The organism is Ponticaulis profundi (genome assembly GCF_042659465.1).
GTDB classification, from domain to species: Bacteria; Pseudomonadota; Alphaproteobacteria; order Caulobacterales; family Hyphomonadaceae; genus Ponticaulis; species Ponticaulis profundi.
Genome location: NZ_JBHSSW010000066.1, coordinates 459,347 through 514,775, shown reverse-complemented (window position 1 = coordinate 514,775; position 55,429 = coordinate 459,347). Strand labels below are relative to the sequence as shown.

Sequence of the window (55,429 nt, the reverse complement as noted above, 5' to 3'; positions counted from 1 at the left end):
TCGGTCTGCCTCTACTTTCCTTTTCGATCGCACTGGCGTCTGCGTGGTTCGCTGTTGATGAGCTGGTATTGAAATGGCTGCTGCGACTGCGCCGACTGGCCTACACATATGGGCGAGGTGAATATGATGCCCGGCCAGACCAGGACTTTCAGATGGCGCCGGAAGAGATTTCATCTCTCGCGCTTGCAATGGACCGGATGTCCGAACGGATCGGTAAACGAGACCACGATCTGAAGGCTGCCGTCAGTGAGCGGGATGCGGCGCTGAAGGAAATTCACCACAGAGTAAAAAACAATCTCCAGATCGTGACGAGTTTCCTGAACTTGCAGAGCCGAAGAGTCACTGATCCAGAGAGCAGGGCGGCGATCAACTCAACCCGGCTTAGAATTGATGCACTGTCTGTCGTCCACCAGACGCTGTATCAACATGATGATCTTGACATCGTCCATTTGGGTACCTTCTTCGAACATCTGCTTGGACACTTGTCGAATGCGCTTGGTCTGGATGAGCTGGACGTTGATCTGACTTACGACATTGAAGACCTCCCACTTCGCGCGGATGATGCCATTCCGTTGGCGCTCTTTGTGCTGGAAGCGATTACCAATTCGACCAAGTACGCGTTTGTCGAAGACGGCGGCGAGATCCATGTCCTGCTCAAGGAACAGGATCAGGGTCTTCTGCTAGCCATTCGCGACAATGGTAGCGGTGCAGAATCGGACACTGCAAAAGTGTCAGGAACAGGCCTTGGGAGTAAGCTGATGAGCGCCTTCGAACGCCAGTTGAATGGTAAGATGGAGGTCAGCACGGCGCCAGGAGAAGGTTATGAAGTGCGACTGTTTGTTCCTCACAGAACAAGCTAGTCGCCGTTTATCTCGGCCAGACGGAGCGTCCGTCCAGACGGTACTGGCCGTTCCTGAAACTGTGTATGTTGATCGAGATTGTGTCATCGTCGAGTTCTATGACGTTGAAGCTTGGCGGTGCCTCCCGCAATCGGCGAGACAGCGTGCCAGCGGACACGGAAAGATAGCCGCTTCCATGCTCACCTTCGCGAAATGTCACAGATGGTGTATGAACATGACCTGTCAGAAGTAGCTGCACGCCCGACGACATCAGGCGCTTGCTGGCGCGTCTGCCGCGCCGAGTGCGGGTGTTCAACGGTGAGCCGGGGGGCGATAAAAAAGGGTGATGGCATGCAATTACTGTGGCTGCATCATAGGTTTTGCCATCGAGGATCTCGTCGAGGTCACGAAGCCTGACAGCACCCTCGGCCCAGTTTCTTCGAAATTGCCAGCCGCGGGATGTGTTCAGTCCACAGAAGCGAACACCTTTCACTATCAACGGTCCTTCGAAGGCTTCAAAGTAGGAAGCATATCGAGAAAACGGTTTGCGCGCCCGATGCCATAGATGGAGCAACGGTGTATCGTGATTACCCGCGACTGTAAGTTTGGGGCCTGGAAGGGTATCGAGCCAGTTGCGTGCGGCCAGAAATTCGGACTGCTTCCCCCGTTGCGTCAGGTCTCCGCAGATGATCGTGGCGTCAGCGTTTTCAGTCTGGGCAAAATCAGTCGCGGCTTCGATGGCAGCGGGGTCTTCTGCGCCAAAGTGGATGTCAGAAAATTGAATGAACTTCATTGTCTCGCGGTCAGAACTCGTGCTGATCGGGGTTGGAATTCAAGCTTCAGAGGACATTCCAAATCGTAAGGCTCTCCGTCAAGGGTGACATGGATTGGGTGGTCGGTGTCGCATGACACATTGAGTGTTCGCGTGATGATGTGGTCAACGCCATCAGCTATTCTCCAGTCCATAAAAAGAGCCTCCAATGCGGCTGTCGTCAGATCCAGCATTGAGATAGAGGAAAAAATGCCGGCTTCGAAGGCGTCGGGAACAGTGTCTTCCACGAAAACGCCCATCGTATTGGCCTGGAATTCATTGCCATCCTCTGAAGTAATGACTAGCTCCGGCGTCAGATCCAGAAGGTCAGTTGTGTTCAGAACCTCGCCAACGGCTTTCAGAGGTTGTCCCTGGCGACCGATTTCACGCGCTCGCGCCAGCTGAGTTAGCTTCCCAAACAGGGCACCAACATAAAATCGATGTCCGGAAATCAGGCCTGATGCGAGTTCGAGCTCGTTTCGATTTTCAAGACAGTTTTTTAGAACAGCAGGCCAGTCCGTAACGTCTCCATGAATGCGCTTGTGCAGCATGTTCATGGTTCCGCCTGGCAGAGCGAGAATGGGTGGGGAGTTGTCTCTTTGTAACTCTAGGGCACAGGCCAGGCTGCCATCTCCGCTCCAGATTGCTAGGGTGTCATTTGCCGACAACGTTTCATGTGCGCGGCTCAGAGTGTCTTGGAGTGTATCTGAAGAAACAGTTTGGATATCGTAAGAGATACTGAGGTGAGCAAGCTCGGTGTCGATGAGATCTACAGCATTTTCCGGTACGCTACCTGACGCCGGATTAACGACTACGATGCACGTCATTTAAATAATATCTCCTCGTGAGGAGATGCAACTCTCAAACACCTCATAAGTTCCAAGAATTCCTAAGTAAGTGGGAAGAGAAAAATATCGACAAGTTTGGAACCATAGCCGCCAACCGTCGTTCTATTTGCACTGATCTTGATTTAACTTGGAAGGAGAAAACAATGCTTGGTTGGGCATTAGCATTCTTTATTTTCGCGATTATTGCTGCAGCATTTGGCTTTGGTGGAATCGCAGGTGCTTCAGCAGGAATTGCGCAAATTCTGTTCTTTGTGTTCCTTGCGCTTCTGGTGCTGACATTCGTTGCTCGCGCCGTCCGCGGTCGATCGCCGCTATAAGGCAGCAACAAATCAAAAAAAGAGACGGTCAATCGGCCGTCTCTTTTCTTTTTGCGGAACTTTTTCCTGAGATGGTCGTTGAAAAACTAGCCATTTGGTAAGGAGGCTAATCATGAAAAATTGGATGAAAATGCTGCTGCTGAGCATGTTTGCGGTGTCTGTTGCTGCCTGCAACACGGTCGAAGGTGTTGGCCAGGATGTTGAAGAAGTCGGCGAAGAAATCGAAGAAACAGCCGACAACAACAAATAAGAAAAAATGGCCAAGCAAATGCTTGGCCATTTCCTTTTCTAGGGGTCGATAGGAGCTGACCTATTCGTACCAGTCCAGCGCATTGTGATCGGTGATCAGATCTACAGCGCCATTCAGCATTTTGAAAAACATATCATCGCCGCGCTCTGTTTGCGTCACCAGCATGGCTGCGAAGAATGCCGTCAGGAAGTGCTGGAACGCTCCGGCCACATAGTGCCGTTTCATCTCTTCCATCGGATAGGGGCCAGCGCCCTGAGCGGCAATTTCCTGCAGATAGTGATCAATCAGCTCTGCCTCGTGCTTTTGCCTCAAAGCAGGCTCCAGTGCGCCAGCAATGAAATATCCAACGTCAGAGGCAGGCGCACCGTAAGCAAAGGACTGCCAGTCAACCACGGTAAGTGGTTTGCCGCCTTCAGACGTGCCGAACATCATGTTGTCAGGCCGGAAGTCGCAGTGGATCAGGCATCGGGCACCATCCTTGAATACAGCGTCGCGTTTGATGTCGCGTGTCATCGAATCGCCAATCTGGCGTGCTTCGGATGATACGCGGTTGCCATAACGCTGCTTGAAGCCAGTCCAGAGCTCAGCAATGAATTCTGGTTGGATTGGGTCATCCGCGTTTGTCGTGCCATTGACCCAGCGATGCTGATCGAGTGATGCATCATTCCAGAAGGCAGCATGCATTTTAGCCGCTTCAGTCAGCACGAGTTTTGTTTCCTCCAGAGTGGATCCTCTGAGCTGATCTCCCTGTTCAGCGGGGGCGAGATCGCCCATCATCAAAACGAAGTCATGCGTGTCTTCATTCACATCAGTGAAATAGCATTCTGGCGTGGAGATGCGAGCGTTTGCCTTGAGCTTTTGGTAAAACTTCACTTCACGATGATAGTTGCCGAGCGAAATTCCAGTGGCGCGACTTTCTTCTCCTTCGGAAGGGAATTTGCCGACAATCGTATCCGGCGCGCCAGGCGCTGCTTTGCTGTAATTCAAGGCAAAACGTACGCAGTCACCTATCTGACCTGTTCCGACTTTTTTCGCGGTGAAGTCGGACACGTCGACATCATATCCTGACGAGTTCAGAACGGCCGTCAGCCAAGGCGCGTCGATCTTTTTCCATTCACGAATATCTGGTGTCATTGCGTGCCTCCAAGTTCATGGAGATAGACTTCGTTCACCGCGATCTTGTCATCCTTCAGGATAACGAGATCAAAACCACGTAAGGTGTTGTCGTCACCGGTTTCGCCAACCTTGCAATACCAGCGGCCACAGAAGCCGTTTACAATTGCCCAGGTTTCGTCAGGTTCATAAACCATGGGCGGGGTGGCCGCGAACATCTGCGTAAGATAGGCACGAAGTTGCTCGTGCCCCTTCAATCCTTGTGCGGTTTGTGGATCCTTGTAGACCGCATCGTCGGAATAAAAGGAGACAAGGCGCTCGACATCCTTGTCAGACCAAGCTTTCAGCCAAGATGCATTGAACGCTTCAATTGAGACAGCCATCAGTTCGCTCCCTGCAGCACGAATTGACGATGGTCTTCCGTGAAGAATTCTTCTGGAACTGCTTCCGGCCCAGCCAGGATCGCAATGCCATGCATGCCAACGGTCGGATCAGTCGCGCGGCGCTCATGATAGGCATGACGACGTACGCGTGCCTCTTCACCAAACTCCATGTCGAGCGTTGCCTGCAGCTGACCGGCGAACCGAAGACGGCGCATGCGCTCAAAGCGCTCTTCAGCGTAAGAGCTGAAGTCGGGCTTTTCTCCTTGTGAGGTGGCCTTGAGAATGTCAGACACGATCCGAACATCACGATAGGTGATCGAAAGACCGAGCCCGTTGATTGGGTCGTTCCAGCCAGCTGCATCGCCGATCAGAACAGCGCCGTCGGCAAAGGGTTCGTCTGTCCAGCTGTCATTGTTGAAGTAAGAGAAGAGAGGGCCCGCCGGTTTGCCATTGGCAATGGCCGCATTCTTTGGTGCGCTTCGGAATTTGAACGATTCCAGGAACCGTTTCGCGCCTTCCTCACCATTGAATTTGCCGCGTTCCTCAAGTGCATACCCGCCATATACGCGGACTTTGTCACCGCCTTGAGGGAACGCCAGGAAACCAAAATTATCTTCGGTTCCGATCGTCTGCAGCGTGTCATCAATGCCTTCGACGCCTTCGACAAGAAGGCCTGCAAACCAGTGATGTGGTGGGTCCTGATGCAGTTCGATTCCTGCGACTTTGCGGACCGTGGATTGTCGTCCTTCAGCGCCCACAATCAAATCAGCGTGGTCGGTAAACGTTTCGCCTTCATGGAGATATGTCACAGACGGATTGTCACCGAGCGTAACGGATTGAACGACCACTGGGCGTTTGCAGACCGCACCGGACTTTGCGGCTTCATTATATAAGGTCTGGCAGTGATGAGGATGTCCTATGCACAATGGTCCAGGAACATCGGGCAGAACACCCAGTGACTGCGCAGCGGCCTCGCAGGTTTCTGGTGGCAGGCTTTCATCATATGTAATGTGAGACGTGATATGGTGCCCACCGGCATTCATGAGCACATCATAGAGGCCCAGTCGTTGTGTCTCGGCGACACCCCATGGGGCGATCCATTCGCCGCGAACGCGGTCCTCATACTTTTCGGATTTTTCCAGAACCAGGACTGATTTCCCGGCTTTAGCCATAACAGCCGCAAGTGCAGAGCCGGCGATTCCGCCGCCAACCATGATGAGATCGTAGCTCATCTTCCTCCCCTATATTTTTATAATTAAGTCGCATGAGTTAGTCATGAAACACAGCGGAACGCAAACATTCTACTGAAAAAAATTGGGTCGAGTTTGCGGTCCGGGCGCACGGGGAGTGGGCGCGGGAAGCCTCACATTTGCTTTATTGGTTCGATAACAAGTCGACAAAAAGAGGCCTTCGGTACTAACTGTGCGGATATCAGGGAGGAAAAGCGATGGAATTTGATCGCGATTATAAAATGCTCATCGACGGTAAACTGGTTGCGGCAGCGGACGACATGGACGTGGTGAACCCTGCGACCGGTAAGGCTTTCACGAAAAGCCCCCGTGCCAGCGAGAGTGATCTCAATGCTGCGGTGGAAGCCGCACAAAAAGCCTTTAAGAGCTGGAAGAGCACGCCAATTGAAGAGCGCCGTGCCGCTTTAAAGAAGGCCGGTCAGACATTGATGGCACAGGCTGATCAACTGGCGAGTCTGTTCACAAAAGAGCAGGGGCGCCCAACAGCCCAGGCGAAAGAAGAGATTCTCGGTGGAGGTTATTGGCTGATGACTGTCGCTGATCAGGAGATTCCTGTCGAGGTGACTGAAGACAGCGATACCCGACGCGTTGAAGTGCACCGTACGCCGCTTGGTGTTGTTTGCGGGATTGTTCCCTGGAATTTCCCAATCACATTGGCTTGCTGGAAGATTGCGCCAGCGCTTTTGACGGGCAACACGCTGGTGATCAAACCATCACCGTTCACCCCGCTCTGCACGCTGAAGATGGGTGAGTTGTTTCAGGAAATTTTCCCGCCGGGAGTTTTCAATGTGATCTCGGGTGGCGATGAGCTGGGACCTTGGATGACGGCGCATCCAGGTTTCGCGAAAATCTCGTTCACAGGCTCAACCGCGACTGGGAAGCGTGTCATGGAGTCGGCGTCCAAGGATCTGAAGCGTGTGACGCTCGAGCTTGGCGGCAATGATGCCTCAATTGTGCTTCCAGATGTCGATGTCGACAAAGTGGCTGAGCAGATTTTCTTTGGAGCGTTTTTCAATTCCGCGCAAATCTGCGTGGCGACGAAGCGTTTGTACGTGCACGCCGACATCTATGACAAAATGCGGGACCGTCTGCATGCAATTGCGCAAAATGCGCCTGTCGGTGACGGAAGTGATCAGGGCAATCAGTTTGGGCCGATCCAGAACCGCGCACAGTATGAGCGCGTGTTGAACCTGCTTGATGATGCCAAAAAATCCGGGCTCACAGTTCTGGAGGGGAAAGACGTTCCAGAAGAGGGGTTCTTTATCCCCCTGACGATTGTTGATAACCCACCAGAAGATTCGCGCGTCGTAAAAGAAGAAGCCTTTGGCCCAATTCTGCCAATGATGAAATTCGACGATCTGGATGATGTTATCGATCGAGCGAATGATTCTGAATATGGCCTGGCTGGTGCTGTCTGGTCCGCTGACATCGAGAAAGCGGCATCTGTTGCGGCCCGTATGGATACCGGAACCGTGTGGATCAACCAGAACCTTCAAATGACTCCATTGACGCCTTTTGGCGGACACAAGCAGTCCGGTCTTGGTACGGAGAATGGGGCTGAGGGATTGAGTGAATTCACGTCGCCCAAAGCGATCTTCATTCCAAAGTCCAACGCTTCGGTCGCTTAGCGCCTAGCCATTCAAGAAAGGGAGCCGGACTATGTCCGGCTCTTCTTTTATACTTCGTTTACCTGCTTAGTCGCCAGGTGTGAAATCACACCATAAAACGCGGTGAAGCTGGCGATCAGCGCGATTGTGAAAATCCCCCATACGATATTGTTTGCAATATCAGCATTTGCCGCCATGCCTCGAACGCTCAGTGCCGGGGCCAGGATCGCAGCGAACGTATTCCCCCAGCCAGCGATCAGAATTGACGGAACCAGCCAGGCTTGCCGCCCATGTTGCATGGGAGAGCGGATGAGGGTGACGCCCGACAATGCGATGACAAGCAAGCCGTTGAGCAGGCCTTCAAGGTGGGCCATGATCCAGCCGCGATAATCACCACCCACAGCAATTGGTGCGTTTTGTCCGTAGACGTCTTCCATCACGAGGAAAGCAAGAGGGAACCCGGCAAGCACCATACCGGCTAGGATCATCAGCACGCCTTGAAGGGCGCAGATGCGGAATCCGTTCTTGGTCATGCTGTTGTATATTTCTCAATATTGGATTGGATGTGTGCTTCAAGTTTTGGCATGCCTTTCTGAAGGCTGGAGGCCATCTGCTTGTTAATCATCCATCCGAGCGGAAAGAAGGCGCTGAACCGGCCTGACCAGAGCAATTCACAGCCGTTCTCGGTGTCGACCAGTTTGTAGTCTTCGACGCCTGCTTTGATTGGTAAGGTCGATTTGACGAAGCTGAACGCCATGCGGCGGCCGTCTTCCCAGGCGAAAAAGTATTCTTCGACTTTCTCGTTACCAATCTCGACTGTGCGCGTGGTGCCAACGGAAAATGGTTCCGGGCTTGTCCAGGTCACATTGGTGATGGGCAGCCATTCGCACCATGTGGGTCCATCCAGCAGAGCGTTCCAGACGACGCTCGCTGGAAAAGGGAAGGTGTGACGTGCTGATGGCTGACCTTTCGCGCCAGCCAGATACGATTCTCCCACATTCTCGTGCGTTTTAAGTTGCTTTGACATGTTGCCTCCCGGTTTTTTGTTGTGGCGATCAGTACAGCGTTTGTCGTGATCGTGCACTTTCGGGAGGCCTTTATCACAAGGATAACGTGTCGATGAGCCTGTCCTTACGGCAGTTTCGATGCATTTTTTCTACTGCGCGTTTGTGGGGCAGAGGGGGAGGCTAGTATCCGGCGGCGCGACCAATCGGCTTCTCATCAACGATCTGGTCGAGATACTCGCTCATACCGTAGCCAATGCGATCTCCACAGCGATACTCCGTCATGCCTTCCGTCAGGCGTGTCTGTAAGGTTTCGCCATCTGGTGTCGTCCTTCGGTTGCGCAGCGGGATGAGTGACAGCACCTTGCCCTCAATATCATACGTTGCCCCGGATTCGGTTTCTATTCTGGCACGAAGTGCGGTTTGATAGTCATTCTGGTCCCAGTCACTCTCGAGTTCACAAGCGGTGATGTGATCGTATTTCCCATCGCGTAGAACCATGCCACTCGGCGCGACGCCTCCTTTGCCATCACTCATTACATTGAACATGATGCCAAAATCCGGGCCGAAATTCATGGGACACCAGCGATACCATTCTATGGCTTGCCAATGGCGTGGTCCCCAGGATTTGTCCCGCAATCCAAGTCCATCCATATCAAAAGATTGATCGCCGATTTTGATCTGTCCAGTGATAGCGCAGTGCTGTTCATAGTGCGCTTTTGCGAAGGATTTCTCCGGGTCGATTTCGAGTGAACTGCCATCCTCCCGGACAACCTCCCCGCCATACATGGGGGATACGCCTTCATAGGTCAGTTCAAAACTGCAAGGCACTTTGGAATTGGAAGAAAACGCGAGCTTCGGATCAGCCATTTGAAGGGGGGCGTCCATAAGGAGAACTTTCCCGTCAAATTTGAGCTTGAGTGTCTGAAGGGGTTGGACGATCTCAATTTCCATTCCACCAGCGCGCATCGCTGAATTGTCGGTAATCTCGGGACGCGCAAAAATAAAGCCGACTTTCCCATTCGGTAGATAAATACAGACAGACATTTCCGCGTAGTTCTGATTGGGGCGATTTCCCAGTCGAAACCATGCCCCTAGCTTTTGTCCGGCGTCGAAAGCGTTGAAATACATGCTTTCATTGTAGTTTTCGGCTTCGCCTGGATCGTGGGTAAATTCGTCTGCTGGCAAAAGCTTGTACTTTAGTCCGTCTTTCAGCGCGGCCATCATTCTCTCCCTTGTGCGTTCTGATCACATGTGACGCATTCGGGAAGAATGTTCACACAGCTATCGTTACGCTAGGCAATAAAAATATAACGCGTTAGACAAAACATGTTGCACGAGTATAGATAGGGACTGAGTCGGGGGATGAGCGGGCATGGCAGAGAAAATGATGAGTCGAAGAGAGGCTGCAAAGGCAGACCGACGCCGCCGGATCGTCCAGGCGGCACGTGATCTGATTAAGGAAACCGGACAGACGGGGCTGTCCATGCGTGCGATCGCTGCCCGCGCTGATGTCAGTCTGGCGACGCCTTATAATCTTTTCGGATCGAAGCGTGCGATTATCATGGCACTCTTGGACGATGTTCAAGAGTTTGAGGAGCGCTTCAACGAAATCGCTGACGCTGATCCGATTGATAAGATCTTTGCAGCACTAAAGCTTTCACTCGGCTATCACGAAAAAGACCCGGACTTTTACCGGGTTGTCTGGTCTACATTGCTGGATCCGCAAGGCTCGGCTGAGCAGCGAGATGAACTTATGCCGCCGCAAAACCATGCTTTCTGGCGAGGATTGCTGGAAGAGTCTAAGGCGCGCGATCTGCTCGATGAGCGCATAAGTCTCGAGTGCCTGCAGCATGAGCTTGGTCATACATTTGCAGCGGTGATGCTGACCTGGCTGATGGGAGGGCGAGAGACTTCTGATCTGATGCCCTCAATCTGTTATGGATTTGCGTTGTCACTCTTGGGAGCCTCCACAGAAGCAGGTCGCCCATCGCTTATGGTGAAACTGTTGGAATTCCAGAAGCCGAAACAAACGCTTGAAACATGAAAAAGCCGCCCGAAAGGCGGCTTTTGACAATTCTACACGCGGCGAAGTAAAAATCAGTCTTCAGAAGACGGCGTTGGTGCTGGCGTCGATGTTGGCGGTGCGGCCTTGAGTGGATCGTCGGAATGACGAACATGGCCTTCGAAACGAGCGTCTGCTTCGATTGAGAGAGAGGCGTGAGTAATATCGCCTTCGACTTTCGCAGACGACGCAAGTTGAACCTTTCGTGCACGGATCGATCCTTTGACGCGACCACGAACAACAATTGATTCTGCGATGACTTCGCCCAGAATTTCGCCGGTATCACCAACTGTCAGAGCGGATGCTTTCACATCACCTTCGATAACACCATCAATCTGAATTTCGCCTTCCGACATCATAGAGCCTTTGACCTTCATGTCAGCGCTGATGAGCGAAGGTGCGGAACGCGCTGCAGGCTTTGATGGAGCTGCCGAACGTGTTGGCTCGCTTGGCGTCGGTTTTGCGGTGGTTGTCGGAGTAGGTGTGCCTTCCGGCTTACCCTTCGTGAACATGTTGGCCTGCCCTCAAGAAATTGACTGGATTATAGGTCTTGCCTCTGAACCAAACCTCATAATGAAGGTGAGGTCCAGTGCTTCGTCCAGTGGAACCCATTCGGCCGACCAGGTCACCGAGGTTGATGACGTCGCCCTTTTTGACTTCTACTTTCAGCAGGTGGCCATAGCGGGTCTTGAAGCCGTAGCCATGATCCACTTCGACCAGGCGGCCATAACCGGATCTTGGTCCGGCATATGTGACAACGCCCGGGCCTGCTGCGACGATCGGCGCAGAACGATATGCTGCCATATCCATTCCGGCATGAAAGGCTGGGCGACGCGTGAAAGGATCGGAGCGCAGGCCGTAGCCCGATGTTTCACGGAAGTTGACACTGACAGGTCGACCCAGTGGGAGAGACTCTACAACATCCTGATAATACCCGGCTTCTTCGAGACGCGCAGCGACTTGCGTCACACGTTCAGCAAAGCGGGCATCATCCTCGTTCAGGGCTTCTTTGCCCGTCATGGAAGCATACTCTACAAGCGGACCGCCCATCTCGCGTTGCTCTTCAAACCGACCTATGCCGACGCCAGTCAGTTGAAGCACGCCGCGAGCACCTTCGGTGCGTTCCACAGCGAGTTCCTCGGCTTCGTCAAGGAATTCGCTCTGTTCTTTTCGGAGCTGATCAATGTTCGCGCGAAAGCCTGCAACTTCGAGCGAAGCCGTAACGACAGGTGTTGCGCGTGATTGTCGTGGAGAAGCCTCATCAATACTCGCGCTAACGAGCATGGTCGCGCCATTTCCGCGAAGGCTTGCTGTCTGAATGGATTCTGGGGACTTGAGGGCGGTGAGCAGCAGTTTCAGCGTTTCGTGGCGCTGTTCAAATTCGACGGTCGCGCGCTGGAAAGCTTCGGTACGTTCCTCAAGAAGCGCTTGCGCCGTAGCTGCGCGAGCATTCGTGTCGCTGACCCACCGTTGCCATTTGGCATCATTGCGATCAAGCGCCACTGTGCGGGCCGAGAGTTTGGGCCCTTGAGCAATTACGCTGACTGTCGCGAAAACGCACCAGCCTGCAGCTAGAGCGACCCCGCCTGCACAAAGCATCTGCTGTGTTGGAGAAATCGAGATATAACGGACCGTTCCGCCACTTCGATGATAGATCTGCCGCTCAGGAAAGGTACGCTCGAACCAGGACCGTGCCTTGCTTTGCAAATTCTTCATTTAACGCCGCCCGATACTTTTGAGAGGAGCAAACCCCAGATCACCACTCTCTTTTGCGTCGCCGACCGTAGACGAAAAAAAACCGTCCGCGAAGCCCCAATTCTATTATTTTTCTTAAAGGTTAGGTGGTGATCGTAAATTACTCATTAAGCGATCAGGCAGCTAAGACTGTGCACTCTTCAGTGCTTCCAGCACCTCGTTCACGTGGACTTTTACCTTCACCTTTCGCCAGACCAGTTCAACAACGCCGTCCGGATTGATGAGAAAGGTTGAGCGCTCAATGCCCATGTATTTCTTTCCATACATGTTTTTTTCGACCCAAACACCGAACGATTCGCATAGTTCACCGTTCTCATCTGAGATGAGATGAAATTTGAGCTCGTGTTTGGCGATGAACTTGTCATGGCTCTTCGGCGAATCTTTTGACACGCCAACGACCTGCGCGCCGAGCTTCCTGATTTCGTCCATGTGAGCAGAAAAGTTTACGGCTTGCGTGGTGCAGCCTGGCGTATTGTCCTTCGGGTAGAAATAAAGAATGGTCCATTTGCCGAGCAGATCACGTTTAGTCAGGCGCTTCTCGCCATCAGTTGGAAGGTCGAAATCCGGTATGGTTTGTCCTGCTTGCATGATTTCCTCTTGCGATTTGGTCTCATTCAGACTGTACAGCCTTATCGATCTGAACCCAGTAAGCGAATACGCTCGCATACCACTCGCTGCAAGATAAAGAGAACCTAGGGCATTGCGTCAAACAACCGGCATCATTCTGCTCGAATTGCTCACTGGCGTGGTTCTGCTTGCAGGAATGGTGTTTGGCCTTGTCGCCTGGCGTCTGATGTCTGGGCCGACGGATCTATCTTTTTTCAAATCGGACGTCGAGCAAGCCATCTCAGAAGCGCGGGATGGTCGCCGGGTTGAAATCGAGTCGCTTTCCCTGCGTTGGCAGCAACAGAATGGCGAGTTTCAGATTGTCGCCAGCGAGATGGTCTTTTTAGATGAAGAGGGAAGCAGGGTCGGCGCGACCGACCGCGCCATCATTGATCTGAATGCTGTTTCCCTTTTGTCGGGAGATGTGCGTCTGTCAGAAATTCTGCTTGATGGTGGCCAGATCGCGATCGAACGGGATGCTGAGGGCGTCATCACTATTGCTGGCGAGTCACTGCCGAAGGTTACTCCGGTGCAGTTTCATGAGGCGTCGTCGATCCTGCAATACATTGAGCAGAGTTTCCTCAACGTGATAGACAATGCCCTGCAGTCTCGTGCTGTGGGAGATTTGCGGTCGATCAGATTTCGAAATTTCGAAATTAACTTCATCGATGAGCCCTTAAACATCAACTGGCAGTTCGATGACGTTAATTCGGATGTTCTGCATCGCCGTGACGTTCTGACCATAAATGCATCGGGTGCTGCTTACGGTGAAGGTGCACCAGAAACAGCTGAACTGAGTGCCGAACTGGAGCTCGATACACGTACATTGACCGGTAGCTTTGAGCTGCTCAATCAGTCATTTGCGCAAATTCCAATTTTTGATCTGTGGACGGAAGCTCTGGATGGTACTGTGAAAACAGACGTCACCATCCTGTTTGACGTCGATGCATACGGGATTGATTCTGCTTCTGTGGATCTAAGGACAGCTCCAGGGCTCCTTGAATTGGAAGGCACGCAGATCCTTGTTGGGGTAAATGATCTGTCGCTCATTTACGCGTTCCGCGAAAACACAATGCAATTGGATGCGCGTAATGTTGATGCAGGTCCCTTCCGGGGCAATCTGGATCTGTACACCGACAATGCTGCCAGCTGGATCGAGGCGCCGCTATCTGATGAACATGATCTTGTGATCCGTTCGACCGGGATTTCGGCCGACTTCCGGCCTTATTTTCCATCGGCCTGGCAGCTCGATGATGTCAATATAGACGCCAGTGTGGACCTCAGGGACATGACGGCGGACTTGCCATCTATGCGCGTGTCGACAGCCGGCATCACACTGACGGGCAGTGGAACGATTTATGCAAACCGGAACCAAGAGCGCCAGAACGGTGAGATCCCGTTCGGTATGCGTCTACAGGCTGTTTCAGATGGCCAGACAAATACTGAAGAAGTGCTGAAATTTTGGCCTGTCTCCTTGGGTGAGGGCGCTCGGACATGGGTTGCAGAGAACGTGCGTTCAGGCGTTGTGAAGGATGCGCGATTCTCGCTCGATCTTTCCCCCGATGAGTTGATCAAAGGATATCTCTCTGACGAGGCGCTGAAGCTGGAGTTTGGTTATTCGGGCGCGGAAGTGTCCTTTCTATCGGATCTTCCGTCTGTCCAGAACGGCCGAGGCCAGGCTCGGTTGGACGGAAACGGATTTTCGCTGGATGTCGCTGAGGGAAGTTTCAGTAACTGGGCGCTGACTGCAGGCACTGTTCAGATACCTTATTTCATGCCGAAGGGCGGTGATATTATCATCCGCGCTGAAGGCAGTGGTTCGGTAAGGGACATGCTTCGCACATTGAGTGAATCGCGTCTCCAGCTTGAAGAAAAATATGGCCTGCAGGTCGAGTCGATTTCAGGACTTGGTGAGGCGACCTTCGAGTTGCGCCGCCCGGCTTTGTCGGACGTGTCTTACGAGGACACTCGATTTCGCGTTGATGGTACTGTCACATCTGGCCAGTTTGATGAAATTTATCCTGATATTTCACTTTCAGAAGTGAAAGCGCGTTTATCCGCTGATAACAACCAGATCGCTATTGCCGGTGATGGCGAGCTGGATGGTTCTCCGATCGTTTTTGAGTGGAGCGACAAATTCTTCGATGAGACCAACCAGAAAACTCAGCTCGATGCCCGCGGATATGTGAAGCCTGAGCTTCTGAACCGTATGAACATTCCGGTGCGCGCTTATTTGACGGGCGACGTGTATGGAGAACTCAAGGCTAACGGTCCGTCGATCACGGAACTGACGCGAGCGCTGGTGGAACTTGATCTGCAGGAAAACAGACTCGATTTCAGCGAATTAGGCTGGATTAAGCCTGTTGGCGATGCTGCAACTGCGGTCATCGACTTCAGTGCGCTGCGTCGCGGTCAACGTACACGGATCGACTTGAATTCAGACGGTCTCGAATTTTCAGGTTGGCTGCGCACCGATGAAAATCAGGACGTTGTCGGCGTCAATCTCGATCGGCTGTTTCTGGAAAATCAGATTGATGTCAGTGGCGAATTACGTCGAACCCGACAAGGCGAACTCCGTATCGACGTTGATGGGCGGTATCTGAATGCTGAGCGACTTATAGATGGTCTTTTCAGTGCCGGCGATCAGGCGTCCCCGGTCTTCGGCAGTGTGAATATTCAATCCAGTTTCGATGAACTGGATCTGAGAGATGGTTATTCCATGCGCGACGTTGATCTCACGCTCGACTATCAGGGGCCGGGCCTTCTTAGTCTGAACGTCGATGGGCAGAGCGAGCAGGGCGATGGCATCTCGATTGCGATCAAGGCGACAGAAGGCGGTGGCCGTGCGGTCGATGCAGTGATTGAAAACGCTGGTGCGGCCCTGAATGGATTGATTGGTTCTAACACTATTGAAGGCGGAAGGCTCACCGTATCCGGTGAGCTCGGCGCGCAAAATCAACCCAGCAATATATTATTCAGGATCGACACGGTACGCCTCAAGGAGGCGCCGCTGCTCACCCAAATTCTAGCACTGGCCTCTTTAAGAGGACTCGCTGATGTGATGAGCGGTGAAGGTATCTTGTTCTCGAATGTCGAGGTTCCGCTTCGTATTACCCAGCAGGGGTATTTTATCGATGGAGCAAAGGCTTCCGGCCCAGCAATGGGGATGACGGCGAAAGGTCATGTGCTAGATGGAGGTGAGAACATCGCAATTGATGGCGTCCTCGTGCCTTCGTTTGGAGTAAACTCCGCCTTGGGCGGAATTCCTATTCTCGGTGACCTGTTCGTTTCACGAGAAGGCGAGGGCGTTTTCGCCATAACCTACGATGTTCGTGGATCCATGGAGAAGGCGCAGATCGCTGTGAATCCCTTCTCAGGTCTCTTGCCGGGGGTGTTGCGCCGGATCTTTGAAAACCCGGCGCAGGAACCACTCCCTGAGGCTGAGGCAGAAGATGCGCCTCAACCCACTGAATAACGAGGCTTACTCTTGTAGCTTCAGGCGGGCATGACGCTTTTTGCCAATCGACAGCGTCAGAACACCTTCATCATCGAAATCAGAAGCGCTCAGAACGGCATTCGCGTCTGAAACTGACTCACCATTCACCTTAGCAGCTCCCGCCTTGAAGTGGCGCCGCGCTTCGCCGTTTGACTTCGTCAACATTGCGATTGTGAATCCTGCTGCGACCAGCAGGCCAGACTCAATGTCTGTCTTCGAGATATCGAAGGTCGGAAGTGCATCGCCGGACGCGCCTTGCTCGAAGACTTTTGCAGCTGACTCTCTGGCGTCTGTTGCCGCTTGCTTGCCGTGCAGCATTTCTGTTGCTGCATCGGCCAGAGCAATCTTTGCATCGTTGATTTCAGCGCCTTCCAGCGATTCCAGTCGGCTAATGTCTTCCAGCGGGATATCCGTAAACAATCTCAGGAAACGACCAACGTCTGCGTCTTCCGTGTTGCGCCAGAACTGCCAGTATTCATAAGGACTTTTCTTTTCTGCATTGAGCCAGACAGCTCCACCCACGGTTTTACCCATTTTGGCACCGGACGCAGTGGTAATGAGCGGGCAGGTAATGCCATAAGCCTGTTTTCCGTCCATTTTGTGGATGAGGTCTGCTCCGGCAACAATATTCCCCCACTGGTCGGAGCCACCCAATTGCATCCCGCAATTGGCGCGTCGTGAAAGCTCCAGGAAGTCATAAGCCTGCAGGAGCGTGTAGTTGAATTCCAGGAAGGTGTAAGGCTGTTCGTTTTTCAGGCGGCGGGCAACCGTGTCCTGCTTAACCATCGTGTTGATGGTGAACAACTTGCCCACATCGCGCAGGAATTCGATATAACCAAGGCCATCCAGCCAATCAGCATTGTTGAGCATCACGGCATCGGTCGGACCGTCGCCGAATGTAAGGAACTTTTCGAAGGCGCTTTTGATGCCTTCAGCATTCTGATTGATCTGCTCTTCAGTCAGAATCGGGCGGGATTTTTCCTTGTCAGTCGGGTCTCCAATCTTGGTTGTCCCTCCGCCGATCAGGACGATGGGCTTGCCGCCGGCTTGCTGAAGACGGCGCAACATCATGATGCTGACAAGGTGACCGACATGGAGACTATCGGCGGTCGCATCATATCCGGTATAGGCTGTCGGTACGTTCTTTGAGCAATAAGCATCGAGCTCAGCTTCGTGAGTCGTTTGCTTGATGTAGCCACGAGATTGCAGCGTTGACAGAAAATCGGATTTGAATTCGCTCATGATAGTCTCCAATGGACGCGGCGATCTAGCACGAAGGTTGACAGGTTTGAACAGTACACAAAGCGATTTTTCCCCGGTTTGGGCGCTGGGTTTCATGAGTGGCACGTCGCTGGACGCGGTCGATGCAGCTATGATCCTGACGGATGGCGAACGCGTGCTGGAGTTTGGGCCAACAGCTGAGCGAACGTATACCGACCAGGAACGTACCGTTCTCGCAGATGCCGTCGGCGCTGCTCGCAACTGGAACTGGGAGGGGGCTGAGCCAGTATCCTGTTTTCAGCGCGCTTGCGAGGTGCTGACCTCTACGCATGAGGCGGCTTTTCAAGACATTCTTCGCCAGTGTGACGGCGATTCAAAGCCAGAGGTGGTTGGCATCCACGGTCAGACTGTTCTTCATCGCGCTCCCGGCAGAAGTGTGCCGGGGCGAACGCTGCAGTTACTCGACCAGAAGAACATCGCCGAGCGTTTTGGACTGCCAATCGTTTTTGACTTTCGAACTGACGACGTCGCGGCTGGTGGTCAGGGGGCTCCGCTTGCCCCGGTGTATCATCAGGCCCTTTGTGCTGATCGGAACAAACCCGTTGCGGTGCTGAATTTGGGAGGCGTGGCGAATCTCACACTCGTTTCCGATACTATGATCTTGCAGGGGTTTGATTGCGGTCCTGCTAACGGTCCGGTCGATGAATGGGTCGAGCGTCACAAGCAGGGGCGCTATGATCGCGACGGAGGCTTTGCCCGTTCTGGCAGTATTGATGAGGCACGCATTGCGGCCTGGCTAAATTCAGACTGGTTCGATCAGCCGCTGCCCAAGTCTCTGGACCGCTATGACTACAATGCTGACCTCGCTGAAGGACTGAACTTTGCTGATGGATGCGCAACACTGACTGCCTTCAGCGCAGCGGCGGTTGCAAAGGGGCTGTCAGCGTTTTCAGAAAGCGTCAGGGAAGTGGTCGTTTGCGGGGGTGGACGTCACAACCCATTCCTGATGGAGCAATTGGAGGCGCGCTGCGGCGTGCCAATCCGAACAGCTGAAGACGCGGGATGGCGTGGAGATTCCATCGAGGCAGAAGCGTTTGCACTACTCGCTGTGCGGCACCTGCGAAATCTTCCGATCAGTTTTCCGGGAACGACCGGAGTGAGGGCGCCCATGACAGGTGGGCGCACTCAGTATCCTGTGAATGTGGGCTAAATTTAAATTTCGCCTAGACGCTCACGCTCAGCCTTCATGAGGCTGTTATCCAGATATTTCGCGCAAAGCTCGGTCAGATCATCAAGCTTGTTCTGGTAGAAGTGGTTTGCACCTGGCACCACATCGCGCGAGATTACTTCACCCTTTTGAACCCGGACCTTTGTCAGCGCGCGTTCAATGTCCTGAGGTGAGGCAATCTTGTCATTGTCTCCAGAAACAATGAGGCCGGATGCAGGGCAAGGCGCAAGGAAGCTGAGGTCATAATGATTGGCTGGCGGAGAGACGGCGAGGAAGCCGTCAATTTCAGGACGACGCATCAGAAGCTGTAGGCAGATCCACGCACCGAATGAATAACCTGCGACCCAGCAATATCGAGGCGTTTCAGTCAGCGATTCCATATAGTCGAGAACATATGCTGCATCAGAGAGCTCACCAACGCCGGACTCGAACTGACCTTGGCTGCGACCGACGCCGCGGAAGTTGAACCGCATTACTGAGAAGCCGCGAGACTCGAAAAGATTATAGAGTGAGATGGTAACCGGGTCCTGCATGGTTCCGCCCGCTTTCGGGTGGGTATGCAAAACCAGCGCAATAGGGGAATTCTCTTCCGGGCCTTCTGTATACCGTGCCTCGATGCGTCCGGCTGGGCCTGGGATAATAATTTCCGCCATATTGTCGCTCCTGGCTTTGTCGCAGTGATCAATCCGAACCGGCGTGTTAAACGTGCATTTGGGAAAAAATCAAGAATTTAACATGAAGAATAGTTGACCTTTTTCCTTGGGTATATATGTCCAGATCACTTGGAGAAAAAAATGAAGCTAGGAACCAAAGGACGCTATGCCGTCATGGCGCTGGTGGATCTTGTGGAAACAAGTTCTGGTCAGCCTAAAACTCTAGGTGATATCGCCGCGAGTCAATCCATTTCTTTGTCTTATCTGGAGCAGCTTTTTGCAAAGATGAGGAAGCGCGGTGTTGTTGTTAGTGTTCGAGGGCCGGGCGGTGGTTATAAACTGTCTAAACCTGCTTCAGAGACGCGCTTGAGCGATATCATTCTTGCTGTCGACGAGCCGATAAAGACAACACGATGTGCTCCGGACTCTGGTCGCGGCTGTGGTCCGCAAGGCGAGAAATGCGCGACGCACGAGCTTTGGGATGCCCTGCGGCAGCACATACTGGGCTTCCTGGCTCAGGTGACTTTGGAAGACGTCGTTGAAGGACGCGCGGGCAGTATCGTCCAGATGCAACGCGTAGACCGGGCGACTGCTGCTTAAAACGTTACATGACCTATTGTGATTACAACGCAACAGCTCCGCTCCGACCAGAAGCGAGAGAAGCAATGCTGCTGGCTATGGATGTCCAGGCAAATGCCTCATCTGTGCATTCGGCCGGACGGCGCGCTCGTCGCATGATAGAGAGTGCGCGCACAGCTATCGGCGGTGTCATCGGGTCGCGATCCGAAGATGTTGTCTTCACAAGTGGTGGAACAGAAGCAAACGCGCTGGCGATACTTGGCGCGCTCGCGAAAATCGAACATGCGGTCTGGTTTTATTCGGACTTGGAACATCCAGCGGTTCGCGATCTCGCTATGTCCGGGCGATTTGAGACGCGCAGGGTTGCGGTTCTCCCGAATGGCACAATGGATCTGGAGGATTTGGCGCAGAAGCTCCAGTCGCTCGACGGGCAAACGCCGTTTCTGTCACTCATGTTGGCGAATAACGAGACAGGTGTGATCCAACCTGTTGCTAAAGCCTGCGCACTCGTCAGAAAATATGATGGCCTTGTGCATTGTGATGCTGTCCAGGCCGTTTCGAAAATTCCCGTGAGTGTCGGCATGCTCGGAGTCGACTATCTCGCCATGTCGGCTCACAAATGCGGAGGCCCACAAGGCGTTGGTGCGCTCTGGCATCGTGCAGGCGCTCCGCTGCTGCCGCAACAGATTGGTGGCGGCCAGGAAAAATCCATTCGTTCCGGTACCGAGAACCTGATTGGGATTGCTGGCTTTGCTGCGGCTGTCGAAGCAAGCGACCCGTATAAGGAAGCACCGCGGATTGAAAAAATGCGTTCTGTGTTTGAAACAGCGTTGAAACAGGCCGCTCGCGTCACCTTTTTCGGTGATCATCTCGAAAGACTTCCCGGAACCTCGTGCTTTGCCCTTGAAGGCTTCAAGGGGGAGACACAGGTGATGGCTATGGATCTGGCCGGGTTCGCCGTATCATCTGGATCTGCATGTTCCAGTGGTAAGGTGCGGACATCGTCCGTTTTGCTTGCGATGGGCGCGTCTGATGCGCTCGCATCTTCGGCACTGCGTGTCAGTTTTGGGTGGCGTTCAGAGGCTGAAGATGCTCAAGCACTGGCGGAAGCCTGGTTGAAGGCGGCGCGACGCGTTTCGTCTCATGCGTTTAAGGAGATTGCCTGATGGCAGATGGAAATCCATCCGCTGAAGAAGTGAAGGTCAAAGAAGGAATCGACAAAGCAACGGTCGATGCCGCCCGCGCGCTTGAGTCGAAGAATTACTCCGCAGGCTTTTCGACCGAGATCGAGCAGGAGTTCGCTCCGCGCGGACTGAACGAAGATATTGTTCGCTTCATTTCAGCCAAAAAAGACGAGCCTGAATGGATGCTGGAGTGGCGTCTGAAGGCCTATCGTCGCTGGCTTCAGATGAAGGAGCCGGAATGGGCTAAGGTTCATTATCCAACGATCGACTATCAAGATGCATATTATTATGCCGCGCCGAAAACGGGCGCACGCTATGAATCTATCGATGATGTTCCGGAAGAAATTCTGGAGACGTATAAGAAGCTCGGTATTCCACTAAAGGAAGCCGAAGTTCTGTTGGGTGTGGAAGGTGCTGCCGAAACCGCGGCAGACGCACGCACAGACCCGGAAAAACCTCGCGTAGCTGTGGATGCGGTTTTCGATAGTGTGTCTGTCGCAACGACCTTCCAGAAAGAGCTCAAACAGGCTGGCGTGATCTTCATGTCGATTTCGGAGGCGATCCGGGAATATCCTGAGCTTGTCCAGAAATACCTCGGAACTGTGGTGCCACAGTCTGACAATTTCTTCGCAACATTGAACTGCGCAGTCTTTTCAGACGGTACATTTGTGTACGTCCCGAAGGGCGTACGCTGCCCGATGGAGCTTTCCACCTATTTCCGGATGAACGCGCAAGGGACGGGGCAATTTGAGAGAACTCTCATTGTCGCTGATGAGGGCGCTTATGTTTCTTACCTCGAAGGTTGTACCGCGCCGATGCGCGATGAGAACCAGCTCCACGCTGCTGTCGTGGAACTGGTCGCGCTGGATGATGCGGAAATCAAATACTCGACCGTCCAGAACTGGTGGCCGGGTGATGAAGAAGGCAAAGGTGGCGTCTACAACTTTGTGACGAAACGCGGTGATTGCCGCGGCGCACGATCCAAGATTTCCTGGACACAGGTTGAGACCGGTTCTGCGGTGACGTGGAAATATCCAAGCTGCATTCTTCGCGGTGATGACAGCGTTGGCGAGTTCTATTCAATTGCCGTCACAAATGGGCGCCAGCAAGCCGACACAGGCACGAAGATGCTTCATCTGGGCAAACGAACGCGCTCACGGATTATCTCTAAGGGTATTTCGGCGGGCAAATCTGACCAGACCTATCGTGGGCTCGTATCCGTTCACAAAAAGGCGGAAAAAGCGCGTAACTTCACGCAATGTGACTCGCTTCTAATTGGTGCGAACTGCGGTGCGCACACTGTGCCGTATGTCGAGACGCGCCGGGCTGACGCACAGCTCGAGCATGAAGCCACCACGACAAAGCTTTCAGATGATCAGCTGTTCTATGCACGCCAGCGCGGTCTCGATGAAGAGCAGGCGGTCGCACTGCTAGTGAATGGCTTCGTGCGTGATGTCATTCAGCAATTGCCAATGGAATTTGCTGTGGAAGCTCAAAAGCTCCTGGAAGTGAGCCTTGAAGGGAGTGTCGGTTAATGGCGACACGTTACTGGTTCAAAAGGAAAACGAGCGCGCTCGACTTCGGACGCCCTGCCAACTGGAAGGGCTGGGTTGCGCTGCTGATTTTCATTTTCCTGTTTGCACTGATCGTTCAAATGATCGGTGCCTGGATCTTTTCTGGTTTTTCGCCACTCGCGTCAGGCGTCTGGCTGTTTGCGCTGCTGTTCATTCTGATCGGTGCGTTTCTGAAACTCAATAATCACTTTTCGCCGCCGACGGGCGAGGCGTAGAAAGAAGTACGATGCTGAAGATAGACAATCTGTTTGCAAGCGTTGGTGATGAAGAAGACACCAAGGAAATCATCAAAGGGCTCACGCTTGATGTTCCGGCTGGCGAAGTTCACGCCATTATGGGGCCAAACGGTGCCGGCAAGTCGACTCTATCATATGTTCTGACGGGCCGTGACGGATACGATGTGACCGGCGGAAGCGCTGAGCTGAACGGTGAAGACATTCTCGAAATGGAACCTGAAGAGCGCGCCGCATCTGGTCTTTTTCTGTCCTTCCAGTATCCGGTCGAAATCCCCGGTGTTCCGGTGATGACCTTTGTCCGAACAGCACTGAATGCACAGCACAAACAACGTGGCGAAGATGAAATTAGCGCTGCTGAATTCCTGAAAAAAGCCAAAGCAGTAGCGGCTCAACTTAAGCTGACGCCGGAAATGCTGCGTCGGCCAGTGAATGTCGGCTTTTCGGGCGGTGAGAAGAAGCGCCTTGAGATTTTCCAGATGATGATGCTGGAGCCGAAATTCCTGATCCTTGATGAGACGGACTCCGGTCTCGATATCGACGCGCTGAAAGTTGTTTCAGATGGTGTGAATGCGCTTCGTTCACCTGAGCGCGGCATGCTGGTGATCACACACTATCAACGCCTGCTGGATCATATCCGTCCTGACAAAGTGCATGTTCTGGCGGACGGGCGCATCATCGCGACCGGTGGCCCTGAGTTGGCAGAGAGGCTCGAGAAAGAGGGTTATGACGGCGTGCTGGCGGAGGCCGCGTAGTGACCACACTGACGGAACTCCTCAAAGATCCAACACCTTCCGAAATCAACTTTGCTGAACAATACAGCAAGCTTGGATATTCAGGTCAGCGCGAACGCAATTTCGAAGCGTTCGCTGCGACTGGCTTGCCCACGCGCCGTATTGAGGCCTGGAAATGGTCGGACCTTCGGTTCGCATTGTCTGCATCTGTAGACCCGGCTGACATTTCTCTTCCAGACACGCCGTTTGCGACGATTGAAGACGCCGTTACGATACGGTTCACAGCTGATGGCATTGAGTTGCCAGAAGTCATCCCTGCAGGACTTTCCATAACAACGAAGGATGCTGGGAACGCGCTACCCGGGGCCGAAGAAATTCCGGTTGCTGCTCTCGCTGCTGCGTTGGCGACAAAGCCTGGAACTTTGCTGATTGAAGTTAAAGGCAAGGTCTCTGTTCCACTTCATCTGGTTTTCGAGAATAGCGCAGATCAGACATTCTCGCACACGCGTTTCGTCATGCGCGAAGACGCTGAACTGACGGTGTATGAGAGCCATCTTGGTGGCAAAGGGTTTTCCAATCACGTCCTGGAGTACTCGCTTGAACAGCGTGCAGATTTGACGCGTGTTTTGTTCCAGAATGCTGATGCTGCATCCGTCCAGGTCTTTACTGCCATCATTCAGCTTGAAGCTCAGGCACGCCTGAAGCAGTCATCACTTGGTTTCGGTGCAAAGCTCTGCCGTAATGAAACGCGTATCTTCCATCAGGGAGATGAAGCACATGCCGTGCTAAATGCGGCCTACCTGCTTGATGCGGGGCGTCATTACGATCAAACGAGCCTTGTTCGCCATTCACGTGAAGCCTGCACCACACGCCAGCTTGTCAAAGGTGTTGTGAAAGATGAGGGGCGCGCCGTTTTTCAGGGCAAGTTCCATGTTGCTCGCGCAGGTCAGCAAACAGATGCTGAGATGCAGCACCACGCGCTCATTCTGGAGAATGGCGGTGACGTGAATGCCAAGCCTGAACTCGAGATCTATGCTGATGACGTACAATGTGCACACGGCAACACGGTAGGTGCTCTGGACGGCGAGGCGCTGTTCTATATCCGTCAACGTGGTGTTCCTGAAAAGCAAGCCAAAGCGCTGCTAACGGAAGCTTTCCTTCTCGATGCTCTGGGGCAGGTCCCGGACGGTGCGCGCGAACCAATGTCCGCAGAAATCAGATACTGGCTGGAGAGCTATGTATGACCGCTGTGCTGGATGTTGAGGCTATTCGCGGACAGTTTCCCATTCTTTCTCGTGAAGTGAATGGAAAGCCGCTTGTGTATCTGGATAGCGCGGCTTCTGCCCAGAAACCGGAAGCCGTCATCGATGCATTTTCCGGACAGATGCGTACGGCCTATGCCAATGTGCACCGCGGACTACATACCTTAGCGAATGAAACAACCAGTGCCATGGAGGATGCGCGCGAAAAGGTGCGTGCCTTCGTCAACGCTTCTAGCGCAGACGAAATCGTTTTCACCAAAGGCGCTACGGAGGGCATCAATCTCGTCGCAAATGGTTTTGCTGATGACATCAAGCCGGGCGATGAAATCGTCCTGTCCGTGATGGAGCATCATTCGAATATTGTGCCTTGGCATTTTCTTAGAGAGCGCCACGGCGCAGTTCTGAAATGGGTGGACCTCAATGAGGATGGTTCGCTCGATATGGAAGCTTTTGATGCCGCCTTGAGCGCCAGAACCCGGATCGTCGCCATCACGCATATGTCGAATGTTCTGGGCTCCCGGACTGACGCAAAGGCCATTTGCCAGAAAGCGCGTCAGGTTGGTGCGAAAGTGCTTCTGGACGGCTGTCAGGCTGCTGTGCATATGGCCGTTGATGTTCAGGACCTTGATTGCGACTTCTACGTCTTTTCGGGGCACAAACTTTATGGTCCGACGGGCGTAGGCGTCCTCTACGGTAAAGCTGCGTCTCTTCGATCTCTTCGGCCCTATCAGGGCGGCGGCGAGATGATCGAGAAGGTCACGCAGTCAGAGATCACATATAACGATATTCCTCACAAATTTGAGGCAGGGACGCCTGCGATTCTTGAGGCAATTGCACTGGGAGCTGCAATCGACTGGATCTCAGGTTTTGATCGGACTGCAATCGCCGCTCATGAGCGCGAGCTCTACGATATGGCGCTCGATGGACTGAAGGGCGTTAATGCCCTGAAAGTGCATGGTCTGACGGAGGATACAGGCGCCATTCTGACCTTTTCGGTAGATGGTATGCACCCGCATGATATCGCACAAATACTTGACAAGTATGGTGTGGCAATTAGAGCCGGTCACCATTGTGCTCAGCCATTAATGTCCCATCTAGGTGTTACAGCGACGGCCCGGGCGAGTTTTGGTGTCTACAACACACCAGGCGATGTTGAAGCCTTTCTTGAGGCCTTGTCTAAAGCAATGAGAATGCTTGGTTAGGAAGAACTGATGTCACAAACAGCCGAAGATCGAGACATGATCGATTTCAGCGCTCCTGAGGAGAAGGCTGAGCCTGCTGCTGCGTCTGCGATTCCGGAAGATGAGTTGAGCCGGATTACCGATGAGCTCATTTCTGAGTTCAAGACTGTGTTCGACCCGGAAATTCCTGTCGATATCTATGAGCTCGGTCTGATCTACAGTGTCGATATCGATGATGATCGAAATGTTCAGATCGACATGACGCTTACAGCGCCGGGATGTCCTGTGGCCGGCGATATGCCGGGTTGGGTGCAATCTGCTGCCCAGCGAGTGAAGGGTATTAACAAGGTGAATGTCGACCTCGTGTTTGACCCACCATGGGATGTCTCACGTATGTCTGACGAAGCGCGTCTCGCGCTGAACATGCTCTGATATTCGGCCGCTCCGGCTTGAATGTCAGTCTTTTAGGGGCCAGTTTCAGATTATGGCTAGACGACCAAGACCAAAACTCGTGACGCTGACAGATGCGGCTGCAAGCCGGGTTAGCGAGATTATGTCTGCAAAAGAGCAGGGCTATTTGCGCGTTGGCGTGAAAAATGGTGGCTGCGCGGGCATGGAATACGTAATGGAATATGCTGATGCGCCGGAGCCACTGGACGAAGTGGTCGAAGACAATGGTGTGCGCATCGTCGTGGATTCCAAGGCGGTGTTGTTTCTGCTTGGGTCGGAAATCGACTATGAGATCACGCCTCTGCACGCCAAATTCGTATTCCGTAATCCAAACCAGACGGATGCCTGCGGTTGTGGCGAGAGTGTAACCATCACGCCGGCAGCGACTGTTTAATCAGACGGTCCTCTCAACCGGTGGCACGGCGACTTCTCCGTTTCTCGGATCCGGGATAAGCTCGGTCTTTCTGATGGTCGTGCCACGTCCTTCGGCGACAAGCTCGGCTGTCTTATCTTCCACCATCTTCGTGATCAGCGCCATGGTTTCTTTTTTGTCCTCGCCGGGCCAGACCGGCGGCAGGAACTCAATGATGGCTGTGCCGGGGTTTTTCTCGAAGGACTGCTGTGGCCAATACAAACCGACATTGGTGGCAACAGGAATAATAGGAACTCCCATTTCTTTCGCCAAATGCCAGACCCCTGGTTTGTAACGGAAGTGATAATCGACCGGTGCGAGGTGTCCTTCAGGATAAATCAGTACACGTCGTCCATCCTCAGCCGCTTGTCGGGTTCCATTTGCCAGGGATGCAGCTTTCTTCTCTCCGCCGCCGCACGTGTCGATTACAATCGCGCCAAGCTTTTGCAGAATGCCCTTCACAAATGGAAATTTCTCGAGATGGTCTCCCGTGACGAACGCGATGTTCTCAATCTCTGGGTAAACGAGAAAACCGTCTCCCCAACTCTGGTGTTTGCCAGCAAGTACGTACGACCCCTCAGGCAGGCGCTCCCGACCACGGACTTCATGGTGAATACCAGCGAATGTGCGCAGTGCCCAACGCATCGACTTCGTATACTGAAGGATCAGCCAGCGCACCGCCTTGTCCCCCGGGATTGTAAGACAGGGAAGAGCTGCCAGCACATACCCAATTGAAAGGAGCCAATAGGCAGCGTTGAATGTGATCGCTCTCATCAAAGAACATCCTCAGGGCGCGTTTTCAGAATGGCAATAATACCCGCAGCTAATGCGTTTCGATGGTCACCCAGCTTCCCTGTAAGTCTCTTATAGGCCTTGTTTTGTCCGGCCTGGGACACGACGCCCAGACACATGGCGGCCAGAACAGCTGGATCGCCCTGCGGGATATGACCGTTATCGATGAGGTCGGCGATAAGAGCCTCGGTCAAAGAAACAGGATCATCCTCGCGCTTGACGTCATGCTTCAGAAAGCGATTGAGATTGAGAAGGTGGTAGCAGCATAGGTCCCATTCTTCATCAGCGAGTGAGCAATACGCATCAACGATCGACAGCACTCTGCTTTTCAGGTCATTGCCTGCCAATGCTGCTTCGATGAGAAGCGTGGACATGCGATGATGGAAGGACATGAAAAGGGATTCGGCCAGTTCATCCTTGCCTTTATAGTGCCTGTAGAGCGCACCTTCAGAGACACCGGCTTTCTCGGCAATCTGCCGGGTTGTTGCAGCGTCAATGCCTTCTGAGATAAACAGAGCGACGGCTGCCTGTTCAATTTTCGGTTTGGCGTTTCTCGTTCTGACTTGAGGCTGCATGTTTGTTCTCCTTGAGTATTAGCTAACACACAAACAAGAAGAACGCAAGTGAGCGATCACTCGCAATATTCAGGCTTATACATGAGATGCAATAACCCCTCTGGCTATTCGAAATAGCCAGAGGGGTAACAAAGATGAAACTATTCGCCTTTGAACTCTGCTGGACGTTTCTCCAGGAACGCTTTCACGCCTTCGCCGAAGTCAGCTGTTCTGCCGGCCGTTCGTTGAGCTACGCGCTCAAAGTGCATTTGCTCAGCCAGATCTCGTTCGGAGCTATCCCAGACAAGTTCACGAATCATGGCGAGCGATACAGTAGGGCCATTGGCCATTTCTGTTGCCATGGTCATTGCCGTGTCCATCAGTGCATCCGATGACACAACCTGATTGATCAGGCCCCAATCAAGGGCTTTCGATGCGGGTATCTTGTCGCCAAGCAGCATCATTTCCATTGCGCGTGCGCGGCCAATCAAACGGGGCAGGAGCCATGTTGAGCCACCGTCGGGTACCAGGCCAATGCGTCGGAAGGCCTGCATGAAGTAAGCACTGTCAGCGGCGACGATGAGGTCACCCATCAGAGCAATTGAGCAGCCTACGCCAGCAGCTGCGCCGTTGACGGCGGTGATGATGGGATGCGGATGCTCCTTCATCGCCATGATCAGGGGGTTGTAGTGCGAATCCAGCGCGCTTCCGGCATCGAATTTACGTTCTGATTTCGGCGCACCGCCCGGACCAGCAGATGTCAGGTTCGCGCCGGAGCAAAAGCCGCGGCCATTGCCGGTCAAAATGGTTGCGCGAGCATCATCCGAAGCCTTCTCGAACGCAAGCAGCAGATCGTTTGCTGTGTCGAGACCTGCGGCGTTCATGGTTGCCGGGTCATTCAATGTTATGACGGCAACCGGCCCCTTAACTTCATAAGTGATTTTTGTAAAAGACATGAGCGTTCCTCCTGACACACTGTTTTAGAGCATGTTCGGGGAACCGGAAGTCCTGACCTCGCGTCAAGCCGCGATATGAGTTTTCGCCTGAGCAGCTGTTACACAGTTGCGGCCTGCACGCTTCGATTCGTAAAGCATCATGTCGGCTCGACGCAGGAATTCTGAAACAGAGTTTCCTGGCTGTAGGTCGGCGACGCCGAAAGAGACTGTTACACTGCCCAAATTCTCATCTGTAGACTTGCGTTTCAGCTGTTTTGCTTCAATCGCGCGGCGCATACGCTCGAGCATTGCGACGGCCTGGTGAGCGGTCACGCGCGGCATTATGATCGCAAATTCTTCGCCGCCATATCTCGCAACAAGATGGTCTTTGAGACACATCTTTTGAAGCGTGCCAGCGACGAAACGAATGACCTGGTCGCCCGTCTGGTGTCCCCAAGTGTCATTGAATTGCTTGAAGAAGTCGATATCGCACATGGCAAGTGCAAGTGGATACTCAAGCTTTTCAGCCTCATTTACGCGGAACCGAAGAGTGTCGTCGAAATGCTTGCGATTGGCGACATTCGTCAGACTGTCTGTCAGGGATTCAGTGCGGACTTTCTGCAAATGGAAGCGAAGTTCTTCGACTTCGCTTGAGGATGTTTCGAGCCGCTTCGACAGCTCTTCGTTCTCCTGCGCCATTGCTTTTGTAGCCGACGATAGGGATGTGATCAAAGACATGAGCTGGCCGCTGTCCAGCCGTCCTGTATCGAGTGCTTTTGCGGCGTCGTCGAGATTTTCGGAGAAAAGTTCCGTCTTTTGTCCAGCGGCCCGAAGGGTGGCTAGCGCTCCTGCCAATTCTTCGGCCAGTCGGGCGCCGGTTTCCACGACCTCGTTATTCAGGCGTGAATGGCTGAAGTATTTTTCGTAGAGGGACTCAGTGGCGCGTTCGTCGATGCTGCCATGTGCCTGAAGTTCCTGGTCGAGATCTTCTCGCAGTCCTGGTGTCCAGTTGTGCTGGTAATGTAGCCAGATTTCGTAGTTCTGTGGTGTGATCGGAAGCTTGTGATCGATTACATCACTTACGGCCAAAATGCCGTTATTTCGACCTTTCTCACCGCTCAGATCCCCGACATTCATACCCGAACTCGCAATTCTTATAGTTTTGGTTCGGCTTATAAGGGACTAAAAAAGTAAAGGTATTCGTAAATCCGGATTGCATATTCGAATTGCCTGAAGAAAATGATTAATAATCGGGGAGGAAAAATTGACCATGGTTGAAGAAACAAACGCCGTCACAGAGATGAATAACTTGTTGGCCGCCCAAAAAGCTGCGCATTTGAAGGACGGTATTCCGACAGCAGAGCGACGAATAGACTGGATTGATCGAACGATCTCAGCGCTCATCACGAACAAAGATCGGCTCGCCGATGCCATGAGCGAGGATTTCGGACACCGGTCAAGGGATCAGTCGATGGTCACGGATATTTCTGCGTCGATCGAGTCGTTGAAACATTCCAAAAAGCACGTCCGGAAATGGATGAAAGCAGACAAGCGGAAACCTATTTCACCGCTCGGCTGGTTTGGCGCAAAAGCGCGTGTTGAGTATCAACCGAAAGGCGTCGTAGGCGTTGTTTCTCCTTGGAATTTTCCGGTGAATCTGACCTTCGTTCCGCTTGCCAACATCTTTGCCGCCGGCAATCGGTGTATGATCAAGCCTTCAGAGTATACGCCGGTGACTTCGGAGGTGATGAAAGAGATTCTGTCGAAAACATTCGATCCTACAGAAGTTGCTGTTGTAACCGGCGGCCCTGAAGAAGGCGCAGCCTTCACGAAGCTTGCTTTCGATCATTTGTTGTTCACGGGCGCAACATCGATTGCATACCATGTGATGCGATCCGCTGCTGAGAACCTGGTGCCGCTTACGCTTGAGCTCGGGGGCAAGTCACCGGTGGTGATTGGACAGAGTGCCGACATGAAGAAGACAGCCGCACGCGTAATGGCGGGAAAAACACTGAATGCAGGGCAGATCTGTCTGGCACCCGACTATGTGTTTGCGCCGGAAGATCGGCTCGAAGAGTTTGTCGGTGAGGCCAAGAACGCTGTTGCGAAAATGTATCCGACTTTGAAGGAAAATGACGACTACACGTCTGTCGTAAATCAGCGTCACTTTGATCGACTTCAGGGATATCTGGAAGATGCGAAATCGAAGGGCGCACAGATCGTTGAGATCAACCCGGCAGATGAACATTTCAGTCAGCAACCACACCATAAAATTCCACCCACTCTGATCCTCAATCCGACCGACGATATGACGGTGATGCAGGACGAAATTTTCGGTCCGCTTCTGCCGGTTAAAACCTATAAGTCCACCAGCGAGGCCGTTGATTACGTCAACGGACACGATCGCCCATTGGCTGTGTATTATTTCGGTGAAGATTCGTCGGAACGGGATTTCGTTGTGAACGGAACAACCTCAGGAGGCGTCACTGTCAATGACGTGCTTTTCCACAACGCGGCCGAGGATCTGCCTTTTGGCGGCATTGGTCCGTCAGGAATGGGGGCGTATCACGGTCATGACGGGTTCCTTGAGTTCTCGCACAAGAAAGCCGTTTATACACAGACGAAATCGGAAATACTGGCAATGATGCGCCCACCATATGGTGAAGCGCTTCGTAAACAGATTGCGGGTCGTCTAAAGCCGTAAGAAGCCGATCAGATTGGTCTCTGGAGAAAAGCTGGAACGTGATCTCCGAGGCCAACAACGGGGCCGGCTGGGGCAGGGGGAAGTAACTCGTTCTGATTGCCTTTTTTGCCCCTGCCGCGCGATGATGAGTTGTCATCGCTTGCATGTTGCTTGTTCTTGGGTTCACGGCTGGACTTAGAGCCTTTTGAGCTGTCGGAGCGTTTTCCGCCGCGTCGAGAGGATGGGGCTTCCAATTCGGAAAGCTCTTCCTCGAGTCCGTCAGGCATATATTCCTGAACGTCGCTTTGGATCTGCTTCAGAACGGCATCCCACAGCTTTTCGTCGTTTGGTCCAACGATCGTAAAGGCTTCACCTTTTCGGCCTGCTCGTCCTGTTCGACCAATCCGGTGGACATAGTCATCGGAGTTTGGTGGTGGCGCGTAGTTGAAAACATGACTGACGTCCGGAACGTCCAGGCCACGCGCGGCGACATCACTCGCAACCAGCAGCTTCAGGTCGCCTGCGCGGTATTTCTCGAGTGTTTCCGTTCTGTGCGCCTGCGAGAGATCACCGTGGATAGGTGCCGCGTCATGGCCATGTTTGCAAAGAGACTTCGCGACAATATCGACTTCGACTTTACGGTTGCAGAAGATAATACCGTTCTTGATGTCACGGCTCTCTATGACGCGACGCAGCGCCGTTCGCTTCGCTTTGTCGTCGCCACGATCGAGTTTGACCACATGTTGCGTAATTGTGTCTGCGGTCTGAGCGGGACGGGACGCTTCAATACGCTTGGAGTCGGTCTGAAACTGCGTGGCCAGCCGAGTGATTTCTGGCGGCATCGTTGCTGAAAACAGCAAGGTCTGGCGACGTGGTGGAAGCAGTTTGCAGATTTTTTCCAAGTCCGGAATGAAGCCCATGTCGAGCATGCGGTCGGCTTCGTCGATGACGAGCATCTCCACGCCAGTCAGAAGAAGTTTGCCGCGCTCAAACTGGTCGATGAGTCGGCCTGGAGTTGCGATCAGAACGTCGACGCCCTGCATCAGAGCCTTATCCTGATCACCAAACGCCACGCCACCAATCAGAAGAGCCATGGAAAGCTTGTGATTGACGCCGTATTTTTCGAAGTTCTCAGCGACCTGAGCAGCTAGCTCGCGTGTTGGTTCGAGGATCAGTGTACGCGGCATACGGGCGCGCGAGCGCCCTTGCGCAAGACGATCAATCATTGGAAGAACGAAGGCCGCTGTTTTGCCCGTACCTGTTTGTGCGATCCCAGTTATGTCTCGCATGGACAGGATGGCCGGAATGGCCTGAGCCTGAATGGGCGTCGGTTCACTGTATCCGGCTGATTTTACCGCAGCGAGTAACTCGTCGCTCAGTCCTAGCTCGTCAAAGGTCATGCAGTCTCTTTATTCCGTTCGATGATTGATGGTGCGCAAATGAAATGCTGCGCCGCATATACTATGCGCCGCGAAAATACTGAAGAGTTGATATGAGTCAAATGAAACGCGAAACTTCGTGAAAGTATCCCGTCCCGATGATACTCTTTATCAGATATCCAGATCTTCTACAAATTGTGCGTTTTCTTGAATGAAGCGGAAGCGTAGTTCAGCCTTCCGGCCCATCAATGTCTCGACCAGATCTGCCGGAGAAACATTCGGATCATCAGGTAAGGTAATCCGGGCTAGCGTCCGCGTATCTGGATTCATGGTGGTTTCTTTGAGCTGTGCAGGCATCATCTCACCAAGACCTTTGAAACGGCCGAGTTCAATTTTCCGGTTTTTGAATTCCGTTTCAAGAATCTCCGCCTTGTGTGCGTCATCCATTGCGTAAACTGTCTTGCCGCCAGCGCTGATACGATAGAGCGGTGGCATTGCGAGATACAGTCGGCCAGCCTCAACCAGCTTCGGCATCTGCCGGAAAAAGAAGGTGATGAGGAGCGATGCAATATGCGCTCCGTCGACATCAGCGTCGGTCATAATGATGACGCGGCCATATCTAAGTTGAGACAGGTCGAATTTCTTGCCGAGACCGCACCCGAGCGCCAGTGACAGGTCTGATAATTCCTGGTTTTTCGCCAGCTTGTCTGAGCTCGCATTTGCTACGTTCAGGATTTTACCGCGGAGCGGCAATATGGCTTGCGTCGCGCGGTTGCGCGCCTGCTTGGCGGAACCGCCGGCCGAATCGCCCTCGACAAGAAAAATCTCTGTTCCTTCGGGGGAATTGCTTGAGCAATCGGCAAGTTTTCCGGGAAGACGCAGCTTGCGTGTCGCTGATTGTCGGGAGACTTCGCGTTCTTTGCGTCGGCGCAAACGGTCATCAGATTGCGAGATGACCCACTCGACCAGCTTGTCGGCCTCCTTGGGAGAAGCGGCAAGCCAGTGATCGAAACGGTCTCGAACTGCATTTTCCACAAGTCGAAAAGCGGCCGCGGTAGAGAGCTTGTCCTTTGTCTGTCCCTGAAATTCCGGGTCGGGAATGAAAACCGAGAGAAGCGTGCCAGATGTGCCCATCACGTCTTCAGCGGTGATTTGAGCGATCTTCTTCACGCCCTTCAGGTCGCCATACGCGCGAAGGCTTTTTGTTAGTGCAGAGCGCAGTCCGCTTTCATGCGTGCCACCTTCCGGTGTCGGAATGGTATTACAGAACGAGCGAACCTGGCTATCGAACTCACCGAAACCCTGACCAGTCCAGCAGATAGCCCATTCAACCTTTCCTGACTTTCCGGAGTCGACCTTTCCGGTGAACGGGTTGTCGGTCACCAGTGATTTGCTTGATGTCCATTCCTGGAGTTGATCAGCAAGGCCGTTTGGATAGTGCAGCACCATCTCGGCTGGGACGCTGTCATCAGGAGGAAGTAGGGCAGGGTCACATTTCCAGCGAATTTCGACGCCGCTTTGCAGATAGGCTTTCGATTTCGCCATCTGGAAAAGACGCTTCGGTTTGAAGGTCGCTTTCTCGCCGAAGATCAAAGGATCGGGCTTGAAGCGAACGCTCGTGCCGCGGCGGTTGCTGGCCGAACCAACTTCCTCGAGCGGGCCTTTGGAAAACCCACGTTCGAAGCATTGGCGATACAGTTTCTTGTTACGCGCGACCTCGACTTCAACTCTCTCCGACAATGCGTTGACAACAGAAATGCCAACGCCGTGCAGGCCGCCTGCCGTTTCATAAGCTTTCGATGAGAACTTACCGCCTGCATGCAAAGTCGTCATAATGACTTCTAGAGCCGATTTGTCCGGCATTTTTGGGTGTGGGTCGATTGGAATACCGCGACCATTGTCCGTCACACGGAGATAACCGTCAGTCGACAGCGAGACTTCGATCCAGTTCGCATGACCTGCGACGGCTTCGTCCATTGAGTTGTCGAGCACTTCGGCGAACAGGTGATGGAGTGCACGTTCATCCGTTCCGCCAATATACATGCCGGGACGACGACGGACAGGTTCCAACCCCTCGAGAACTTCAATGTCCTTGGCGGAGTAGCTTTCTGGTTCTTCTTTGCGTGCGGTAGACAAATCTGACATGCGCTTATTTTACCTGAGTCGGCACAATCACCTATGAGCTGTCTGTCAATAACAGACTTCATGCGGACTGCTGCCTCTTCCTGTACATTTCTTTGTGGAGTAACGCAGGAAAGAGCAGGGTTTAATAGAAGCGGACTTAGCCTTTCGGTCGGACGATCGTTCCCGAGAATCCTGGCTTGCTATTTAGCTTTTCAAGTTCGCCGTCTGATGAGACTTGCGGGAAAGGACTATTGAAGTCCGGAATCGAAAACCATCTTACTGTTTTTTTGGGGCCACAGTCTTCTAGATCGCGACGAAAGAGACGAACGCGTTCTGCATACCGATTGGCGCGCTGTGCGATCCACATATTCGATTGCCAGGCACCCGTCGCGTAGCCTCGCGGGCCCAGTTTCCAGACATAATAGACACCGAGCGAGTCAAACGGGGATAGCTGAGTTCGGTTCGATGTTCGCGCGAAATACCATCCCATAAAGTCTGACAAATCTGCGAATTCGTTGGGTGAAGCCCCCGCTTGGCCGGTTTCGGCTTTGTAGTTCTGCCAGGTCGCTTCGAAGAATCCGGCCGGGAGACCTGGCGTTCCTTTCGCGGGAAGCGTGAATGTCGGGCGCCATTTTGGAGGAAGCCTTTCGCCGTCCAGTGCCCATTCTTCGGCAAACAGCGCTAATTGATGTTCAGGCGTCAGACCCCACCGGATTTCAGTCTCCTTAGCGGCTTCATACCAATCGCTTCGGTCGCGAAAGATCTGGCATGCCAGTGTGTCCGGTGTCTGTTCCGCGACAAGAACATCTTGAGCAAATGCGGTCAGCGAGAAAAGACTGACAAGGGACAGAAACCCGAAACGAAGCATGTGGTTGGTCTCCTTAAACGTGCCCACATGTCTGACACAGAAGAGCAAACAAAAAGAAAACCGCCGCTCCGTGGGAGCGGCGGCTTCTGGTCTATTGTCGGTATCGCGATTAAACTTTGTAGTACATCTCGAATTCGACTGGGTGAGGGTGGAGCTCGAAGTTCATGACTTCTTCCATCTTCAGGTCGATGTAACCGTCGATCTGGTCGTCATCGAAGACGTTACCAGCTTTGAGGAACTCACGATCAGCATCGAGGCTTGCCAGGGCTTCACGGAGTGAGCCGCACACCTGCGGAATAGCTTTCGCTTCTTCAGCTGGCAGGTCGTAGAGGTCCTTGTCCATAGCGTCGCCAGGGTGGATCTTGTTCTGAATGCCGTCGAGACCGGCCATGAGGAGACCAGCAAACGCGAGGTAAGGGTTCGCACCTGGATCTGGGAAGCGTGTTTCGATACGTTTCGCTTTCGGCGATGAGCCGTAAGGAATACGGATAGAAGCAGAGCGGTTGCGTGCAGAATAAGCGAGCATGACTGGCGCTTCATAACCTGGGACGAGACGCTTGTAAGAGTTCGTCAGTGGGTTTGTCAGAGCATTCAGGGCTTTCGCGTGCTTGATGATACCGCCAATGTAATACAGGCAGGTTTCAGACAGGTCAGCATAGCCGTCGCCAGCAAACGTCGGTCCACCGTCTTTCCAGATAGACTGGTGAACGTGCATGCCAGAGCCGTTGTCTTTGTACATTGGTTTCGGCATGAAGGTCGCAGACTTGCCGTAAGACGCAGCTACGTTGTGAACCACATACTTGTAGTCTTGGACGCGGTCAGCCATTTCCAGAAGTGTACCGAAAACCATGCCGAGTTCGTGCTGAGCAGGCGCAACTTCGTGGTGCTGTTTCTCTGGCTTCATGCCCATCTCTTTCATGACAGACAGCATTTCAGAACGCATGTCTTGTTCAGAGTCGACAGGAGGAACAGGGAAGTAACCACCTTTTGGACCTGGGCGGTGACCCATATTGCCCATTTCATATTCTTTGGCCGTGTTGACCGGAAGTTCAGCGGAATCGAACTCATAGCCGGTTTTGTGCGGCTCAACTGACCAGCGAACATCGTCGAAAACGAAGAATTCTGGCTCTGGACCGAAGTAAGCTGTGTCGCCGATGCCTGTCGACTTCAGGTACGTTTCAGCTTTCTTCGCTGTCATGCGAGGGTCACGGTTGTACGCATCCATTGTGCCCGGATTCAGGATGTCGCATTTTACCGTCATGGTGGTCTGCTGGAAAAATGGGTCGAGCTTTGCCGTCGACGCATCTGGTTTCAGGACCATGTCGGACTCGTTGATGGCTTTCCAGCCTGCGATCGAAGAACCATCGAACATGGTGCCATCTTCGAACATGTCTGCATCAACCGCGTCAGCCGTGAAGGTGACGTGCTGCAGCTTGCCCCGGACGTCTGTAAAACGCAGGTCCACGAACTGTACGTCCTGGTCCTTGATCATTTTCATTACTTCGTCGGACACTATTTTCCCTCCAATTTTGGGTTAACTCTAGAATTTAAACAGCGGTTTCGCCGCGTTCACCTGTACGAATGCGCACTACGTCGGAAACATCTGACAGGAAGATCTTTCCGTCACCGATTTTGCCTGTGCGTGCGGTTTCGGTGATGGCCTTCACCGCTTCTTCGACGAGACCGTCTGGGACAATGATCTCAATTTTCAGCTTCGGCAGAAAATCGACAACATACTCAGCACCGCGGTAAAGTTCCGTGTGTCCCCGCTGACGGCCAAAGCCTTTCGCTTCAATAACGGTCATCCCGTGCAGGCCCAGTTCCTGGAGGGCATCCTTTACCTCATCCAGTTTGAAAGGCTTGATCACGGCTTCTATTTTTTTCATTCCGCAGTCATTCTCCCGAACACATATCCTTTGTGGCCTACCATTCCAGCCTCTGCTCGTAAGGGGGAGGAATGCGTCTCCGATCTGAATAATTTTTGGCGCACAAAAAATGTGCGCTGTGAGACAAATAATAGGCAGGTCCAATTCGGCCGGAATGGCGAAGAAATTCGGGTCTCACGTTTGACGAGAAAAAGAGGGTCCGGGTCTTTTGAAACGAGGTGTGCAGCAATTCGTGCTGAATGATAACGAAATCGTTCAGGCTGTATTTTTTGGAGAAAATCGCTTATGATTTGATCACAAAATAAAAGCAGGGAGGGAATGAGGCATGCTTCAGTCCTTGGAATTGAATGGCGTTAACGTGACGATGCCGGACGTTCGACACCGCCGCCGAAATTGGAAGAAGGCATTCCATGCGATGGATCTTCTTCTGAAAGATGGCGAAGATACAAAGCAGGCATTTGAAATTATCAATGCGCTCGCGGGACGATCGGTCGAGCGAAGCTTCGGTCGGTTTCTGGAAACGGCGTCAGGGAGGGGGCTTTTTGAAAGGCGCGAAGAGTTGGCGGGGATACTGGATGACCATGCATTCCTTCGCCAATTGCCAGCCGGATCATTTGGGTGTGCGTATTTAACGTTCGTGACGTCGGAAGGACTTTCCGCTCAGGGGTTGGTGGACGAAAATGGCAAGATCGAGAATTATCAGCCTGATAACCCGAACGATGACCTTGCATGGTACAGTCGCCGCCTTCGCGACATGCATGACCTCTGGCATGTCCTGACGGGGTATGGTCGTGACGGTTTAGGGGAACTTGCGTTATTAGCTTTTTCGTATTCGCAATCCAGGAATCCGGGCCTGATGTTCATTGCTTATCTTGGCGCGCGCGCCGATCGAAAGGATCTTGGATTTCCACAGGCAATGAAAGTTATTTGGAGTGCGAAAGCAGCCGGAAAACGCGCAGCTTTCCTGCCATCTGTCGACGTTGTCGACTTGTTTGCGCGACCGCTTGATGAAGTGCGTCGTTCGCTGTGCATCGAAAGTCCACTCACATATCTGGATGTTCTGCCAGATTTTCTGGACCGCTGGAATCAAAGGAAACTGCAGGCCGCGCTCTGATTGCGGCTTGCATCTTCTTTCGAAACCTTGCAAAAGGCTGAGCTTCAAAGTGCGGATGTGGCGAAACTGGTAGACGCACCAGATTTAGGTTCTGGCGCCGAGAGGCGTGGGGGTTCGAGTCCCTTCATCCGCACCACTTTTCTTTAAATATTGTGGCAGTTGGCGCTTCTCAGTCAGATTGAAGCTCTTCACGTGATTCTTTCGCCAGCAAGGCGATCACGTCCCATTCTCCGTTCTCAATGAGTTCATTCGGCACGATCCATGAGCCGCCAACCGCGATTACATTTGGTAGGTCCAGATACTGTCTGGCATTGCCCATGCTGATGCCGCCGGTTGGCATGAAGTGCACATCCGGGACAGGACCGCCCAACGCCTTCAAGAATTTGCTTCCGCCTGCTGGTTCTGCAGGAAAGAATTTTTGAACGGAAAATCCAGCAGATCTCAGCGCCAGAGATTCCGAGACCGTTGAACAGCCGGGGAAAACAGCGCCATCAAAAGCCATAAGGGCAGGCAGCAGGGACGCAGGTGTACCCGGTGTAACCAGGAATTCTGCGCCCGCATTTGCGGCGGAGTTTACTTGTGCCTCGGTCGTGATGGTGCCAGCACCGATCAGGGCATCAAGTTTTGCTTGTTTCATCTCTTGTATGGCATCCAGAGCGCAGTCGGTTCGAAGCGTGACTTCCAGTACATCGACTCCGCCTGCAATGAGCGCTTTCGCTAATGGAACAGCGTGTTTGACGTTGTGAATGGTGATGACCGGAATGATGCAGCACGCTTCCATTCGTTCGATTGTCGCGGGGGAAATGGCGGTCATGCTGCAGCATCCGTTTCAAATTGCAGTGCCGCGGCGCCGATCAGTGGTGCTTCTCCGTTGAGCAGGACTTTGACAGGTGTGTGCCGCAAGTAAGGGGTCATCGGTCCGCGCTCGTGAAAACGCGCAATCGCGGATGTTGATCGGAGCCACGGTATGATGCGTTTCGCGACGCCGCCCGTCAGTACAACGCCGCGTTTGGCGCCTGATATTAGCGCCGCGTCTCCGATTGCCCCCATCACCGCACGTGCTCTGAACTGAAGCACTTCAATGCAGATGTCATCGTTCTGGTCAGCTTTCTGGATAATGTCTGAAGCAGAAAGCTCTTCAGGCGCAATGCCATGAAGTTGGCAAATCGCTTTGTAGACAGCGTTCAGCCAGTAGCCGGAGACGATCATTTCATTTGAGACATAACCGTTTGTATCTGTGATGGTCGACATGATGTCGAACTCTCGCTGCGTGCGTGGGGCAAATGCAGCGTGTCCACCTTCGCCTGTCAGCACTTCCCAGCCTTCAGTTCGCTCCAGCAGGGTCGAGATGCCGAAGCCTGTCCCAGGCCCAGTCACGAGAATCGGACCTTCCGGAACGAGATTGCTTTCAATGATATCGGAAAATTCAGAGTCCGGGAGTTCGGGAACGCCGCGCGCCATGGCTGCAAAATCATTTACGATCCGCACGCTTTTCAGGCCAAAACGACTTGCAATATTTTCTGGAATGATTTTTGGCCAGGCGCGGTTCGTCAGTTTTATTGAGCCATCGGCCTCAATGGGGCCTGCGAGTGCAAAAAGGGCCTGTGAAATTGTCGCTTGTGTTTGTTCGATATATCGTCCGACGACTTCATCAAAACTTGGCAGGTTCGGATCTGAGAAAATCTCTATATCACTCAGCTCGATCTTCCCTTTGATGCGTGATGCCAGTGCGAGACGAACATTCGTACCACCTACATCGCCAACAAGTACCTGTTCTGAATTCATGCTTTCTGCATCCCTGGAAATGTGAAAAAGGTGGCACCTTTGGACGCGTCACTCGCTTCATGGCGCATTGGTCCAAACATTTCGCGTCCGAGGCCGACAGAATGAAGGTTAGGGCGGAAAACGGCTGGCTCCCGATCTTCGAATACATCGCCGGTTTTCAACAAATCAAGCGAACCTTGTTCTGTGTCCAGCCTAACGCGGTCACCGTCTCTCAAACGGGCAATTGGGCCGCCTCTCGCAGCTTCAGGTGAGAGATGGATCGCGTTTGGGATTTTTCCGCTCGCACCTGACATACGACCATCGGTAACGAGTGCGACCTTGAATCCCTGGTCCTGCAACGATCCCAGTATCGGTGTGAGAGAGTGTAGCTCTGGCATACCGTTTGCGCCGGGTCCCTGGAACCGAACCACGACGATAACATCCTTGTTCAACTCGCCATTCTTATAAGCTGTTTTAACGCTTTCCTGATCGTCGAAAACGCGTATGTCAGCTTCGACGACACGGTGTTCTGGCTTTACCGCCGACACTTTAGAAACGCTTTCGCCCAAACCACCTTCGATAAGGCGTAGACCGCCATCTTTCTGGAACGGGTTATCGATTGGGCGTAGAATGTCTTCTTCGCCAGATTCAGCGGGCGGTTCCTGCCAATCGATCTGTCCGTCAGCCGCAAGAAACGGCTCTTTGCTCTGATCTGCCAGCGTGCCGGTGATCGTTTGTGCCTCTGCGTGTATCAGGCCACCCTTGATGAGCTCGCGGATTAGAAAACCCATGCCGCCAGCCGCATGGAAATGGTTCACGTCCGCGGCACTATTGGGGTAGATACGGCAGAGGAGGGGGGTCGCGTGAGAAATTTCGGCCATATCTTCTGGCGTGAGGTCCACGCCGCAAGCCGCTGCCATCGCCACAAGATGAAGGACCAGATTGGTTGATCCTCCTGTTGCCATGAGGCCAACCACCGCATTCACGATCGACCGCTCGTCAATCATCTCGCCCACTGGCAAATATTCGCCGGCGATGGTTAGTGAAGCAGCTTTCCTGGTTGCTTCTTTGGTAAGCGCTTCACGAAGGCCGGTGCCGGGTGGCACAAAAGCAGATCCCGGTAGATGAAGGCCCATCATTTCCATGACCATCTGGTTGGAATTCGCTGTTCCGTAGAATGTGCATGTGCCGGGCGCGTGATAGCTTTCCGATTCGGCGCGTAAGAGTTCGTCCCGCCCGACTTTTCCCTGAGCAAACTCCTGTCGGATCCGTGCTTTTTCTGGATTTGGGAGTCCTGATGGCATCGGACCAGCGGGTACAAATACAGCAGGAAGCCAGCCAAAACGCAGTGCGGCGATGACAAGACCGGGCACGATTTTGTCACAGACACCCAGATACATCGCGGCATCGAACGTATCATGAGAAAGAGCGATTCCGGCCGCCATTGCGATGACATCGCGTGAGAATAGGGAAAGCTCCATACCGTCCTGCCCTTGGGTGACGCCGTCACACATTGCGGGAACGCCGCCTGCTACCTGAGCGGTGGCCTGAACGTCACGTGCAGCCTGTCGTATAACCTGAGGGTATGTTTCGTAGGGCTGGTGCGCGGACAACATGTCATTATACGCAGTCACAATTCCGATATTCGGCCAACTCGCTCCCAGGAGTTGAACTTTGTCCATAACTGCGCATCCAGCACTCGCATGCGCCTGATTGCCTTCAGATAGGCGCTTGCGCGCAAAGGATTCCGGTTTTTGATCGCGGATCAGATTGAGATAAATAGAGCGACTTTCTGCAGAACGGGTGCGGATGCGTTCTGTGACGCGTTCTATAACAGGATGAAGTGTCGTCATGGTATCCATACCGTTTCGATTTGATCATCACGTTCCGTGAAAAGTTTGTGGATCGGCAAACTGCACTGCTTCTGCAAAACGGCCCGCTTCTGATCACCACTGATCAGCAGTAAAACAGCGTCTGCATTAGCCAGAACCGGCATCGTCACCGTCATTCTGGAGGTATGCGCGCCTGCGACTGCACAGTTGGTAGCATCAATGGCTTGAACGCGCTTCGACGTCGATGAGTTCATTGCTTCATCAAGTCCCTTGGATTCCGGAAACCAGCTCGCGGTGTGACCATCGGGTCCCATGCCAATGATGGCGACGCTCGGTTTTGCAAAAGGCTTGTACATGGCATCGACGTCCTGCTCAGCATTTTTCGCGTTCAGGGATGGTATTTTCATGGGCACAAAAGACGCAGCCGACGCATTGTTTTGAAGAAAATGCGTTCGAACCAGACGCTCATTTGACGCTTGATCGTCGGGCTCCACCCAGCGCTCATCGACCAGTCCGACATCAACCCGTGACCAACTCAGAGCTTCGTGACTGAGGCGCTCGTAAAGCGGAGCAGGTGTTGTGCCGCCTGAGAGGAGCATGGATGCGTGGGCGTTAGCTTCGATCGTTTTACTGATCGCATCCGCGCAAAGTTTCGAAGCGAAAGAAAACGCTTCGGTTTTGTTCTTGAAGGCGTGGAAGGCCATTACTTGCTTTGCCCCTGCCACCAGGACCGTCCATCACGGTCTAACAGCATCGCTGAGGACACCGGACCGTCAGATCCTGCTGTGTAATCGTCAGGCTTTTTATCAACACCTTCCCAGGCGGCGATGAGATCATCTACCCAGCGCCAGGCTGCTTCGACCTCGTCTCTGCGCATGAAGAGCGCCAGGTTGCCCCTGACCACATCCATTAGCAGACGTTCATATGCGTCAGGATACCGAACTGTGAAGTTCTCAGCATAGGACAGGTTGAGGGGCAGTGATTTTATGCGTAGCCCACCCGGCCCAGGTTCTTTGATATGGAGAAACAGTCGGACCGCTTCGTCGGGCTGAAGCTTGATGACGAGCTTGTTCGCATCCTCGCCGTTCGATCCAAAGATCGAGTGAGCGACGTTTTTGAATTGAATGACGATCTCAGACGTACGACGTTTCATCCGCTTGCCGGTTCGAAGGTAGAAGGGAATGCCGGCCCAACGCCAGTTATCAATCTCGGCTTTGATGGCGACGAAGGTCTCTGTAGATGAATTCGGCTCGCCGAGGTCATCGAGATAGCCTGGAACGGGTGTGCCGTTCACTAGACCTTCAGCGTACTGGCCGCGAACGGTGTGTGTTCGCGCGCGCTCTTCGTCAAATCGTACAAGAGCTCTTAGAACTTTGATCTTCTCTGTACGAATTTCATCGGCGTCCATGGAATTCGGTGGCTCCATGGCAATCAGGCAAAGCAGCTGCAGAATGTGATTCTGAACCATGTCGCGCAGAGCGCCGGATTTGTCATAGTATCCTGCGCGTCCTTCGAGCCCCAGGTTTTCGGCAACCGTAATCTGGACGTGGTCGATGTGGTGACGGGACCAAACCGGTTCGAAAAGTGTGTTTGAAAATCGAAGAACCATCAGGTTCTGAACAGTTTCCTTGCCGAGATAGTGATCTATTCGGAAAATTTGACTCTCGTCGAAAACGGCGCACACGCCATCATTGATTTTGGCAGCTGAATCGAAATCGCGACCGATCGGTTTTTCGAGGACAACCCGCGACGCAGAGGTGACCATCTCGGCTTTTTTGAGAGAGGCGCAAATCTGTACGTAAAGGGCAGGGGCGGTTGCCAGATAGTAGATACAGGCGCGATCATCGAGGCTCAGTTTCGAACGGAGCGGTTTCCATTCCTTTTTGGGCGCGGAAATATCGAGTTGCTGATAGTCGAGCAGTTTCGCGAAGGAATCCCAGGCATCATCCGTCCAGTCCGAGTCGGAGGTCGCGGCAATGCAGGCTTCTCTTGCCATCTCGGCATAGGCTTCTCTGGACATTTCAGATCGCGCACAGCCGATTATGCGTGAGTCGTCGGTTATCTGATCGTCGAGATATCTGTGAAACAGTGCAGGCAGGAGTTTTCTGCGGGTCAGGTCGCCTGTGCCGCCGAAAATAACGAGTTCAAATGGTTCTACTGGAATAAATTGAGCCATGAAGCATCCTGTCGCTGAGAGGGTGACACTGAACACAGTTTCTGGCCAGCGAATAAACGCTGAATAAATGATAAATTCGTCAATCGCCAGATAAATAAACAAGCCTGCGGGCGTTTTGGGCCCGTTTCTGCCATCACTTTCTCACAGGAAAGAAATCATTTCAGGGGAAGTCAAGTTCCTGGCGGATGAGGAGGGATTCGAACCCCCGGAACCTCTCGGTTCAACGGTTTTCAAGACCGCCGCAATCGACCACTCTGCCACTCATCCAGTCAGGGAGCCCGAAATGGACGGGAATTCGTCGTTTGGCAAGACGAAAATGCAATTTTTTTTGGAAGATATCGAAAGACTGCGATTTAAGGAAAATTTAACTGTGAAAACCGCCGCACGAAGTGCAAATCTGTGGTTAACAATGTTTACCATACATTCATCCGAAGTATGGCACATATCAAATACTTAAAAAATGCATCGGTTTAAATTAACCGTTCGGGAAACGTCACCGCGTAATCTGCGAACATAAGTCGGCGAACAAAAAAGAGACCGGCTGCTCCAAACCAAAAGGTGAGGGGCGTCCAGATGGTGAAAAAGGGAAGACCAGAATGCAACGGAGCCCAAAGTGGCCTCTGAGAAAGGCCCTAGTGTATTCAATTGCCGGATTAATGACGGCTTCTGCCGCCCATGCCGGTACACTCGAACGATCAAACGGCTTTAAAGCCGGCAACGCCTATGAGACTTCCATGCGCGTTGGCGATAAAGCTCAATTCTATTCAGAAACATCCCGTTCAAGAAATGATGATCGGTTCTTCTATCCAGACGAGCCAGTTCGCCCGCGAGATGGTGGTGCTGCGACCACGATCGATCTGAATGATGGTGTTGTGCAGATGGCGTCGCTTTCGTCCGCAGCTCTACCCACGTCGAGAAAAGATCCTTTCGATGAGGCGTCCTACAAGAAAGTCGGTAAACCATATACGATCAATGGAAAGCGATATACGCCAAAGGTTGATCCATTCTACAGCGAGATCGGCACGGCATCCTGGTATGGCCCTGGCTTTGATGGTGGTATCACCGCAATCGGTGAGCGCTTCGACATGAACGCGCTGACCGCAGCGCATCCAACCCTGCCGCTTCCAAGTCTTGTGCGCGTCACGAATTTGGAGAATGGCCGAAACATCGTGGTTCGGTTGAATGATCGTGGTCCATTCAAAAAAGGACGCATTATCGATGTATCAAAGGCCGCTGCGACCAAGCTCGGCATGATCAATAATGGCAGTGCCCGCGTTCGTGTGGATTTTGTGGGTCCGATCGATGAAGGCTATCAGGACGCTCCTGTCACCAAAATCGCTGCGGCTCCGACGGCCGAATCGCATTTTGTGCAACTTGGTTCTTTCGCTGAACGCTCGAACGCGGAAAGCTTCCTTCGCGAAGTTTCGGCGTACTCTGGTGGAGCCGATATTGTATTTGCAGATGTGAACGGTGCGCGCCGATACCGTGTTGTCGTGGGACCATTCCTTACGAAAACTGATGCAAGCAACATTCAGAGCCAGATGGCTCGGAATGGTTATAAAGGTCTCGTGGTTCGTAACCCGCAGACCTGATCCGTCTGGGACCTTTGCTCGGCTTATTCATGAGGTGACTTGATCGCCGCAATGATGCCTATATTTCACTTTCTGTTATGCGGTGCGCCTCTTTCGGGCGCACCGTTTTTGTGTGAAAAAGTGACATGATCTGGATTCGCCGACTTTCCGTTTTGAGCTGTCTTGCCGCCCTTGCGGTATCACCTGCTTTCGCTTTCGAAACGCCTGCAAAGCAGGCTTTTATTCTCGACTATGAGACCGGCATTCCGCTTTACGCGAAGAATGCGGAGGAGCCGATGATTCCGGCCTCTATGACGAAGATTATGACGTCATATGTGGTCTTCGATATGCTTCAGAAAGGAACATTGTCCCCTGAAGCCAAGTTCACCGTCAGCCAGAACGCATGGGAAAAAGGTGGCTGGGCGTCTGGTGGATCCACTATGGGGCTTTCGATTGGTGAGTCGGTCAGCGTAATGGATTTGTTGACCGGTGTGATCGTTCTTTCAGGCAACGATGCCTGTATCGTGCTTGCCGAAGGCATTTCGGGTACGGAAGAAGCTTTCGCGAAGGAAATGACAGCGATTGCACAGGAAATGGGGCTGAAAACGGCCAGTTTCAAAAATGCAACCGGTCTCGATGAAGAAGGGCATGAGATCAGCGCAGCAGACCTTGCTATGCTCGCGAAGCTCAGTATTGAGACGCATCCGGAGTATTACGGGTTATACGCGCTACCATCCTTTGAGTGGAATGGCATCAGCCAGCCTAACCGTAACCCTATTCTCGGAAAGATTTCCGGTGTGGATGGGCTCAAAACCGGACACCTATCTGTCTCTGGATATGGTCTCGTTGCATCTGCAACTGAAGGCGATGAGCGCCGGATTGTCGTCATAAACGGGCTCGACAGCATTTCGGCACGCGCTGCAAGCGCTGAGCGTATGATGCGCGCGGCATTTCGACAGTTCGAGGTCGTCGCACCGTTTGAAGCTGGCGAAACAGTCGGCACAATTCCCGTGTGGCTCGGCAAGCAGGACACAGTAGAGGCTGTCGTGACCGATGACATCGCGATCGGCATTGAGTCTTCAGAGCGACGTGACATGAGCGCCAAAATCGTTCTTGCGACGGCCGTCACAGCGCCAATTGAAGAAGGCCAGAAGATCGGCACGCTGGTCATTTCGGGGGCGAATGGCCTGAGCGAAGAGTACCCTGTCGTTGCCAAGGAGAAAGTCTCCAAGATTGGCCTTCTTGGGCGAGCTTTTGAGGGATTCGCTGGCTTGTTCGATACAGGTGTCGCCACCAGTGAACCTGTCACTGAAGCGGAATGAGTCCGGGACTGTTCATCACGATAGAAGGCGGCGAAGGCGTTGGGAAAACAACGCTCATAAGCGGCCTTCGACATTATTTTTCTGATACCGGAGTGCCGGTGCTATTCACGCGAGAGCCGGGTGGTTCTGCGCGTGCTGAGGCGTTGAGAAATGTTCTTCTGTCGGAATTTGATGCCGAGAATGACATGACGGTCGAAACAGAGGCACTCATCATCTCGGCTGCGCGCAGTGATCATGTCGCGCATACGGTTTTGCCGGCTCTGAAAGAAGGTCGGCATGTCGTGTGCGACCGGTTTGCGGATTCGACGCGTGCGTATCAGGGGCATGCAATAGATTCCCAAAAACTTGAAAGCATCATCGAGTTTTCCACCCACGGTCTCCGTCCGGATATCACTTTGTTACTTGATGGCGATCCGGAAAAATTGCTTACGCGTCGGGTTGCGCGCGATGGAGCAAAAGACCGCTTCGAAGTTCGTGGTCTCGCATTCCATGATGCGGTTCGGAAGCGGTTTCTGAAGGTCGCGGATCAATTCCCATCGCGAATTTCGGTCATCAACGCCGAAGAAAGTCCGTCTGAAGTCCTGAAATCAGCCATCGCTTTCATCGAGAAGAAGCTTGCGACGCATAAATCCACTGCGGTGCTAAATTGATGTTTGGTCCTGTCGTAGGTCATGAGAAGAACATCGAGTCTTTTCTCCGGGCGATGTCATCACGCCGTTTTCATCATGCCTGGCTGTTTCACGGACCAAAGGGAATTGGAAAAGGTCTGCTCGCGCGAAATCTTGCCGCGCTGCTGTTAGGAGCAGAACGCGGCTCGGGATCTTCCTTTCAAGTGAAGAAAGGACGTGTGACAGATCTGATGTCGGCAGGCAGTCACCCGGATTTCAGATTGCTGGAAAAAACAGAGTCAGAAACGGGACGCCCTAGGCAGGACATACCCGTCGATGATCTACGAAAACTTCTACAGTTTTTTACGCTCAAACCAGCTTTGGGCGGACGTCGCGTTGCCATTATTGACTCGCTTGATGAAATGAACCCGAGTGGATCCAACGCACTTCTGAAGACGTTGGAGGAGCCTCCGAAGGACACGGTCCTTTTTCTCATCTATCATGGGAAGTCCGCACTGTTGCCGACCATTCGATCCAGATGTCAGAGATTACTTTTTCATCGTCTGGATGATGACGCGCTCAGATCCGCGATCGCGACCTCTGATTTTGCAGATACCGAGCCGTCGCAGGAATTGTTGAGATTGTCGGCCGGATCGCCCGGACAGGCCAAAACGTTTCTTGAAAATGACTGCGATCTTTTACTGGAAACGCTGGGAGACTTTTGTGAACGCGCCTGGCCTAATCCAAGTCCGCTCATTACGAACCGATTATTGAGTCTGATGGCTCAATCAGAAAGTCTGAACTTGATTGCCATGCAGTATCTTGAACAGTGGTGCCTGGCGCGGCTGGAAGAAGATCTCGATGTTAGCCTGAAAAAGAAAATATCGGTGGCTTGGCAAGAAACCCTTTTGGCGACAGGGCGAGCAAATCAGTTGAAACTCGATCTCACGGAGCGATCTGCGATGTGCCTCAGCAAGTTTCAGGCATTGGCCAGAGAATACGAGATTCAGAATGCTGTTTGATACCCACGTAAATCTTCACGGCGAACCATACGAACAGGATCTTCAGGACGTTCTCGCGCGTGCTCGCGAAGCGTCAGTAACCCGGATGCTCGCCATTTGCGACAAGATTGAAAATGTCGATCGGATCGCTGAGATCGTACGCGCTGAGAACAATATGTGGCGTTCGGTCGGTTCCCATCCGCATTATGCGAAAGATCATGGTTTTGTAACTGCCGAGCTGTTACTCGAACTCAGCGAACCTGAAGATGTTGTTGGCATCGGTGAAACTGGCTTGGATTTTCACTATGGATATAGTCCGGCCGACGATCAGAAGCGTGTTTTTCAGGCACATATTGAAGCGTGTCAGAGGTCTGGATTGCCCTTGATTGTTCACACGCGTGACGCCGATCAGGAAACGGGTGATATGCTGGAGGCGGCATATGCCGAGCAGCCGTTTCCCATCCTGATGCACTGCTACACAAGCGGTGAGGAGCTCGCACGTCGGGCGATAGACCTGGATGCTTATTTCTCTGTTTCCGGGATCGCAACATTCAAAAATGCGCATGACGTACGCGATGTCTTGAAGTTGTTTCCGAAGGATCGGGTTATTCTGGAGACGGATTGTCCGTATCTCGCTCCAGTGCCCATGCGTGGGCGTCGTAACGAGCCGGCATTCCTCGTCCATGTCTGCCAATATTTGGCTGATATGGAAGAGACATCTTACGAGGTGATTGCCAACCGAACGACAGAGAATGCAATGCGACTGTTTCAGCGGATCGAGCGTGCATCCGTATGAGCAATAACCGCGTCATCATACTGGGCTGTGGGTCATCTGGCGGCGTTCCAAGGATCGGAAACGAATGGGGAGCTTGTGATCCTCTCAATGGAAAGAATCGCCGGTCCCGCTGCGGGATCTATCTCGAGATGAATCGAGATAGTGATCAGCCCATCCATATGTTGATCGACACGGCTCCGGAACTTCGAGAGCAGCTGATCCGGAGTGAGATCAGTCTGGTCGATTGCGTTCTCTATACGCACACGCACGCAGACCAGTGTCATGGTATCGATGACCTTCGGGTCCTGGCGTATCTCCAGCGCGCGCAAATGCCCATCTACGGATCGAAGCGCACGATGGAAGAGCTGTGCGATAGATTTTCTTACTGCTTCCAGCGACCTTCAGGTTCGCCTTATCCGCCGATTTTGGACGCAAAGCCGCATATACATCCCTATAAGTTATTCGAGGCGAAGGGATTGCGCGGTGGTGCCGTTTCAGTCCTGCCGCTCGATCAGGACCACGGTAGCATGCGAAGCTTGGGGTTTCGCATGAACAACATCGCTTACTGTAATGACGTGGTCGAGTTGCCGGAGCAAAGTCTTGCCCAGCTGGAAGGGCTGGATCTGTTTATCGTCGATACACTTCGCTATGAGCCGCACCCTACGCATGCTCATCTGGAGCGTGTTCTCAGCTGGATAGAGCGGATTCAGCCGAAGCGGGCGGTTCTGACAAATCTGCATATCGACCTGGATTATGATAGGTTGCGGTCAGAGTTGCCAGCTCATGTTGAGCCGGCCTATGACGCCATGGTTTTGGATGTATAGTTTTCCCATAATATAGATTATGCGACAAATGGAAATACGAGGAGGCTTCTGATGTCTGATAGATCGTTGCAGAAGGAAGAAGCAGAGATTGACCGGCTTCGTAACATCATGGCGCGCCTGCGCGATCCGAAAGGCGGATGCCCTTGGGATCTCGAGCAGGATTTCTCGACTATAGCGCCCTACACAATCGAAGAAGCATATGAAGTTGCGGATGCGATTGAACGCAACGATCTGACAGACCTTCGCGGAGAACTTGGTGACCTGCTGTTTCAAGTTGTCTTCCATAGTCAGATGGCTGAGGAGAAAGGCGTCTTCAATTTTGACGATGTTGCTCAAGCAATCTCAGACAAGATGGTGGCGCGACATCCGCACGTCTTTGGTGAGGCTGAGCAACGAAATGCGACTGAACAGACGGTTGCGTGGGAAGAAATTAAACAGGCGGAGCGTGAAAAGCAGAGTAGCGATGAAAAGCTGAGTGCTTTGTCGGGTGTCGCCAATGCCCTTCCCGCCCTCATGCGTGCTCAAAAACTTCAAAAGCGAGCTGCGCGCGTGGGTTTTGACTGGCCCAATCCTTCTCCAATTATCGAAAAGATACACGAAGAGCTCGAGGAAGTCAAGGAAGCTATTGAAAATAAAGGAAAAAAAGAGGTTGAGGAAGAGTTGGGTGATTTGCTCTTCGTGTGCGTAAACCTCGTCAGAAAACTTGGTGGGGATGCCGAAGAGGTTCTTAAATCGGCGAATGCGAAATTCTATCGGCGTTTTACAGCGATGGAAGCGCTCGCGAGTGCCGCTGAGACTTCGTTTGCCGAGCTTTCGCTGGATGAACAGGAAGCGCTTTGGCAAGCTGTCAAAGCAGAAGAACGCAGCTAGTTGACGTTCTCTGTTCGAATTTGAATCTGCTTATCGATTTGCTCGGCATAGTCTTTCCGGAAGCGATTGAGTTCATCTTTCGAAATCTCAACGGACAACCGAACTGTATTTCCGTCATTCTCCTCTGTACGGGATAGGACAATTGCATTGCGATAAAGCCAGGCGAGTGCAGCACCCTGCTCTGTCCCCAGCGTGACATCGCAGGTCTGACTGAATTCAAAAACGTGCTGCAATATTGCTTTCCGGACGGCTTCGAGGCCGTCACCGGTCATTGCTGACACAAGGTAATTGTTTTCATCTGGTCGCAGGCTGTCAAAGTGGGCGAGATAATAGGACTTCTCTTCGGTGCCCAATCGGTCAGCCTTGTTCCAGATATCGATAACGGGCGGACATGGTTTCCCGGTGATGTCTTCCAGGTCTTCCAGAATATCGAGAACGTCTTCCGACTGTTCTTCCATGTCTGGTGAAGAAACATCATGCACGTGCAGAATGAGATCTGCATCCATGGACTCTTCCAAAGTTGCCTTGAATGACTCGATCAGATGGGTCGGGAGATCCGTAATGAAACCGACTGTATCAACGAGTGCAACACGCTTGTGTCGCTCTAGCTCGATTTGACGAATTGTGGGGTCGAGGGTTGCGAACGGCATGTCCTTGGCGAAGACATCCGCGCCAGATAGAGCGTTGAAGAGTGTCGATTTTCCTGCGTTTGTGTATCCGACAAGCGCGACAATGGGAAGTTCTCGGGACTTGCGGCCTGAACGGTGAAGACGCCGTGTCTTCTCAACATCTGAGAGCTGCTTTTTCAGACGAAGCAGAGCTGAGTCAATCATCCTCCGGTCAGCTTCAATCTGGGTCTCGCCGGGTCCCGAGATAAAGCCACGACCACCACGCTGACGTTCCAGGTGGGTCCAGGTGCGTACGAGTCGTGAGCGCTCATAGGAGAGCCGGGCTGTTTCGACCTGCAGACGACCGGCTTTGGTGCGAGCTCTCAGGCCGAAGATCTCAAGGATCAGTCCTGTGCGATCAATGACCTTGCAGCCAAGTGAGCGCTCGAGATTTCGCTGCTGAATTGGAGAGAGCGTTCCATCGACCACCAGAAGCTGGCAATCATGCGCTTCCAGATTCTCACCAATTGCTTGTAATTGCCCGCTTCCGAACAGATGCGAGGGTGTCGGTTTTCGAATATTCAGGATGTCAACGAACGCACAATCGCAATCAAGAGCCTCAATGAGGCCTTGTGTTTCGGCTGAGCGTTGTTGCTGAAGCGGCACACTCCCCGGTGTAACCGGTATGACCGCCGCGGCGACAATGCGTTCGTCTTGACCGTCTGAGACTGGTATCAAATCAGTTTAATCGTCCGAGTCATCACCTTCGAACAATTGTACCGGTTGCATTGGCATAATTGTTGAGATGGCATGTTTGTAGACGAGTTGTGGTGGACGACCGTCACCACGAAGAAGAACACAAAAGTTATCGAACCAGGTCACAACGCCCTGAAGCTTCACACCGTTGACGAGGAAGATCGTCAAAGGGGTGCGCGATTTCCGAACTGCGTTCAGGAATGTGTCTTGCAGATTCTGTTTTTTTTCCGACGACATCCGACAGTCTTTCTTATTTGCTTGTATTATCGCGTATGAATATGGCGGTAGCGTTTCTGGAAAAAAATCGCAACGTCAATACCGAAAAGAATGATACGAAATTGGTATTTCACATAAATATCGGTCGATTGTTTTGTTAATTTCTTCCGGTTTCAGTTCCGGATGATCAGCGAAAACAGCAAAAGCAGCTCGAGACGACCAAACAACATGCTGAATGTTAGAATCAGTTTTGTGACCGGATTTGGTGTTAAATTCATGTTTTCAACGTGAAAGAGCGCTGCTGAGTTTGTGATAGCGCCCACCGCTGTGCTGATGGACGCTTCAAACGACATGCCGGTAAGAGCCAGATACCCCGCAATCATCACCGTCACACACGCAAAGCCGATCAGATACACCCAGACAGATAACATCGCTTCAACAGGGTTTCGCATTCCGCTGAAACGGAAATTCTGGATCGCTTTCGGTTGAGCCAATCGAGAGAATTCATGCAATGCACGAGCTGCGAGAAGCCGAAACCGAAAGAACTTCATGCCGCCGGTTGAAGATGCGGTTGCACCGCCTACAAAGCCGAAAAAAATGATCACGGGCCAGCCAAGAAGGTGCGCATCATCTGGCGATAGCAAGAGACCTGATGTTGAAACGATTGAGAAGGCGTGAACCGCGGACGCAAGAGAGCCAAGTTGCGGGTGAGCAGCGTAAATCAGTACGAACAAGAGCAACATTCCCGCCAGAATACCGATTGTTTCGATATCGATACGCGCTCTTTGAGGCGCTCGGATGAGCATCAGGATATTGGCGAGATTAATGCTCGCGAAGAATAGTGTCACGCAAATAACAGTGCCGCTGAACATGGTGCCGTTCAGGATGCTGGCATCATACGGAAACACCTGCCCTGTCGTGATGGCACCCACCGCCAGAGCAAAGGCGTCGCGAAGCGGCAGGCCCTCGAAAAGCAGTGTGTTGAAGCACAACAGGAACAAAGCCAGCAGAACCGCACCGCTGATTAGAAAAATCTTCATAAAGGATGCGAAGTTCAGGCGGGTCCAGATGCCGATGGCTTGCAGGCGTCTCAGCCCTTGCCCTACAGAGCTTTGCGTCGCAACGAGGAGCAATGTTCCGGAAATTGCCAACATGGCGCCTGTGATATGCAGAATGCCGCGCCATGCGATAATGCTTGCGGGTAAAACGGTATCTGGCGGCACCAGTGATGTTCCGGTTGTGGTCAGGCAGGATACAGATTCCAACAGCGCCGATATCGGATCGCTTTGTGTCAGCATGAGAAACGGCAATGCGCCGAGCACGGACATGCCGCCCCAGACCGCTGTCAGAAATGCGACGATTTCTTTCAGGCCGGCTTTGTGAAGGTTCTTCGAACTTGATGAGACCAGAAAAACGGCGCCTAGGACAGCGGACACTGTGACAACGAGAATGAAAAGAGATGCCTGCTGATACCGGTCATTGGAGAATGCCCAGACTGCGCACAGCAGGCTTGGTATGGAAAACAACCCGAAGAAACGGCCAAGCATGTGCAGAACATTTGTCGCGTTCACGAGTGCCTCGATTGGCTAGTTCAGGAAGTAAGCGGAGCTGGCACGGAAGAGCTGTTCGACTTTTTTCGTGCGCGCACGCTCATAAAAGAGCACAACTCGGTCTCCCGCGCGAACTTTGAAGTCCTTTCCAGGCAGCATCACTTCG

General features: G+C 52.8%; 56 protein-coding genes and 2 tRNA genes (2 of these 58 cut by a window edge). 26 read left to right on the top strand and 32 right to left on the bottom strand.

The window, feature by feature from the left end; all coding sequences use genetic code 11:
* Nucleotides 1-860: the 3' portion of a sensor histidine kinase gene (locus ACFQDM_RS18390; protein WP_377381899.1), read on the top strand. Its footprint begins 775 nt before the window's first position; only the last 860 of its 1,635 coding nucleotides appear in the window; its start codon lies off the left edge, out of view; it ends in the stop codon at nucleotides 858-860.
* 7 nt (nucleotides 861-867) lie between these two features.
* Here the strand turns inward: ACFQDM_RS18390 and ACFQDM_RS18385 are convergent, their stop codons facing one another.
* On the bottom strand, nucleotides 868-1,632 hold the full coding sequence (locus tag ACFQDM_RS18385) for a metallophosphoesterase family protein (protein WP_377381897.1): 765 nt from the start codon (nucleotides 1,630-1,632) through the stop codon (nucleotides 868-870).
* The gene (locus ACFQDM_RS18380) at nucleotides 1,629-2,477 is read right to left on the bottom strand and encodes a diacylglycerol/lipid kinase family protein (protein ID WP_377381895.1); all 849 of its coding nucleotides are present in this window, start codon (nucleotides 2,475-2,477) and stop codon (nucleotides 1,629-1,631) included. Before ACFQDM_RS18380 ends, ACFQDM_RS18385 begins: the two co-directional genes overlap by 4 nt.
* A 164-nt stretch (nucleotides 2,478-2,641) precedes the next feature.
* On the opposite strand from ACFQDM_RS18380, the gene ACFQDM_RS18375 reads away from it, so the two are divergent.
* Complete coding sequence (locus ACFQDM_RS18375) at nucleotides 2,642-2,815, top strand: DUF1328 family protein (RefSeq protein ID WP_377381892.1); 174 nt, start codon at nucleotides 2,642-2,644, stop codon at nucleotides 2,813-2,815.
* Nucleotides 2,816-2,927: 112 nt separating this feature from the next.
* On the top strand, nucleotides 2,928-3,065 hold the full coding sequence (locus ACFQDM_RS18370) for an entericidin A/B family lipoprotein (RefSeq protein ID WP_377381890.1): 138 nt from the start codon (nucleotides 2,928-2,930) through the stop codon (nucleotides 3,063-3,065).
* Between the two features lie 60 nt (nucleotides 3,066-3,125).
* Here the strand turns inward: ACFQDM_RS18370 and ACFQDM_RS18365 are convergent, their stop codons facing one another.
* From ACFQDM_RS18365 to ACFQDM_RS18355, 3 genes are read right to left on the bottom strand one after another with little or no spacing between them, the layout of a single operon-like run.
* Nucleotides 3,126-4,199: a phosphotransferase gene (locus tag ACFQDM_RS18365; protein ID WP_377381888.1), complete on the bottom strand. Its 1,074-nt coding sequence runs from the start codon at nucleotides 4,197-4,199 to the stop codon at nucleotides 3,126-3,128.
* Nucleotides 4,196-4,561 carry a nuclear transport factor 2 family protein gene (locus ACFQDM_RS18360; protein ID WP_377381886.1) on the bottom strand — a complete coding sequence of 122 codons (366 nt, stop codon included), beginning with the start codon at nucleotides 4,559-4,561 and terminating at the stop codon, nucleotides 4,196-4,198. The genes ACFQDM_RS18365 and ACFQDM_RS18360 overlap by 4 nt, the downstream gene beginning before the upstream one ends.
* Entirely contained in the window at nucleotides 4,561-5,793 is a 1,233-nt protein-coding gene (locus ACFQDM_RS18355; RefSeq protein ID WP_377381883.1) for an FAD-dependent oxidoreductase, read from the bottom strand. The genes ACFQDM_RS18360 and ACFQDM_RS18355 overlap by 1 nt, the downstream gene beginning before the upstream one ends.
* Nucleotides 5,794-6,008: 215 nt before the next feature.
* Between ACFQDM_RS18355 and ACFQDM_RS18350 the strand changes: the two genes are divergently transcribed.
* A complete protein-coding gene (locus ACFQDM_RS18350) occupies nucleotides 6,009-7,439 on the top strand; it encodes an aldehyde dehydrogenase family protein (RefSeq protein WP_377381881.1) in 1,431 nt (476 codons plus the stop codon).
* Nucleotides 7,440-7,486: 47 nt separating this feature from the next.
* Here ACFQDM_RS18350 and ACFQDM_RS18345 read toward each other — a convergent pair whose 3' ends face one another.
* From ACFQDM_RS18345 to ACFQDM_RS18335, 3 genes are all read right to left on the bottom strand, one after another.
* Entirely contained in the window at nucleotides 7,487-7,951 is a 465-nt protein-coding gene (locus tag ACFQDM_RS18345; RefSeq protein ID WP_377381878.1) for a hypothetical protein, read from the bottom strand.
* The gene (locus ACFQDM_RS18340) at nucleotides 7,948-8,445 is read right to left on the bottom strand and encodes an SRPBCC family protein (RefSeq protein ID WP_377381875.1); all 498 of its coding nucleotides are present in this window, start codon (nucleotides 8,443-8,445) and stop codon (nucleotides 7,948-7,950) included. Before ACFQDM_RS18340 ends, ACFQDM_RS18345 begins: the two co-directional genes overlap by 4 nt.
* A 160-nt stretch (nucleotides 8,446-8,605) precedes the next feature.
* On the bottom strand, nucleotides 8,606-9,646 hold the full coding sequence (locus ACFQDM_RS18335) for a DUF7064 domain-containing protein (protein ID WP_377381873.1): 1,041 nt from the start codon (nucleotides 9,644-9,646) through the stop codon (nucleotides 8,606-8,608).
* 166 nt (nucleotides 9,647-9,812) lie between these two features.
* Between ACFQDM_RS18335 and ACFQDM_RS18330 the strand changes: the two genes are divergently transcribed.
* Nucleotides 9,813-10,469, top strand: coding sequence for a TetR/AcrR family transcriptional regulator (locus tag ACFQDM_RS18330; protein ID WP_377381871.1), 657 nt, complete (start codon nucleotides 9,813-9,815; stop codon nucleotides 10,467-10,469).
* 53 nt (nucleotides 10,470-10,522) lie between these two features.
* On the opposite strand, the gene ACFQDM_RS18325 is transcribed toward ACFQDM_RS18330, so the two are convergent.
* From ACFQDM_RS18325 to bcp, 3 genes are all read right to left on the bottom strand, one after another.
* Nucleotides 10,523-10,999, bottom strand: coding sequence for a bactofilin family protein (locus tag ACFQDM_RS18325; protein ID WP_377381869.1), 477 nt, complete (start codon nucleotides 10,997-10,999; stop codon nucleotides 10,523-10,525).
* A complete protein-coding gene (locus tag ACFQDM_RS18320; protein ID WP_377381867.1) occupies nucleotides 10,983-12,203 on the bottom strand; it encodes a M23 family metallopeptidase in 1,221 nt (406 codons plus the stop codon). The genes ACFQDM_RS18325 and ACFQDM_RS18320 overlap by 17 nt, the downstream gene beginning before the upstream one ends.
* Before the next feature lie 162 nt (nucleotides 12,204-12,365).
* On the bottom strand, nucleotides 12,366-12,830 hold the full coding sequence (gene bcp / locus ACFQDM_RS18315) for a thioredoxin-dependent thiol peroxidase (RefSeq protein ID WP_377381865.1): 465 nt from the start codon (nucleotides 12,828-12,830) through the stop codon (nucleotides 12,366-12,368).
* A 112-nt stretch (nucleotides 12,831-12,942) separates the two neighbouring features.
* On the opposite strand from bcp, the gene ACFQDM_RS18310 reads away from it, so the two are divergent.
* Complete coding sequence (locus tag ACFQDM_RS18310) at nucleotides 12,943-16,323, top strand: YhdP family protein (RefSeq protein ID WP_377381863.1); 3,381 nt, start codon at nucleotides 12,943-12,945, stop codon at nucleotides 16,321-16,323.
* Between the two features lie 6 nt (nucleotides 16,324-16,329).
* Here ACFQDM_RS18310 and tyrS read toward each other — a convergent pair whose 3' ends face one another.
* Complete coding sequence (tyrS, locus tag ACFQDM_RS18305) at nucleotides 16,330-17,586, bottom strand: tyrosine--tRNA ligase (RefSeq protein ID WP_377381861.1); 1,257 nt, start codon at nucleotides 17,584-17,586, stop codon at nucleotides 16,330-16,332.
* Here tyrS and ACFQDM_RS18300 point away from each other — a divergent pair.
* Complete coding sequence (locus ACFQDM_RS18300; RefSeq protein ID WP_377381858.1) at nucleotides 17,585-18,775, top strand: anhydro-N-acetylmuramic acid kinase; 1,191 nt, start codon at nucleotides 17,585-17,587, stop codon at nucleotides 18,773-18,775. The two genes, tyrS and ACFQDM_RS18300, sit on opposite strands and share 2 nt — an antisense overlap.
* Before the next feature lie 2 nt (nucleotides 18,776-18,777).
* Here the strand turns inward: ACFQDM_RS18300 and ACFQDM_RS18295 are convergent, their stop codons facing one another.
* Nucleotides 18,778-19,446 (bottom strand): alpha/beta hydrolase, encoded by a 669-nt coding sequence (locus tag ACFQDM_RS18295; RefSeq protein WP_377381855.1) that lies wholly within the window; start codon nucleotides 19,444-19,446, stop codon nucleotides 18,778-18,780.
* Nucleotides 19,447-19,587: 141 nt separating this feature from the next.
* On the opposite strand from ACFQDM_RS18295, the gene ACFQDM_RS18290 reads away from it, so the two are divergent.
* The 9 genes from ACFQDM_RS18290 to ACFQDM_RS18250 are packed head-to-tail and all read left to right on the top strand — an operon-like array spanning nucleotide 19,588 to nucleotide 27,037.
* On the top strand, nucleotides 19,588-20,046 hold the full coding sequence (locus ACFQDM_RS18290; RefSeq protein ID WP_377381852.1) for an Rrf2 family transcriptional regulator: 459 nt from the start codon (nucleotides 19,588-19,590) through the stop codon (nucleotides 20,044-20,046).
* Between the two features lie 8 nt (nucleotides 20,047-20,054).
* Nucleotides 20,055-21,191, top strand: a complete 1,137-nt coding sequence (locus ACFQDM_RS18285) for a cysteine desulfurase family protein (protein WP_377381850.1) — start codon at nucleotides 20,055-20,057, stop codon at nucleotides 21,189-21,191.
* Nucleotides 21,191-22,744, top strand: a complete 1,554-nt coding sequence (gene sufB, locus ACFQDM_RS18280; protein WP_377381847.1) for a Fe-S cluster assembly protein SufB — start codon at nucleotides 21,191-21,193, stop codon at nucleotides 22,742-22,744. The genes ACFQDM_RS18285 and sufB overlap by 1 nt, the downstream gene beginning before the upstream one ends.
* Nucleotides 22,744-22,998, top strand: coding sequence for a hypothetical protein (locus ACFQDM_RS18275; protein WP_377381844.1), 255 nt, complete (start codon nucleotides 22,744-22,746; stop codon nucleotides 22,996-22,998). Before sufB ends, ACFQDM_RS18275 begins: the two co-directional genes overlap by 1 nt.
* 11 nt (nucleotides 22,999-23,009) lie before the next feature.
* Nucleotides 23,010-23,771 (top strand): Fe-S cluster assembly ATPase SufC, encoded by a 762-nt coding sequence (gene sufC / locus ACFQDM_RS18270; RefSeq protein ID WP_377381841.1) that lies wholly within the window; start codon nucleotides 23,010-23,012, stop codon nucleotides 23,769-23,771.
* Nucleotides 23,771-24,994 (top strand): Fe-S cluster assembly protein SufD, encoded by a 1,224-nt coding sequence (gene sufD / locus ACFQDM_RS18265; protein WP_377381838.1) that lies wholly within the window; start codon nucleotides 23,771-23,773, stop codon nucleotides 24,992-24,994. The genes sufC and sufD overlap by 1 nt, the downstream gene beginning before the upstream one ends.
* Nucleotides 24,991-26,214, top strand: coding sequence for an aminotransferase class V-fold PLP-dependent enzyme (locus ACFQDM_RS18260; RefSeq protein WP_377381835.1), 1,224 nt, complete (start codon nucleotides 24,991-24,993; stop codon nucleotides 26,212-26,214). Before sufD ends, ACFQDM_RS18260 begins: the two co-directional genes overlap by 4 nt.
* A 9-nt stretch (nucleotides 26,215-26,223) precedes the next feature.
* Nucleotides 26,224-26,625, top strand: coding sequence for an SUF system Fe-S cluster assembly protein (locus ACFQDM_RS18255; protein WP_377381832.1), 402 nt, complete (start codon nucleotides 26,224-26,226; stop codon nucleotides 26,623-26,625).
* A gap of 52 nt (nucleotides 26,626-26,677) precedes the next feature.
* Nucleotides 26,678-27,037 (top strand): HesB/IscA family protein, encoded by a 360-nt coding sequence (locus ACFQDM_RS18250; RefSeq protein ID WP_377381829.1) that lies wholly within the window; start codon nucleotides 26,678-26,680, stop codon nucleotides 27,035-27,037.
* Here ACFQDM_RS18250 and ACFQDM_RS18245 read toward each other — a convergent pair whose 3' ends face one another.
* The 4 genes from ACFQDM_RS18245 to ACFQDM_RS18230 all read right to left on the bottom strand — a co-directional run bounded on the left by ACFQDM_RS18245 (nucleotide 27,038) and on the right by ACFQDM_RS18230 (nucleotide 30,473).
* On the bottom strand, nucleotides 27,038-27,829 hold the full coding sequence (locus tag ACFQDM_RS18245) for a lysophospholipid acyltransferase family protein (RefSeq protein WP_377381826.1): 792 nt from the start codon (nucleotides 27,827-27,829) through the stop codon (nucleotides 27,038-27,040). It abuts the gene before it with no gap.
* The gene (locus ACFQDM_RS18240; RefSeq protein ID WP_377381824.1) at nucleotides 27,829-28,422 is read right to left on the bottom strand and encodes a TetR/AcrR family transcriptional regulator; all 594 of its coding nucleotides are present in this window, start codon (nucleotides 28,420-28,422) and stop codon (nucleotides 27,829-27,831) included. The genes ACFQDM_RS18245 and ACFQDM_RS18240 overlap by 1 nt, the downstream gene beginning before the upstream one ends.
* 140 nt (nucleotides 28,423-28,562) lie before the next feature.
* A complete protein-coding gene (locus ACFQDM_RS18235; protein ID WP_377381821.1) occupies nucleotides 28,563-29,357 on the bottom strand; it encodes an enoyl-CoA hydratase/isomerase in 795 nt (264 codons plus the stop codon).
* 63 nt (nucleotides 29,358-29,420) lie between these two features.
* Nucleotides 29,421-30,473, bottom strand: coding sequence for a GGDEF domain-containing protein (locus tag ACFQDM_RS18230; RefSeq protein ID WP_377381818.1), 1,053 nt, complete (start codon nucleotides 30,471-30,473; stop codon nucleotides 29,421-29,423).
* Between the two features lie 133 nt (nucleotides 30,474-30,606).
* Here ACFQDM_RS18230 and ACFQDM_RS18225 point away from each other — a divergent pair, with 133 nt between their 5' ends.
* Nucleotides 30,607-32,040 carry a coniferyl aldehyde dehydrogenase gene (locus ACFQDM_RS18225; RefSeq protein WP_377381815.1) on the top strand — a complete coding sequence of 478 codons (1,434 nt, stop codon included), beginning with the start codon at nucleotides 30,607-30,609 and terminating at the stop codon, nucleotides 32,038-32,040.
* Between the two features lie 8 nt (nucleotides 32,041-32,048).
* Here the strand turns inward: ACFQDM_RS18225 and ACFQDM_RS18220 are convergent, their stop codons facing one another.
* The 5 genes from ACFQDM_RS18220 to ACFQDM_RS18200 all read right to left on the bottom strand — a co-directional run bounded on the left by ACFQDM_RS18220 (nucleotide 32,049) and on the right by ACFQDM_RS18200 (nucleotide 38,276).
* Nucleotides 32,049-33,419 carry a DEAD/DEAH box helicase gene (locus ACFQDM_RS18220; RefSeq protein ID WP_377381812.1) on the bottom strand — a complete coding sequence of 457 codons (1,371 nt, stop codon included), beginning with the start codon at nucleotides 33,417-33,419 and terminating at the stop codon, nucleotides 32,049-32,051.
* Between the two features lie 150 nt (nucleotides 33,420-33,569).
* The gene (gene parE, locus ACFQDM_RS18215; RefSeq protein WP_377381809.1) at nucleotides 33,570-35,543 is read right to left on the bottom strand and encodes a DNA topoisomerase IV subunit B; all 1,974 of its coding nucleotides are present in this window, start codon (nucleotides 35,541-35,543) and stop codon (nucleotides 33,570-33,572) included.
* Between the two features lie 136 nt (nucleotides 35,544-35,679).
* Complete coding sequence (locus ACFQDM_RS18210; RefSeq protein ID WP_377381806.1) at nucleotides 35,680-36,390, bottom strand: transglycosylase SLT domain-containing protein; 711 nt, start codon at nucleotides 36,388-36,390, stop codon at nucleotides 35,680-35,682.
* Nucleotides 36,391-36,499: 109 nt separating this feature from the next.
* On the bottom strand, nucleotides 36,500-37,888 hold the full coding sequence (glnA, locus tag ACFQDM_RS18205; RefSeq protein ID WP_377382504.1) for a type I glutamate--ammonia ligase: 1,389 nt from the start codon (nucleotides 37,886-37,888) through the stop codon (nucleotides 36,500-36,502).
* A 49-nt stretch (nucleotides 37,889-37,937) separates the two neighbouring features.
* Complete coding sequence (locus ACFQDM_RS18200; protein WP_377381803.1) at nucleotides 37,938-38,276, bottom strand: P-II family nitrogen regulator; 339 nt, start codon at nucleotides 38,274-38,276, stop codon at nucleotides 37,938-37,940.
* Between the two features lie 325 nt (nucleotides 38,277-38,601).
* Here ACFQDM_RS18200 and ACFQDM_RS18195 point away from each other — a divergent pair, with 325 nt between their 5' ends.
* Both ACFQDM_RS18195 and ACFQDM_RS18190 read left to right on the top strand, forming a co-directional pair.
* On the top strand, nucleotides 38,602-39,390 hold the full coding sequence (locus ACFQDM_RS18195) for a Coq4 family protein (RefSeq protein WP_377381800.1): 789 nt from the start codon (nucleotides 38,602-38,604) through the stop codon (nucleotides 39,388-39,390).
* A gap of 51 nt (nucleotides 39,391-39,441) precedes the next feature.
* Nucleotides 39,442-39,526, top strand: a tRNA-Leu gene (locus ACFQDM_RS18190).
* Between the two features lie 33 nt (nucleotides 39,527-39,559).
* Here ACFQDM_RS18190 and eda read toward each other — a convergent pair.
* The 6 genes from eda to ACFQDM_RS18160 form a co-directional block, all read right to left on the bottom strand.
* Nucleotides 39,560-40,204, bottom strand: a complete 645-nt coding sequence (gene eda, locus ACFQDM_RS18185) for a bifunctional 4-hydroxy-2-oxoglutarate aldolase/2-dehydro-3-deoxy-phosphogluconate aldolase (RefSeq protein WP_377381797.1) — start codon at nucleotides 40,202-40,204, stop codon at nucleotides 39,560-39,562.
* The gene (locus tag ACFQDM_RS18180; RefSeq protein ID WP_377381795.1) at nucleotides 40,201-41,175 is read right to left on the bottom strand and encodes a glucokinase; all 975 of its coding nucleotides are present in this window, start codon (nucleotides 41,173-41,175) and stop codon (nucleotides 40,201-40,203) included. The genes eda and ACFQDM_RS18180 overlap by 4 nt, the downstream gene beginning before the upstream one ends.
* Nucleotides 41,172-43,007, bottom strand: a complete 1,836-nt coding sequence (gene edd, locus ACFQDM_RS18175; RefSeq protein WP_377381792.1) for a phosphogluconate dehydratase — start codon at nucleotides 43,005-43,007, stop codon at nucleotides 41,172-41,174. Before edd ends, ACFQDM_RS18180 begins: the two co-directional genes overlap by 4 nt.
* Complete coding sequence (gene pgl / locus ACFQDM_RS18170; RefSeq protein ID WP_377381789.1) at nucleotides 43,004-43,690, bottom strand: 6-phosphogluconolactonase; 687 nt, start codon at nucleotides 43,688-43,690, stop codon at nucleotides 43,004-43,006. Before pgl ends, edd begins: the two co-directional genes overlap by 4 nt.
* Entirely contained in the window at nucleotides 43,690-45,162 is a 1,473-nt protein-coding gene (gene zwf / locus ACFQDM_RS18165; protein ID WP_377381787.1) for a glucose-6-phosphate dehydrogenase, read from the bottom strand. Before zwf ends, pgl begins: the two co-directional genes overlap by 1 nt.
* A gap of 179 nt (nucleotides 45,163-45,341) precedes the next feature.
* Nucleotides 45,342-45,429, bottom strand: a tRNA-Ser gene (locus ACFQDM_RS18160).
* A gap of 389 nt (nucleotides 45,430-45,818) precedes the next feature.
* Between ACFQDM_RS18160 and ACFQDM_RS18155 the strand changes: the two genes are divergently transcribed.
* The 7 genes from ACFQDM_RS18155 (at nucleotide 45,819) to mazG (ending at nucleotide 52,133) form a co-directional block, all read left to right on the top strand.
* Entirely contained in the window at nucleotides 45,819-46,754 is a 936-nt protein-coding gene (locus ACFQDM_RS18155) for a septal ring lytic transglycosylase RlpA family protein (protein ID WP_377381784.1), read from the top strand.
* Between the two features lie 125 nt (nucleotides 46,755-46,879).
* Nucleotides 46,880-48,055 carry a D-alanyl-D-alanine carboxypeptidase family protein gene (locus ACFQDM_RS18150; RefSeq protein WP_377381781.1) on the top strand — a complete coding sequence of 392 codons (1,176 nt, stop codon included), beginning with the start codon at nucleotides 46,880-46,882 and terminating at the stop codon, nucleotides 48,053-48,055.
* Complete coding sequence (gene tmk, locus ACFQDM_RS18145; protein WP_377381778.1) at nucleotides 48,052-48,705, top strand: dTMP kinase; 654 nt, start codon at nucleotides 48,052-48,054, stop codon at nucleotides 48,703-48,705. Before ACFQDM_RS18150 ends, tmk begins: the two co-directional genes overlap by 4 nt.
* Nucleotides 48,705-49,685, top strand: coding sequence for an AAA family ATPase (locus ACFQDM_RS18140; protein WP_377381776.1), 981 nt, complete (start codon nucleotides 48,705-48,707; stop codon nucleotides 49,683-49,685). Before tmk ends, ACFQDM_RS18140 begins: the two co-directional genes overlap by 1 nt.
* Nucleotides 49,675-50,460, top strand: coding sequence for a TatD family hydrolase (locus ACFQDM_RS18135; protein WP_377381773.1), 786 nt, complete (start codon nucleotides 49,675-49,677; stop codon nucleotides 50,458-50,460). The genes ACFQDM_RS18140 and ACFQDM_RS18135 overlap by 11 nt, the downstream gene beginning before the upstream one ends.
* A gap of 128 nt (nucleotides 50,461-50,588) precedes the next feature.
* Complete coding sequence (locus ACFQDM_RS18130) at nucleotides 50,589-51,263, top strand: MBL fold metallo-hydrolase (protein WP_377381770.1); 675 nt, start codon at nucleotides 50,589-50,591, stop codon at nucleotides 51,261-51,263.
* A 51-nt stretch (nucleotides 51,264-51,314) separates the two neighbouring features.
* Nucleotides 51,315-52,133: a nucleoside triphosphate pyrophosphohydrolase gene (gene mazG / locus ACFQDM_RS18125; protein ID WP_377381767.1), complete on the top strand. Its 819-nt coding sequence runs from the start codon at nucleotides 51,315-51,317 to the stop codon at nucleotides 52,131-52,133.
* On the opposite strand, the gene hflX is transcribed toward mazG, so the two are convergent.
* The 4 genes from hflX to trkA all read right to left on the bottom strand — a co-directional run.
* Nucleotides 52,130-53,479 (bottom strand): GTPase HflX, encoded by a 1,350-nt coding sequence (gene hflX, locus ACFQDM_RS18120; protein ID WP_377381764.1) that lies wholly within the window; start codon nucleotides 53,477-53,479, stop codon nucleotides 52,130-52,132. The two genes, mazG and hflX, sit on opposite strands and share 4 nt — an antisense overlap.
* A gap of 6 nt (nucleotides 53,480-53,485) precedes the next feature.
* Nucleotides 53,486-53,734, bottom strand: coding sequence for an RNA chaperone Hfq (gene hfq, locus ACFQDM_RS18115; RefSeq protein WP_377381762.1), 249 nt, complete (start codon nucleotides 53,732-53,734; stop codon nucleotides 53,486-53,488).
* A gap of 152 nt (nucleotides 53,735-53,886) precedes the next feature.
* Nucleotides 53,887-55,284, bottom strand: coding sequence for a potassium transporter TrkG (locus ACFQDM_RS18110; RefSeq protein WP_377381760.1), 1,398 nt, complete (start codon nucleotides 55,282-55,284; stop codon nucleotides 53,887-53,889).
* 15 nt (nucleotides 55,285-55,299) lie between these two features.
* Nucleotides 55,300-55,429, bottom strand: the end of a protein-coding gene (gene trkA, locus ACFQDM_RS18105) for a Trk system potassium transporter TrkA (RefSeq protein WP_377381757.1). 1,250 nt of this gene lie beyond the right edge of the window; only the last 130 of its 1,380 coding nucleotides appear in the window; its start codon lies beyond the right edge, outside the window; its stop codon occupies nucleotides 55,300-55,302.

Coding starts and splice junctions, on each gene's coding strand:
- ACFQDM_RS18385 (WP_377381897.1), bottom strand. CDS start 1,632: ATGAAGTTCATTCAATTTTCTGACATCCACTTTGGCGCAGAAGACCCC.
- ACFQDM_RS18380 (WP_377381895.1), bottom strand. CDS start 2,477: ATGACGTGCATCGTAGTCGTTAATCCGGCGTCAGGTAGCGTACCGGAA.
- ACFQDM_RS18375 (WP_377381892.1), top strand. CDS start 2,642: ATGCTTGGTTGGGCATTAGCATTCTTTATTTTCGCGATTATTGCTGCA.
- ACFQDM_RS18370 (WP_377381890.1), top strand. CDS start 2,928: ATGAAAAATTGGATGAAAATGCTGCTGCTGAGCATGTTTGCGGTGTCT.
- ACFQDM_RS18365 (WP_377381888.1), bottom strand. CDS start 4,199: ATGACACCAGATATTCGTGAATGGAAAAAGATCGACGCGCCTTGGCTG.
- ACFQDM_RS18360 (WP_377381886.1), bottom strand. CDS start 4,561: ATGGCTGTCTCAATTGAAGCGTTCAATGCATCTTGGCTGAAAGCTTGG.
- ACFQDM_RS18355 (WP_377381883.1), bottom strand. CDS start 5,793: ATGAGCTACGATCTCATCATGGTTGGCGGCGGAATCGCCGGCTCTGCA.
- ACFQDM_RS18350 (WP_377381881.1), top strand. CDS start 6,009: ATGGAATTTGATCGCGATTATAAAATGCTCATCGACGGTAAACTGGTT.
- ACFQDM_RS18345 (WP_377381878.1), bottom strand. CDS start 7,951: ATGACCAAGAACGGATTCCGCATCTGCGCCCTTCAAGGCGTGCTGATG.
- ACFQDM_RS18340 (WP_377381875.1), bottom strand. CDS start 8,445: ATGTCAAAGCAACTTAAAACGCACGAGAATGTGGGAGAATCGTATCTG.
- ACFQDM_RS18335 (WP_377381873.1), bottom strand. CDS start 9,646: ATGGCCGCGCTGAAAGACGGACTAAAGTACAAGCTTTTGCCAGCAGAC.
- ACFQDM_RS18330 (WP_377381871.1), top strand. CDS start 9,813: ATGAGTCGAAGAGAGGCTGCAAAGGCAGACCGACGCCGCCGGATCGTC.
- ACFQDM_RS18325 (WP_377381869.1), bottom strand. CDS start 10,999: ATGTTCACGAAGGGTAAGCCGGAAGGCACACCTACTCCGACAACCACC.
- ACFQDM_RS18320 (WP_377381867.1), bottom strand. CDS start 12,203: ATGAAGAATTTGCAAAGCAAGGCACGGTCCTGGTTCGAGCGTACCTTT.
- bcp (WP_377381865.1), bottom strand. CDS start 12,830: ATGCAAGCAGGACAAACCATACCGGATTTCGACCTTCCAACTGATGGC.
- ACFQDM_RS18300 (WP_377381858.1), top strand. CDS start 17,585: ATGATAGTCTCCAATGGACGCGGCGATCTAGCACGAAGGTTGACAGGT.
- tyrS (WP_377381861.1), bottom strand. CDS start 17,586: ATGAGCGAATTCAAATCCGATTTTCTGTCAACGCTGCAATCTCGTGGC.
- ACFQDM_RS18295 (WP_377381855.1), bottom strand. CDS start 19,446: ATGGCGGAAATTATTATCCCAGGCCCAGCCGGACGCATCGAGGCACGG.
- ACFQDM_RS18290 (WP_377381852.1), top strand. CDS start 19,588: ATGAAGCTAGGAACCAAAGGACGCTATGCCGTCATGGCGCTGGTGGAT.
- ACFQDM_RS18285 (WP_377381850.1), top strand. CDS start 20,055: ATGACCTATTGTGATTACAACGCAACAGCTCCGCTCCGACCAGAAGCG.
- sufB (WP_377381847.1), top strand. CDS start 21,191: ATGGCAGATGGAAATCCATCCGCTGAAGAAGTGAAGGTCAAAGAAGGA.
- ACFQDM_RS18275 (WP_377381844.1), top strand. CDS start 22,744: ATGGCGACACGTTACTGGTTCAAAAGGAAAACGAGCGCGCTCGACTTC.
- sufC (WP_377381841.1), top strand. CDS start 23,010: ATGCTGAAGATAGACAATCTGTTTGCAAGCGTTGGTGATGAAGAAGAC.
- ACFQDM_RS18260 (WP_377381835.1), top strand. CDS start 24,991: ATGACCGCTGTGCTGGATGTTGAGGCTATTCGCGGACAGTTTCCCATT.
- ACFQDM_RS18255 (WP_377381832.1), top strand. CDS start 26,224: ATGTCACAAACAGCCGAAGATCGAGACATGATCGATTTCAGCGCTCCT.
- ACFQDM_RS18250 (WP_377381829.1), top strand. CDS start 26,678: ATGGCTAGACGACCAAGACCAAAACTCGTGACGCTGACAGATGCGGCT.
- ACFQDM_RS18245 (WP_377381826.1), bottom strand. CDS start 27,829: ATGAGAGCGATCACATTCAACGCTGCCTATTGGCTCCTTTCAATTGGG.
- ACFQDM_RS18240 (WP_377381824.1), bottom strand. CDS start 28,422: ATGCAGCCTCAAGTCAGAACGAGAAACGCCAAACCGAAAATTGAACAG.
- ACFQDM_RS18235 (WP_377381821.1), bottom strand. CDS start 29,357: ATGTCTTTTACAAAAATCACTTATGAAGTTAAGGGGCCGGTTGCCGTC.
- ACFQDM_RS18230 (WP_377381818.1), bottom strand. CDS start 30,473: ATGAATGTCGGGGATCTGAGCGGTGAGAAAGGTCGAAATAACGGCATT.
- ACFQDM_RS18225 (WP_377381815.1), top strand. CDS start 30,607: ATGGTTGAAGAAACAAACGCCGTCACAGAGATGAATAACTTGTTGGCC.
- ACFQDM_RS18220 (WP_377381812.1), bottom strand. CDS start 33,419: ATGACCTTTGACGAGCTAGGACTGAGCGACGAGTTACTCGCTGCGGTA.
- parE (WP_377381809.1), bottom strand. CDS start 35,543: ATGTCAGATTTGTCTACCGCACGCAAAGAAGAACCAGAAAGCTACTCC.
- ACFQDM_RS18210 (WP_377381806.1), bottom strand. CDS start 36,390: ATGCTTCGTTTCGGGTTTCTGTCCCTTGTCAGTCTTTTCTCGCTGACC.
- glnA (WP_377382504.1), bottom strand. CDS start 37,888: ATGAAAATGATCAAGGACCAGGACGTACAGTTCGTGGACCTGCGTTTT.
- ACFQDM_RS18200 (WP_377381803.1), bottom strand. CDS start 38,276: ATGAAAAAAATAGAAGCCGTGATCAAGCCTTTCAAACTGGATGAGGTA.
- ACFQDM_RS18195 (WP_377381800.1), top strand. CDS start 38,602: ATGCTTCAGTCCTTGGAATTGAATGGCGTTAACGTGACGATGCCGGAC.
- eda (WP_377381797.1), bottom strand. CDS start 40,204: ATGACCGCCATTTCCCCCGCGACAATCGAACGAATGGAAGCGTGCTGC.
- ACFQDM_RS18180 (WP_377381795.1), bottom strand. CDS start 41,175: ATGAATTCAGAACAGGTACTTGTTGGCGATGTAGGTGGTACGAATGTT.
- edd (WP_377381792.1), bottom strand. CDS start 43,007: ATGACGACACTTCATCCTGTTATAGAACGCGTCACAGAACGCATCCGC.
- pgl (WP_377381789.1), bottom strand. CDS start 43,690: ATGGCCTTCCACGCCTTCAAGAACAAAACCGAAGCGTTTTCTTTCGCT.
- zwf (WP_377381787.1), bottom strand. CDS start 45,162: ATGGCTCAATTTATTCCAGTAGAACCATTTGAACTCGTTATTTTCGGC.
- ACFQDM_RS18155 (WP_377381784.1), top strand. CDS start 45,819: ATGACGGCTTCTGCCGCCCATGCCGGTACACTCGAACGATCAAACGGC.
- ACFQDM_RS18150 (WP_377381781.1), top strand. CDS start 46,880: ATGATCTGGATTCGCCGACTTTCCGTTTTGAGCTGTCTTGCCGCCCTT.
- tmk (WP_377381778.1), top strand. CDS start 48,052: ATGAGTCCGGGACTGTTCATCACGATAGAAGGCGGCGAAGGCGTTGGG.
- ACFQDM_RS18140 (WP_377381776.1), top strand. CDS start 48,705: ATGTTTGGTCCTGTCGTAGGTCATGAGAAGAACATCGAGTCTTTTCTC.
- ACFQDM_RS18135 (WP_377381773.1), top strand. CDS start 49,675: ATGCTGTTTGATACCCACGTAAATCTTCACGGCGAACCATACGAACAG.
- ACFQDM_RS18130 (WP_377381770.1), top strand. CDS start 50,589: ATGAATCGAGATAGTGATCAGCCCATCCATATGTTGATCGACACGGCT.
- mazG (WP_377381767.1), top strand. CDS start 51,315: ATGTCTGATAGATCGTTGCAGAAGGAAGAAGCAGAGATTGACCGGCTT.
- hfq (WP_377381762.1), bottom strand. CDS start 53,734: ATGTCGTCGGAAAAAAAACAGAATCTGCAAGACACATTCCTGAACGCA.